We start from the raw sequence: 57,671 nt of genomic DNA, 5'->3' as shown, positions 1-57,671 counted from the left end.
CTTTTATTAATAGTACATCATTACAGTGTTGATAGAAGATGTAGCACTCCTTTTTCACTTCATTATGAAACACGTTTTCTGCTTGTTTACCTTCTAAACACTTCTTTTTCTCATAACTAAATATGTGCCATAGATAACCACATGCATACTTATCTCCATAAAGAAAAATATCTTCTTTTTCTTCATCACTTACATGATTTGCAAAATGATCCTCCCAGCGCTTCCGAAAATATACACCCCAATTTTGAAACTCTCTTACCTTCATAGTTTTCTTTCGCAACACATCTAAAAACTCCATCTTCTCCCCCTATGAACAAAAAACCGAGTGTCATTCCCATTCGGTTTTTAGTAATACCCTTATTGAGATAGCTCTACTTCTTTTATTCTCTCTTTCATTCTTGCTTTATCACGATCTAAAATCTCTTTTAAATACTTACCTGTATACGAGCGCTCTTCTTTCACTACTTGCTCTGGCGTTCCGGAAGCAACGATTTGTCCACCTTTGTCTCCGCCCTCTGGTCCAAGGTCAACGATATAATCCGCTGTTTTAATTACATCTAAATTATGTTCAATTACAAGAACCGTCTCACCGCTCTCAACAAGACGTTGCAACACTTCTAACAGACGTGCAATATCATGCGCATGTAAACCAGTCGTTGGCTCATCTAAAATGTATAGTGTACGACCTGTAGAACGACGGTGTAATTCAGAAGCTAATTTCACACGCTGTGCTTCACCACCAGATAACGTCGTAGCTGGTTGGCCTAATTTCATATAACCAAGTCCAACATCTACAAGCGTTTGAAGTTTACGCTTAATTTTTGGGATGTTAGCGAAGAACTCTACCCCATCTTCAATTGTCATTCCTAATACTTCAGAAATGTTCTTATCTTTATATTTCACTTCTAACGTTTCACGGTTGTAACGTTTACCATGACAAACTTCACACGGCACGTATACATCTGGTAAGAAGTGCATTTCGATTTTAATAATTCCATCACCACGGCATGCTTCACAACGTCCACCTTTTACATTAAAGCTGAAACGTCCTTTTTGATATCCACGCACTTTCGCTTCATTCGTTTGGGCAAACACATCACGAATATCATCGAATACACCTGTATAAGTCGCAGGGTTAGAACGTGGTGTACGACCGATTGGTGATTGATCAATATCGATTACTTTATCTAAATGCTCAAGACCTTTAATCTCTTTATGCGTACCTGGCTTCGCTTTCGCTTTATATAACTTTTGCGCTAACGATTTATATAGTACTTCATTAATCATCGTACTTTTACCAGAACCAGATACACCCGTTACCGCTACAAACGTACCAAGCGGGAATGACATTTTCGCGTTCTTTAAGTTATTCTCCTTTGCACCGACAATTTCCACTTTTCGTCCGTCACCTTTACGTCTTTCAAGTGGAACTGGAATAAACTCTTTACCGCTTAAATACTTCCCTGTTAGCGAACTCTCATCCTGCATCACTTCAGCTGGTGTACCTGCTGATACGACTTGTCCACCGTGAATACCTGCGCCAGGCCCGATATCAAGTAAATAATCAGCTGCCATCATCGTATCTTCATCATGCTCAACGACAATTAACGTATTACCTAAATCACGCATTTCTTGCAATGTACGAATAAGACGATCGTTATCGCGCTGATGCAAACCGATAGAAGGCTCATCAAGAATGTAAAGTACGCCAGTAAGACGAGAACCAATTTGCGTTGCTAAACGAATACGTTGCGCCTCACCACCTGATAAAGTTCCTGCGGCACGACTTAACGTTAAATAATCTAAACCAACGTTCACTAAGAACCCAACGCGCTCCTGAATTTCTCTTAAAATTAAATGAGCAATTTTTTGTTGTTTCTCTGTTAGCTCCACACTTGAGAAGAATTCCTGTACTTCTTGAACAGAATATTTCGTTACATCAGCAATCGTTTTTCCACCAACGAAAACAGCTAAACTCTCAGGTTTTAAACGTCCACCCTTACACTTCGGACAAGCTTGTTCTGCCATATACTTTTCCATTTGCTCACGGATGTAATCAGAACTCGTTTCGCGATAACGACGTTCAATATTTGGAATCACACCTTCAAATAAAATCTCATTTTCCTTTACTTGACCAAATTCATTTACATAGCGGAAATAAACTTTCTCTTCATCGCTTCCGTGCAACACTTTATCAAATAAATCTTTCGGTATATCTTTCACAGGCACATCCATATCAACACCGTAGTGATTACATACAGATTGTAAAAGCTGTGGGTAATATTGTGAACTTGTCGGCTCCCAAGGCGCAATCGCATGCTCATTTAATGATAGATCCCAGTTCGGAATAACAAGTTCTAAATCTACCTCTAACTTTGAGCCAAGTCCATCACAAGAAGGACATGCACCGAACGGACTATTGAATGAGAACATACGCGGCTCTAATTCTCCGATTGAAAAACCACAATGCGGACAAGCATGATGTTCACTAAATAGAAGTTCCTCTTCTCCCATAACATCGATTAACACTCGTCCCCCGCCAAGCTTTAATGCACTTTCAAGAGAATCTGCAAGACGGCTTGCGATTCCTTCTTTTACAACAATACGGTCTATTACAACTTCAATGGAATGCTTCTTATTTTTATCTAACGCAATATCTTCAGACACATCAAGCATTTCACCATCAACACGTACACGAACATATCCTTGCTTCTTAATATCTTCAAGCACTTTCACATGTGCACCTTTACGGCCAGAAACGATAGGAGCTAACACTTGTAATTTCGTACGTTCAGGATATTCAAGGACGCGGTCTACCATCTGCTCTACTGTTTGTGATGTAATTTCAATGCCATGATTAGGACAAATTGGCGTACCAATTCGCGCAAATAATAAACGTAAATAATCATAAATCTCCGTTACCGTTCCAACAGTTGAACGCGGATTACGACTCGTCGTTTTTTGATCGATTGAAATTGCTGGTGACAATCCTTCAATCGTATCTACATCCGGTTTATCCATTTGTCCTAAAAACTGGCGTGCATACGCAGATAACGATTCTACGTATCTGCGCTGCCCTTCTGCATAAATCGTATCAAATGCTAATGATGATTTCCCCGAACCAGACAATCCCGTTACAACGACAAGCTGATTTCTCGGAATGGTTACATCAATATTTTTTAAGTTATGTGCTCTAGCACCTTTTACAACGATAAAATCCTTGCTCTTACTCACTCTTTTCACCCTTCCGCTTTTAATTCTAATAGTAAATCTCTTAATTCAGCTGCACGCTCGAAGTCTAACGCTTTTGCTGCTTCTTTCATTTCTGCTTCCATCTTCGCAATTGTCTTTTCACGCTCTTTTTTCGTCATCTTCTTAGCTGGCGTTGCTTCATACGTTTCTGTTTCTTCAGCAGCTGTCGTTGCACGAATTACATCACGCACACCTTTTTGAATCGTTTTCGGCGTAATACCATGCTCTTCATTGTAAGCTTCTTGTATACTACGACGACGCTTCGTTTCTTCAATCGCAATTTCCATCGATCTCGTTATGCGATCTGCGTACATAATAACGCGGCCGTTTTCATTACGTGCTGCACGACCGATTGTTTGAATTAATGAACGTTCTGAACGCAAGAATCCTTCCTTATCAGCATCTAAAATCGCTACAAGTGATACTTCTGGAATATCTAACCCTTCTCGTAATAAGTTAATACCGACAAGAACATCAAACTTACCAAGACGAAGATCCCGAATAATTTCAATACGTTCTAATGTTTTCACTTCAGAATGCAGGTAATTCACCTTAATCCCTACATCTTTTAAGTAGTCTGTTAAATCCTCTGACATCTTCTTCGTTAAAGTTGTAATTAATACACGTTCATTTTTTGCAATGCGATCTTGAATCTCTCCTAATAAATCGTCAATCTGCCCTTCAATTGGTCGTATATCAATTGGCGGATCTAAAAGCCCTGTTGGACGAATAATTTGTTCTATTACTTCTGGCGACTGCTCTAATTCATACGGTCCTGGCGTTGCTGAAACGTAAATAACTTGATTCGTTTTCTCTTCAAACTCATCAAATGTGAGCGGTCTATTATCTAAAGCTGATGGCAGACGGAATCCATGATCCACAAGCACTTGCTTACGCGCTTGGTCCCCGTTATACATCGCTCTTACTTGCGGCACTGATACGTGCGACTCATCCATAACGATTAAGAAATCTTTCGGAAAATAGTCTAATAACGTATACGGCGTTGCTCCCGCTGGACGGAGTGTTAAATGACGGGAATAGTTTTCAATACCTGAACAAAAGCCCATCTCACGCATCATTTCTAAATCATAACGTGTACGCTGCTCTATACGCTGCGCTTCTAACAACTTGCCGTTATCATTTAATTCCTTTAAACGCTCTTCTAGTTCTTTTTCGATATTTTCAATAGCGACCTTCATTTTTTCTTCACGTGTAACGAAGTGAGATGCTGGGAAAATTGCTACATGATCACGTTCTGCTAATACTTCCCCTGTTAACGCATTTACTTCGCGAATACGATCAATTTCATCACCGAAAAACTCAATTCGGATACAATGCTCGTCAAGTGATGCCGGGAAGATTTCAACTACATCTCCGCGTACACGGAATGTACCGCGCTTGAAATCAATATCATTACGTCCATACTGCACATCAACAAGTTCACGAAGCAATTGATTGCGATCCTTCTCCATACCAACTCGAAGTGAAACAACTAACTCGCGGTATTCTTCTGGAGAACCTAAACCATATATACACGAAACACTCGCAACGATAATTACATCATCCCGTTCAAATAATGCAGACGTTGCCGAGTGACGCAATTTATCAATTTCATCATTAATCTGTGCGTCTTTTTCAATAAACGTATCTGTTTGCGGCACATACGCTTCTGGTTGATAATAATCGTAATAACTAACAAAATATTCAACTGCATTATTTGGGAAAAAGTCTTTCAACTCACTATATAACTGTCCTGCTAACGTTTTATTATGAGCCATGACAAGTGTTGGCTTTTGCACTTCTTTAATGACATTTGAAATCGTAAATGTCTTACCCGTTCCTGTCGCTCCAAGCAACACTTGCTTTTTCTTTCCGCTATTAATTCCCTCTACAAGCTTCTCTATAGCTACCGGCTGATCACCTTGCGGGGAATACGCTGAGACAATTTCAAATTGACGTTCCAAGAAAATCCGACCTCCTCATAAAAATCTGTATTATTATTTTACCACGAATGCCTATAAAAAACCTAAAAAAACGAACAGATATTCGGTAAAGTTTTCGACAATATATACATAAAAAAGGAAGGAGTACATACTTCCTTCCTCTACTAACTCTATTTTTTAGATACATATAATAAGTCATATCCATTGCGCCCATCTTCATTCATGCAATCTATTAACCGATAAGTACTTTCTGATTCGCGCTGCTCTTTAACAATACTTTTACAACTATCTTTATGTAACCCTTTATCCTTCCCAGCAAATTTGTCTTTTCTATTATCTGACACATAAAATATATCGTTCCCACTATACTCTAACGTTTGAAAAATTGGGTCCCCTTCAAGGGTATACTGTACAATTCTTATTTTATCAACTTCCCTTTGCTCGACATTCAAAACGAACTTTTCAAATTTATCTAGATTGAGAATTCCTGCTCCCTTTACAATGACATCATTCTTCTTATCAATTGTTGTGCTTGATGGTGAGCATGCTACTAAACTAAAGAGAAATATCCATATAAAACTGGTTCTTTTTCCTATTGTCATCCTCTCCTATAAAAATTATTTGTATACCGCAAAAGCTACTTCCCCTAAGAAAGTAGCTTCTTGTTCCCTTTCTCCTTCTTCGGAAAAAGAACATATGAAAATGAAATAGCTGCATCCACTAAAAGTATAATCGCCCAAACTTGGCTAACCCGACTCGCTGCTTTATTTAAAACAATTCCCGTTTCTAACCAATTACGCCATTGTTCAACCGGGGCAAGACCGTACAGAAAGAAAAAGAAAATATGCACAACAACAAACAAACTAAGGTGCAATACCCAATTTTTTATTTCCTGCTTCGCATAAGCCATACCTGTTAATTCTACCTGTTCTTCTATAATAGGCGCCGGCTCATTCCGCCATTTCGCAACTAGCTTTTGCGCAAATATATCAAGCTTCTTCAAATCCTTTTTTCCGTAAAAGACTGCATACAATAAAATGATTACCGTAATGATTTGAAAGTTAGAGAACTTTCCTGTTTGATAATAGTCCACTACCCCTAAAGTTAAAATAAACACTTCATTTATGAGTAGTACAATCCCCATAATAAAACTCGCCTTTTTCAAACGGAATCCGTAACGTAGTAAAAAGAAACCGATAGCCGATAACCAAAATACAATCTCTGCCCCAATTAAAAAATACCAACGATATTCTGCGAGCATACTCATTTATCCCTCTCCTTTTCATCATACATACGAAAAGCTTCACCCATATATAGTAAAAGTTCTTCTTCAATCGGATACAGGCTCATTTTCTGTGAATCTTCCTTCGATTTTCTAACTTCCCATAACTTATCTAAAAACACTTCATCACCATTAGCCATTTCTCAAAACTTCTGCATTAATTTCTTCATTGCCCCTTGTACCTCATCACTCGCTACTTCTTTACCGTCCTTCATAAAAGTACGGAATTGCTTTAATAAATCTACCCATTCTAAAACATTCGGATCTTCCTTACTCATGTTTGGTAAATTATGAAGCAATTTTTGTTCCTCCTTTGAAAACACTTCATTTTAAAATATTTCACGTATACGGGAAGACTGCTTCGAAAGCTGAATCAGTTCAAACATAACTTTCCAATCAAGTTCTCCTTCCACATCTACCGAATAAACAACCGCTTGTAAAACTCGCTCCATTCGATTAAATTTCTTTTGTTCTTCCTGTACAAATCGAAGTTGTTTTTCAAGAGAATTCTTTAAATCCAACTCACCTTTTACTAACATATTCGCAGTTTCTTTTAACGAAAATCCCATTTCCTTTAAAAACAAAATTTGTTGCAAACGAATAACGTCCGCTTCACTATATAACCGATGTCCACCCTCTGTTTTACCACTCGGCTTTAATAAATCTATTTGATCATAATAACGTAATGTACGTACCGTAACCCCTGTTTCTCTCGTCAATTGTTGAATTGAAATCACTATCATCACCTCTTCCCCTTCATTATAAAAGATGACGTTACGTAACTTTCAAGTGTTTTGTAAAAAAAATACAAAAGGCTGTTTATACGCTTCGTATAAACAGCCTTTACGGAAATAACCCCTTTTGTACAGCACGACCACAAAATAAAATAAGTGCTCCGACAACAACGCTCGTTGCTGTTTTATGATAATGAGCTGAAACTAATAAATAATACGATAAACCTACAGTACCAAGCATAATACAAATACTCGGCACTGGATTATGAGAGAAGTTCTGCATTCCCCAAAACAAAGCAAAAATAGCCGTAGCGACACATAATACCGGTAATCCCATCCCAGTTCCCCTTTTTCTATCTATTCCTTGTTGCTAACACGCTCGTCGATGCCCTACTTATTAATAGACCAAAAATAGCAATATATAATAACTCATTTACATGTACTACTGGCCTGTCTAAATACTTATTTACACAAAGATATATAATGAACAAGAAAACAAAGCTTGTCATACTAATCGTAAAATATGACTTCACCTTGTTCACAACTCGCTCATCAATCGACGGTATTCCCTCTTCTTTCAAACGCTTCTGTTCTCTATATTCCGCAATGCCCTATAAAATGACTAGTGCTACATTCGATATGAAAATAGTTCTCCACGAAATACTTAAAATCATTAGACTCACATTTAAAACAAACCCCGCTAAACACAAACTTCCTATAAATCGTATAACCTCTTGCTTACTCATACACGATCAGCCTCTTTACTATTTCTATATCTCCATTTCGGCCAATAGTTCACAAAGAAATAAACAAACTGCCCTAGTACAAATAACACAAACGGCATACCAGCACTTCCGTAAACGATTAAATTGTACAAACTCCATATGGCTAAACTAATCGCTAAAAACAACCCTAAATATTTAAACGCTTTATCTGACTGAAATCTCTCAAACTCATCCTGCATTTTTCTCTCCCCTTACTCTAGCGTAAATATTTCTTCCACCTTCACTCCAAAATATTTGGCGATTTTTAAGGATAACTCTAGACTCGGATTGTAATGATGGTTTTCAATCGCCACAATTGTCTGCCGTGTCACTTGCATCGCCTTTGCCATTTCAACTTGTGTTATATGATGTTGCTTTCTTAATTCTTTAATTTTATTTTTCACACCCATAGGCTCCACCTTCAAAAGTAAAGATATCTTTACTTTAATTATAAATATTTTCCAGATGCAAGTAAAGATATCTTTACAAATTTTAGAAAAACATTTCACTGAACATCTTTTCTAACAAAGTACAGGGGGAATGAAATTTATATCAGCGATTTCCTAAATATATCGGCGATTCCCCCAAATATATCAGCGCAACTCCATCTATATCAGCGATTTTCCAAATATATCGACTTACCGACAAATACCAACATCCGTAGCAAAATAAGCATAAGAAAAAGCTGTCCCCAAATACCTTCGGGAACAGCTCTCTCCTCTACTACATAAACCCTAACACATATACAAGAACGTATCCAAGAACCGATAAGCAAACCGAACCGATTAGCCCCGCCACGAATGCTTTGCTTCCTAACTTCCGGAACGTTTTAAACTCTACATTTAAACCAAGCCCGGCCATCGCCATTGCGATAAGCATATAAGCAATGACAACAATGTATTCGGCAACAACTTCTGGGATAATACCGAGCGAATGCACTGCACTCATCGCTAAAAATCCGAAAATGAACCATGGAATTGGAAGGTCACGCCACGATCTTTTTTCCTTGCTACCTTCACTCTTTCCAAACCATAGGCCAATTAAAATCGCTACTGGTACAAGCATTGCAACGCGCGTTAACTTCACGATAACTGCAATGTCTACAGCCGTACTTCCTCCTGGCGCCGCAGCTGCGATGACATGAGCGATTTCATGCAACGTGGCCCCTGAGAATACACCGTAACCGTATGGAGATAGACCAAGTACTGGATATAATAACGTATAAATAAGCGTAAATATCGTACCTAAAATTGCAATGATTGCAGCCCCAACTGCCGTTTCATCATCTTTTGCTTTCACTTGCGGCGCAATTGCCACGACCGCTGCCGCGCCGCAAATTGCTGTTCCACATGCTGTTAAAATCCCAAGTTTCTTTTCTACCTTAAATACTTTCGTTAGTCCATATACAACGAAAATCGTAAATGTAATAACAACCGCAGCGATAACCAATACTTTCGGTCCCGCCTTCGCAATATCAACAAGATTTAATCGCATTCCAAGTAAGATGATCCCAAAGCGCAGCAACTTCTTACTCGCAAAATTCGTCCCTGCAATCGCATCATGAGGAACTCCAATTGCCGCACGCCAAACCATCCCAATTAGAATAGCAATTACTAATTGTCCCATAATATTTAAAAATGGAAGCTCCGCTAAATATTTCGCCACAATTGCGATTAATAATGTAATCCCAATCCCTTGCGAAAATCCAAAACGCTTCTTCTTTTGTATAACAAGTGTTTGTTCCACTTTGAACCACTCCAATAATCGTATTGGAACATGCATGTTCTTTCTACTTACATTATAAGAGAGTTTCTATAATAAGTTTAATACCAATACTAAATCTCTATCATCAGAAATACTTATGATAAGATGAAAGAAAAACGAAAGGAGCTCATTACATGAACGTAGACATTTTAAAAATTTTTGTTACGGTTGTTGAACAGAAACACTTCTCTCGTGCAGCGGAATTATTAAACCTTTCACAGCCTGGCGTAAGTATGCACATTCGCAACTTAGAAAACGAATTTGGAACTACACTCATTCAACGATCCCCGAAGCACGTTCAAGTGACCGAGGCCGGAAACATCTTATATATACATGCAAAGCAAATGCTCTCTCTTTACGAAGACGCTAAGCAAGAAATTAACGAACTACATAACGTTGTAACAGGAACGCTTCGCATCGGTGCTAGTTTTACAATTGGCGAATACTTACTTCCAAAAATACTCGCTAATTATGCCAATGAAAATCCACACGTCGAAGTTCATACCTTTATTTCAAATACAGAAGACGTTTTGCAAAGCCTTCGCTCTAATCAAATTGATATCGGCTTAGTGGAAGGGCAAGTCGTATACGCTGACGTTGATGTTGAAACGTTTATGCAAGATGAAATGAAACTCGTCGTCCCGCCAAACCATCCACTACTCCGCACAAATGAAATAAATGAAAGGACACTCCAAGATCAAGTGTGGGTATTAAGAGAAAGCGGTTCTGGAACACGTGCTTATAGCGATCGCTTTATTCATCAACACCATTTAAAAATGAAACGATTCTTTACCTTTAGTAGTATCCAAAGCGTAAAGGAAGCTGTCGCTGCCGGGCTTGGCATCGCTATACTTTCTGATTGGACTGTACGAAAAGAGCTACTGGCAAAAGAACTATTCCACGTCGAAGTTCCAAATGAACAACTCATCCGTCCATTCTCCATCGTGCGCGGCAAATATTTTATTCCGTCTAAAGCTATTCAAGTGTTTTTAAATCATGTAGATTACTTTGCGAAAAAACAGAGTTGACCTTCACATTAGTGTGAAGGTTTACAATACATGTAAAAGGAGTGAAACGCATTGCGAATTGGGAAGTTATCAAAAGAAACTGGCGTAAGCGAAAGGTCACTAAGACATTACGAAGAAAAGGGATTGCTCCCTTCGAAGCGCCTCGCAAATGGCTATCGTGATTTTGACAAAAGTGCCATCGAAAAAGTGGAGCTTATTCAAATGTACTTACAAATTGGCTTAAATTTAGAAGAGACGGCAAGGATGCTGCGCTGCCTTGAAATAGAGCCGCACCTATATGACAATCCGTGCAGCAGCATCCTTACGCTTTATGAAGATAAACTTAATGAAGTAACAAAGCAAATCTCATTGCTTTCCAATATTCAAACGAATTTGCAAAAACACGTTTCACTCCTAAAAAAAGCAAAAGAAAAGGAATGATTACATGTTTGTTATACACGGCAGTTCAAGACAAAATGGAAATACGGAAGCTTTAACACATATGATGATTGATGGAATTGAAACAGAACAAATTTATTTACGTGATCACACAGTCTATCCTATTACAGATCAGCGTCATGATGCAGGAGGATTCCAACCTGTAGATGATGACTACGAGCAGTTAACGAAGCGCATGTTAGAGCACGACACAATTATCTTTGCTACACCATTATATTGGTACGGGATGAGTGGTCATATGAAAAACTTCATCGATCGCTGGTCACAAAGCTTGCGTGATACATCCCTTCATTTCAAAGAAAAAATGAAAGGCAAAAAAATGTACGTTGTTATCGTTGGCGGCGATAATCCGAAACTAAAAGCATTACCGCTTATCTCCCAGTTCCAATACATCTTTGATTTTGTTGGTTCATCATTTGAAGGTTATATTATTGGGGATGCGAATGGATTAAATGAAATTCAAAATGATGCTGAGGCGCTAGCGAAAGCACAAATTTATAATAACGAATTCAAAAATCACAAGCTGAAATAAGTTTGACAAACTATTTAGACTTAGCAACACAAGAAGAATTAGAAAGCATGCTACAAGAATATCCTGGCACTATACTTTTCATTAGCCATGACCGTGCCTTCATTCGTTCTGTTGCAGACCATATTCTACAAGTAGATGAAAGTGAACCAAGGGTATTCCACGGTAATTACGAGCAATACACAAACCGAACAGCCGATGCTTCTGTAAACGTTACTGCACAAGAATTATTACGATTACAAACAAAATTAACAGAAATCATCGGCCGAATTTCCATACCAAATCATCACGATGACATCACATCTCTCGAACAAGAATACGAAACATTATTAGTTCAAATCCGAAAATGTAAAGAAGCGCTCTAATGTCTTCCCTATATATCGACAAGGCCTTCCACATTTCCCAAGAAATATAGAAGCTTCGACATGATAACAAAACAGCCGTGCATCAGCACGGCTTTTCATTTTAGATACGGACAGCAGTCCCGCTCACTGCAACCATTAGCATCCCTTCGCGAACTACTTCGTAATCCACGTCGATACCAACAATTGCATTCGCATTTTTTTGTCTTGCGAAAGTTTTCATTTCTTCCATTGCGATGTCGCGCGCTTCTTTTAATTTACTTTCGTAAGCGCCCGAGCGGCCACCGACAACGTCACGAACAGAGGCAAAAAGGTCACGAACGATATTCGCGCCCATAATCGCTTCTCCATTGACGATATCGATGTACTCAATAATTTCTTTTCCTTGAATTGTAGACGTTGTAGTTACAATCATACTTTATTACCTCCCATATGAGATTTTTTACCTACTTATGGTGCACTAATTCCGTACAAATTATATTTACGAACTAAACTGAGCTTCGTATAGCCTACTGTATCCTCCGCCTTGTTCAATTAATTCATCATGTGAACCTTGTTCTGCAATACCATCTTTATTTACAACGACGATGCGATCTGCATTTTTAATCGTCGCAAGTCTGTGAGCGATAACTAATGTTGTACGACCGACAGCTAGTTCAGCAAGCGATTTTTGAATCGCAAGTTCTGTCTCTGTATCTAGTGCAGAAGTTGCTTCATCCAATATTAAAATTGGCGGGTTTTTCAAGAACATACGAGCAATAGCTAGACGCTGCTTTTGTCCACCTGAAAGTTTCACGCCGCGCTCACCGATAACAGTATCTAAACCGTCCGGCTGTGAGTAAATTAAATCTTCTAATTGCGCACGTTTTACTGCCTGCCAAATTTCAGCTTCTGATGCTTTTAAATTTCCGTAAGCGATATTTTCACGAATTGTTCCTGAGAATAAGAACACGTCTTGCTGCACAATTCCAATTTGCTTACGAAGTGAAGATAATGTCATATCTTTCGTATCAATTCCATCAATTTGAATCGATCCAGATGATTGCTCATAAAAACGTGGTAATAGGCTACATAACGTCGTTTTCCCAGCTCCAGATGGTCCAACGAATGCAACTGTTTCACCTGCATGTATTTTCAAGCTAATGTCATTTAAAATCGGTTCTTTATTTTCATAACCGAACGTAATGTTGTTATATTGAATATCACCGTGTACATGCTTCACTTCCATCGCATCTTTAGAGTCCACAATATCTGGCTCTGTTTCAAGAAGCTCTACATATCTCTTAAAACCAGCGATTCCTTTCGGATAACTTTCGATTACCGCATTAATTTTTTCAATTGGGCGGAAGAAAATATTCGTTAATAGAACGAATCCGATAAATCCACCGTACGTTAATTCTCCTTGCAGAACAAACCACGTACCGCATATTAAGACGAAGAGCGTTACGAGACGCATAAGCATATAACTAATTGACGAATTTAGCGCCATAATTTTATACGCCATTAATTTCGTTGTACGGAAACGAGCGTTGTTCACAGCAAATTGCTCTTTCTCAAACTTTTCATTTCCGAATGCTTGTACAACGCGAATACCACCAACGTTGTTCTCAATACATGCATTGAAATCAGCAACATCTGAGAATAAACGTCTAAATGTACCTGTCATTTTTTTATTGAAGTAAAGTGCCAACCATAATAAGAATGGAATAACGAAGAACGTTAATAGCGCTAACTTCCAGTTGATCATCATCATAAATGAAAATGCCCCAACTAAAGTCATAACGGCAATAAATAAATCTTCTGGCCCGTGGTGAGCAATTTCCCCAATTTCCATTAAATCGTTTGTAAGGCGGGAAATTAAATGACCTGTTTTATTATTATCAAAAAATCTGAATGATAGCTTTTGAATATGATCAAATAATTTCTGTCTCATATCTGTTTCAATGTTAACACCAAGCATATGTCCCCAATATGTAACGACATATTGTAAGCCTGCATTTAACATATAAACTGCGAGTAAACCGAAACAAGCCCATAAAATAAGCGTCCAGTTTTGCCCTGGCAATAACTTATCAATAAATTGATTTACGATAAGCGGAAAGCCGAGTTCTAATAATCCTGCGACGACCGCACAAGAAAAGTCGAGTATAAATAAACCTTTATACGGTTTATAGTAAGAAAAAAATTTACGTAGCATATCTTCCCTCCATTTTCCAAAATCAAAAAGACTCTCTAAATGATAACCATTATCAAATAATTATTCAAGTTATCCGTCTATGAAACTTCAAAAGAAGGTTTGCGATAGTTGTCGTTTTTTGCCGGAAAGTCGATATATTTGAATAATCGCTCATATATTTTCAGTTGCGCTGATATATCCCAATAATCGCCGATATAATTCGAGTTGCGCTGATATATCCCAATAATCGCTGATATAAATTTCATTTACTACCCTACTGCCCTCACCCATCACAAACAAAAAAGGCATCACCACAAGATGATACCTTTTCTTCTATTACATCGCTTCCGAATCCCACTCATGCTCCTGCTGAACAAACACAATACCTAATTCGTGATGTCCACCAGCGTATAATGCCGTTTGAGCAAGGCGAAGTTCTCCATTTGTATCTAATACTTCTAATTTACAAAATGCTCCTGTCGTCTTCGTTTGAAGCGCATCATAAAATTCCTCAGCACTTCTTGGAATGACTCCATTTACTTTCGTAATCATTTCTCCAGGCAGTAAATTCAGCTCTGCTCCAATTGTATTTGGAATTGTATCTAGTACAACGAGTCCGTCATTACGTGCAGCGAAGTACGCTGGTCTTGTTTCATCCGCAATTTTCTCTTGCATGGAAATTGTAAAACGTCCAAGCATTGCAACGCCCATTGCAATAATGGCAAGTACGTGCCACCAATAACTTGCGATTCCTAAAACAAGCACAAGTCCTGCTAATCCGTACACACGTCTTCCTGTAAATAATAAAGCTTCCGTCGGCTCATAACTTCTAATCCTTCTCATAAATCCAATTAAAAATGGAACGAGGAATAGAGAATATGTATGTGAACCGATTGAAACGACAGGCCACCATGAAATAAACTGCGTTACTGCGTCACCTGGTACAAGAATAAAAATAGGAACGATCCATAAACGCTTTGATTCGTGTAAACCAATCTTTAATCCGCGCTTCCCCTTCCTAATCTTCGGCGTCGAATATCCTACTGCATTTTTAGAAATCAACAAGCCCTCTACAACGAGCATAATGCCTAGCAAAATAGCAAGGGATACGATTGTATTCTCTTCACCTTCTCCAAGCTGTAAGAAAGAAACTGGTAGCTTAGAAGATAATAGAACACATACAATCGCAATACTAAACGTATAAGCCGCTGATAAATATCGATACATAGCAGTTAATCCAAATAGTAACGTCCAAAGTAAAATGGCCCATAAGCTCGCCTTAGAAACAACAAGTCCGAGCCCAATCGTAATGATAGATACGATTAATCCGTATTTAACTCCCGCCAATAAAGATGTTCGCAGTTCAAACCAAATATCATAAACTTTAAAAGAAAAATCTTTTCGTTCTCGTAACATACGTAAGTATCCAACGAAGATACTACTTATTAAAAATACATAGACAGCAGGGTGTAAGAAAAAACGTCCAACCGCCCGCATTATTTCAAAAATCCATGCCTCCACGAACCCATTCACCACCATTTATATCATTCTTTCTTTTTATATTATCATAACTGGACAAACGTTTGTTTAACACAAAAAAATACAGGCAGCAAACTGCCTGTATTTCTTTTTACTTCGCCATTAATTTTAATGCTGACTGTAATTGTAGATCATTTTCTCCAGAACGGATTTTTTCAATAATTTTCGTTTGAATCGCCTCAGCTGTCTTTTTATCGAGCTGTCCTGTCGCTTCCATCTTATTCGCATTTTGGAATGCTTTCAGTGCTGATTCTGTCTCTTTACTAAAGTATCCATCTTCACGTCCTGGTACATACCCTAAACTCTTAAGCATTTCTTGGGCATGTTTTACTTGTACATCATTTGCATTGTATGAAAGTGTCTTTTCAATTTGAATTGGTGTCGCATGATAATAATCTGGTTGTTTCACTTCTACAGTTGGCTTGATTCCTTTTTTATGAATCCAGTTTCCATCCGGTGTTAACCATTTGAACATCGTTAATTTGATGTTGCTGCCATCTTTAAATGGAACAGCTTGCTGAACAGTACCCTTGCCAAACGTTTTTTCACCAATTAAATCATATCCTTCTCCCTCTTTTAGCGCACCCGCTAAAATCTCTGAAGCAGAAGCACTTCCGTTATCAATTAATACTGAAATCGGATATGGTTTTCTCTCTTTCAGTTCCGTAGAGAATTTCTTCTTCTCACCATTTCGTTGCTCTACTTGTAGCATCGGCTTTTTATCCGTCATAATTTCTCCTAGTATCTCTTCTACACTATTTAAGTAGCCACCAGGATTACCACGTACGTCAATAACTAAGCCTTTTATGTTTTTCTTCTCTAACTCTTTTAACTGATCCTTAAATTCTTTCGCTGTATTTTCAGCAAAAGAAGTGATTTGCATATAACCGATATCTTTTCCGCTCTCTTGTTTCACAGAGCTAAACACTGTGAAGATTGGAATTTTTTCACGCTTAATTTTAAACACAATCGGATCAGCCACTCCTGCACGCTTAATTTCAATCGCAACAGTCGTTCCTTTTTTACCACGAATCTTTAATACTGCTTCTTCACGTGATAAATCTTTCACACTATTTCCATCTACAGATAAAATTTGGTCATTCGGTTTAATTCCAATCTTTTCTGCCGGTGAGCCTTTAATTGGAGATACGATAATAAGCTTACCGTCCGTTTTGTTCACCTCAGCCCCAATCCCTTCTAACTCGGGATCAAGCGATTCACTAAACTGTTTAGCCGTTTCTTTATCCATATACGTGGAATAAGGGTCCTTCAGCGTAGACAACATGCCTTGTATTGCACCTTCGACTAATTTTTCATCTTTCACGTCTTCCACATAACGTGAATCAATTAGTGCATACGCCTCATTAATTTTTGCCAAATTCCCTTGCGCAGTGCTAGCGTTTCCATTCGAAATTGTTTGCGTTACTTCTGCTGGGTTAACCCCAAATAAAGACATACCCGCAAACATTCCGCCAGCACCAATTAAAAATGCAACAACCATTCCAATAATTGCAACTCTACGTTTCAATGCGGAATTCCCCTTTCCAAAACACACAGGTGGTGTAGCAAAAGGCATCACACAGTGTGTGATGCCTTTACCTATTTCTACTATATGATAAGCTTGTACGAATTATGTTTGCAACTTTTTATACTTTTAAGAAGCGACGAATTGACATTACACTTCCCCACATACCGATTAAAGCCCCGATTAACACTAGTAAACCAGCTAATTGGAATACGAATGGGCTGTATGGTAGAAGTTCGAAAATTGTTCCGCCAAGTTTTTCGTTAAACACACCTTGCAACGAATTATACGTAACTAGAATTAAGCCAATTGGAATAATTGATCCTAATACTCCTAGGAATAATCCCTCTAATAAGAACGGCCAACGAATAAACCAGTTTGTTGCACCTACAAGTTTCATAATTTCGATTTCTGTACTACGAGCATAAATTGTAATTTTAATTGTATTAGAGATTAAGAACATCGCTGTGAATAAAAGACCAGCAATTAACACAATCCCGATGTTACGACCAGTTTTTACAGTATCAAATAATCGTTCAACTTGCCCTTTTCCGTACTGAACATTACTTACAAACTGCATTTTTTCAATCTTTTTCGCAATTGTTGCTGTATCTGTTGGTTCTTTTGCTTTTACAACGAATACGTTTTTAAGTGGGTTATCTTGTTCAAATAACTCAAATGTCTTTCCGCTATCGCCTAAGCTTTTAATTAAACGTTTTAACTCTTCTTCTTTAGAAGAATATTTAATAGAGTCTACTTTTGCAATCTTACTCATATCATCTTCTAATTTCTTTTGATCAGCTTCTTTTGCTGCTGGATCAATGTGTACACGAATTTCTACATCTTGCTCTACTTTCGTCGCAAAATGGTTCATATTCATAATCGCTGTTAAAAAGACACCTACAAGTAATAATGTAACTGTTACTGCACTAACAGAAGCAAACGTCATCCATCCGTTACGTGATAGATTCTTTACACCTTCTCGCAAATGTCGACTAAGGGTCTTAGCCTTCATATCCGTATCCTCCCTCCATCTCATCTCGAACAATTTTTCCGCCTTCAATCGCGATTACACGATGACGGATTGTATTTACGATATCTGCGTTATGTGTCGCCATAACGATCGTTGTACCACGCTCATTAATGCGCGTGAAAATCTTCATAATATCAAGAGCTGTTTCAATATCTAAGTTACCTGTTGGCTCATCGGCAATTACAACCTTTGGTCTATTAACAATTGCTCTCGCAATCGCAACACGTTGCTGCTCCCCGCCTGAAAGTTCGCTTGGAAGTGCGTCTGCACGATCTTCAAGACCTACAAGACCTAACACTTCTGTTACACGCTCACGAATTGCATCTGGCTCTTCTTCAATTACTTCTAAGGCAAACGCAACATTCTCATATACCGTTAATTTAGGTAGTAATTTAAAGTCTTGGAAAATCACGCCTAATTGACGACGGAAATATGGAACGTCTCTTTCTGCTAATGACTCGATAGTAAGACCATTTACATTAATTGATCCTGTAGATGGCTTCTCTTCACGATACATCATTTTAATAAATGTAGATTTTCCGGCTCCACTCGGTCCAACTACGTATACAAACTCGCCTTGTTTAATGTTAACTGTGAGACCAGCAATGGCTTTCATACCATTCGGGTACTCCTTATAAACATTCGTCATTTTTATCATTATTTATCACCCAATACTTAATGATTTTTTTCGAAATACTTTTCTGTACATTTGAAAATAAAAGCTAAACCTTTATTCTCTTTTAAACCACTCTTGTTGAAGGTAGTCTACTTATACTCTTTTTCTAAGCAATACTACTCTATGTAATATATTTCAGCAAAATTCTACAAACCTCATTGTAACATCAAACGGTTTCCAGTTTGGATACATTTTTGTTACAGTTATGTTACATTCCAAAAAAAGGGAAACGAGTTGATTATATGAATCAACTCGTCCATTTTACCCCTTTTTATTTATGTTCAGCTAACCACTCAGCTACTTTTTTCGCATCTTCACCTTGAATAAGTCCTGGCGACATTGAACCGCGACCTTTTTTAATAATTTCTTCGATATCTGCAGCGTCGTACTTCCCGCCTACTTTTCTTAAATCAGGTCCAGTTGCTCCTGATAAATCTGTTGCGTGACACCCAGCACAACTTCTTTGGAAAATTTGTTCTGCACTGTCTGTACTTGCAGACTGGTTCGAAGGCTTACTCTCTTCTTTATTTCCACACGCTCCTAAAGCAAAAACGACTGATGTTCCTAGCGCAATAGCCAATAATTTCTTTTTCACTTCTATCGCTCCCCATTGTTGATATTCTTTTCATTCCTAACACACTCATTTTCATTATAAGCATTATCTTTATATAGAAAAACTAAGGTATATTTCATATTCTTCAAAAATAAAGTGAGAACCCTAATGATATAAAGCTTTTATAAGTTGTTTCAATTCTGTGAACAACTTATAAACTTCTATAAAGGATTCTTTTTGAACGGGAATTTAGAAAAATTCTGTAGAAAGCCTTACTCTATTGCCAATCTGTTTTACTATTTTCTACTTTTTACAAAACAATATACAACATTGTATGCTACATATAATCCCATCAAAAAGAGAAGTTGTCGTTTCCAACTTCTCTTCCTCTGTACTTCATCCATATAAATAAAATAGCACTCTTTATGTCCTCTATATCCTCAACGTGCGCCAACAATTTTGTTGGCTTTTTTTCACTTAGCTTATTAGATGCGAGAACGTAAGTAAGCATCAATAAATGGATCAATTTCTCCATCCATAACTGCTTGCACATTACCAACCTCTGTATTTGTACGGTGGTCTTTCACAAGAGAATATGGGTGGAATACGTAAGAACGGATTTGGCTACCCCATCCGATTTCTTTTTGTTCTCCGCGAATTTCATCTAACTCCGCTTGTTGCTCTTCTAATTTCTTTTGATATAATTTCGCTTTTAACATCTTCATCGCATGCTCACGGTTTTTAATTTGAGAACGCTCTGACTGACACGTTACAACCGTATTTGTCGGTGTATGCGTAATACGAACTGCTGAATCTGTCGTATTAACGTGCTGTCCACCCGCTCCACTTGCACGATACGTATCAATTTTCAAGTCTTCTGTACGCACTTCAATTTCAACTTCATCATTGAACTCAGGTACAACTTCACAAGATACGAACGATGTATGACGACGGCCTGAAGAATCGAATGGTGAAATACGTACAAGACGATGTACACCTTTCTCAGCTTTTAAGTAACCGTAAGCGTTATGACCTTTAATTAATAAAGTAACGCTCTTAATACCAGCTTCATCACCTGGTAAGTAGTCAACAGTTTCTACTTTAAACCCACGTTTTTCAGCCCAACGTGTGTACATACGTAGTAACATAGAGCCCCAGTCTTGTGACTCTGTTCCACCAGCACCTGGGTGTAATTCTAAAATGGCGTTATTTTTATCATAAGGATCGCTAAGTAGTAACTGCAGCTCATACTCATTCATTTCTTGAATTAAGCCTTTTACTTCTGATTCAAGTTCCTCATGTAAATCTTCATCATACTCTTCTTTTAAAAGCTCATGCGTAATTTCTAGGTTTTCGAACGTCTCATCTAGCTGACGGAACTTTCCAACCATATCTTTCAGTGCATTTGCTTCGTTAATTACAGCTTGTGCGCCTTGTTGGTCATCCCAAAATCCTGCGCCCATCATTTTCTCTTCTAATTCTGCAATTTGTTTCTCCTTAGTAGGGAGGTCAAAGAGACCCCCTAAAAGCCGCTAATCTCTTAGCCATTTTCTCTAATTCCTGTCTAATTTCTACTAATTCCATTTCCTTCACCTCTATGTAATTGCTGTTACTTTCGTATGAAAACAAGGGAAACTCTCTCCACTTATGACGGAGAGAGTTTAATCCTTCTTAATTATACATTTTTGATGTAAAAGTTTGCAAAGCAGCCTGGGCTACCGCCCTATATTACTTCCCAATGCCACAGCAGTTTTTATATTTTTTACCGCTACCACATTTACATAAATCGTTGCGGCCCACTTGGTCACCTTTTACAACTGGTTTTTTCTTCGCCTCTTCGCCATCGCTAGATGGGTGAACAGCTTCACCTTGAACAACTTCTTGACGCTCTAAGTTTTGTTCAATTTCAGCCTTCATAATGTAACGAGAAATTTCCTCTTCAATAGAAGCAATCATTGATTCGAACATTGCGAATCCTTCCATTTGATACTCACGAAGTGGATCAATTTGACCGTAAGCACGTAAATGAATACCTTCACGAAGGTGATCCATCGCATCGATATGCTCTGTCCATTTCGTATCTACAACACGGAATACAACAACTTTTTCGAATTCACGCATTTGCTCTTCTGGCATAAGCTTCTCTTTTTCGTTGTAACGCTCTATTAATTTCGCGATAATTGGCTCGCTCATTTCCTCTGGAGCAAGGCGACGTAATTCTTCTTCTTTCACATCTCCTTCTTGCAGAAGGTTCGTATTTAAGTAGTCAACAAGACCTTTAATGTTCCAATCTTCTTCAATTTCCTCTTGTGTATGAAGTGCAACCGCACGCTCTACTGTAGATTTCATCATACCTTCAATAATACCGCGTAAGTTCTCAGACTCCATTACCTCTTGACGCTGTTTGTAAATAACTTCACGTTGCTGACGAAGTACATCATCATATTGTAGTAACTGCTTACGTGCATCATAGTTATTTCCTTCTACACGTTTTTGCGCAGATTCTACTGCACGAGAAACCATTTTACTTTCGATTGGCTGAGAATCATCCATACCAAGGCGATCCATCATCGCTTTCATATTATCAGAACCGAAGCGACGCATTAGTTCATCTTCCATTGATAAGTAGAACTGCGTAACACCTGGGTCCCCTTGACGACCAGCACGACCACGTAACTGGTTATCAATACGACGACTTTCGTGACGCTCTGTACCGATAACGGCTAAACCAACGTTTTTCACATCGTCTCCAAGCTTAATATCTGTACCACGACCTGCCATGTTCGTCGCAATCGTTACAGCGCCTTTTATACCTGCTTCTGCAATGATATCCGCTTCACGCGCATGGTTTTTCGCATTTAAGATGTTATGACGTACACCTTTACGTGTTAACATTTTTGAAATAAGTTCTGACGTTTCGATCGCAACTGTACCGACAAGAACTGGTTGCCCTTGTTTATGACGATTTACAATATCCTCAACAACAGCATTAAATTTACCTTCCATTGATTTGAAGATTAAATCTGCACGGTCATCACGAATAATCGGTTTGTTCGTTGGAATTACGATAACGTTCATATTATAAATGTTACGGAATTCCTCTTCCTCTGTTTTCGCTGTACCAGTCATACCAGATAACTTTTCGTACATACGGAAGTAGTTCTGGAATGTAATTGTCGCAAGCGTCATACTTTCATTTTGAATTTCTACGCCTTCTTTTGCCTCGATAGCTTGGTGTAACCCTTCGCTATAACGACGACCTTTCATAAGACGACCAGTAAATTGGTCTACAATTACGATTTCGCCTTCTTGTACAACATAATCTGTATCACGATGCATAACAACGTGCGCACGAAGTGCCTGATTAATATGGTGAAGAAGCGCTACATGTTTTAAATCAAATAAGTTTTCAATATGGAAAGCTTTCTCCGCTTTCGTAATACCATCTTCTGTTAACATTACATTTTTCGTCTTCACATCAAATGAATAATCTTTTTCATTTTCTAACGTACGAACGAATGCATTTGCAAACATGTACAGCTCTGTTGATTTTTGAGCTTGTCCAGAAATAATAAGTGGCGTACGCGCTTCATCGACTAAGATAGAATCGACTTCATCGATAATAGCAAAGTGCAGTGGGCGTTGAACGCACTGCTCTTTATATAAAACCATGTTGTCACGTAAGTAATCGAATCCAAGCTCATTATTTGTGCTATACGTAATATCAGCAGCATAAGCCTCTTGTTTCTCTTCGCGTGACATACTGTTTAAATTAATTCCTACTGTTAATCCTAGGAACTCATGAAGTTGTCCCATTTCGCTCGCATCACGTTGCGCTAAGTATTCATTGACTGTAACAACGTGAACACCTTTTCCTGTTAAAGCATTTAAATATACAGGTAATGTAGATGTTAACGTTTTACCTTCACCCGTTTTCATCTCAGAGATATTCCCTTCATGTAAGGCAATACCACCCATTAACTGTACACCATACGGACGCATTCCAAGAACACGAGTCGCAGCTTCACGAACAACCGCAAAAGCTTCAGGTAGTAGATCATCTACTGTTTCACCTTTTGTTAGACGTTCTTTAAATTCAAGCGTCTTCCCTTTTAATTGTTCATCAGTTAATGGCTTAATAGATGGCTCTAATGCATCAATTTGCTCAACTGTCTTCTGCATACGTTTAATTTGGCGTTGATTTACATCAAATACCTTTTTTAAAATACCGATCATAGGAAATACGCTCCTCTTTTTTATTAAAATAAAACTTCCGATTGTTTTTCTTTTTCTCTATTACAATCAGTCGTTATAAAAATCAAATGTATGTTATGCCAATTTTTCTCCTAATTAAAAAAACTAAAATGTATATACCTAATGATAATTGTAACACTTGTCTTATAACTATGACAACAATCGGCAAAATGTCGGGCCTTATATTCAAAAAAAGTTTTTATTTTATTTGTTACGTTCCTTTTCTCTGTCTCGCTATTTCAATTTCACGTTACAAATTTCGTATTAAATCTAAGTCCTATTCTTTCAAGTTTCCTTTTAAAGAACATGACTACCAGAAATTCCTTAATAAAATCTAAATCGACAATTACAAAAAGCCGGAAATTTCGCAGGTGCAGCATCCATGGATACTTACACCTGCAAAAAAACTCCGACTTTAAAAAATATTGTTATGTTGCAAGATCTACAAACACCATTAAAATATAGCTGTACCAATCATAAATTTTATTAATTTATCGGTATTTCTAATTCATGATACTTCCCTTTCTGATCCTTCATAAAAGAAATGAATTTCACTTTAGTTGATTCATTTGAAAAGTTTTTATAATTTTTATAAGGATCATCTCCTATAAAATAATTTGTCCCTATATATCCTCGCACTGTTTTGCCAGCAGGTATTACAGGCTCAAACTGATATTTTTCAGGTAATTCCATTGAATATGGAATTACATTATAAAACTCTCCTATTTTAGAATAAAACATTGTATTAGAAATAGATTTATTACTAAGCAAATTAATATCCCGATTCGTTGTATTTGTAATATCTAAAGGTAATACATACGTCACTACTTCACGGTCTTCATAAGGATCATAAACTTTTGTAGGATCCAGAGGATTAAGTGCATGAAAAGTAACTCCTTGCCCATCTTCAAAAGTTCTATTAGATAAAAACTCATCTTTTACCACTTTATAAGATTCATTATTAAGATTTAATGTTTTAAATCTTAATAAACTAGCAAATATACATAGCAACAGACACAATCCAACGCTTATTAAGACATATTTTCTTGTCACTCTTAATCTACCAACTTTCCATTATTAACATGTACAATACGATCTACCATTTCATTATCTAGAACATGCACATCATGACTGGCTACAACAATAGTCGTTCCTTTAGACTTTTCTACTTTCAAAATATCCAAAACATCTTTTATCCCATCACTATCTAAAGCATTCGTTGGCTCGTCTAATAACAATAGTATTGGTTGCTCCATTAAAGCTTGCGCTATCCCTAAACGTTGTTTCATACCTAAAGAGTATCTTTTATACTTTCTCTTATCTGTTTTATCAAGTCCAACCCTTTGAATAATATTATAAATTTCCTCATCAGATATTTTATTGTTAATCGATGATAAAAACTTCAAGTTCTGAAAACCAGTATACCCTGGAATAAAACTTGGATATTCAATCAATATCCCCATAGAATCAGGGAATTGCTTTTGTTTTCCAATCATTTCATTATCTATATAAACAACTCCAGAATTTAAACGCATTAATCCTGATATAGCACGTAAAATCATTGTTTTACCAGAACCATTATGCCCCTTCAAAACTAAAAACTCTCCTTTTTTTACTGACAAACTAATATTATCTAACACAATATTTCCCTTTAATCTTTTCGTCATACATTCACATTTAATATAATTGTCCATAAATTATTCACCTATCACATCTAGTTTTTTAAAACAAAAACTACCTAATAAAATCATTACAACAACAATTACTACTCCTATTAGAAGTAAATCATTCCATTGAATAGATTGATTATTACCTAAAGTCAATTGAATTGAACTGTGATCAACAAAATACCAACGATTTGGCATAACAAAAGATCCTAAAAAATAAATACTATGAAAGAAAATAGACAAAAATAGGTACAACAACATTAGTACAAAAACAATAGTTATTGGTATATAGAACGTTAAAAGCTCAAAAATTAAAGCTAATAAAAAGCTGATAATGATTTGAATTAGCATAGTACCTAATATCTTATAAGGAAATTGACTATATAAAGAACTCTCGCCATAAGGAAGCAAATAGTACACCGTAAACCAAATAAAATACATAACAACCCAAATACAAACTATGTAAAAAAACAAAGATAGCATTTTCGTTAACCACAGAAAATGCTTCTTCTTAACACGAGGAAATAAATAAACACCATTCTGTTGAATATCTGAAAGGGCAAACTTCCCTACTAGCAACAAAGGAACGATTTGAAAGAATATCCAATAAAAAGGGATAGAAAATCGCCCCTCCTTATAAAAATAAGATAAATCCACAAAGTCTACTCCATGAAAAAATCGATAAAAGGTAACATCTACTAATACAGTTTCTTTACCATTACTAAGAGGCTGATTGTATAAAAAAGTAACTACAATCATAGCGTAAATTAAGAATAAAAAAGCCATTATCTTGATGGAATCTCGAAACCTTACATGTAAATCTCTTTTTAACAAATAATATAAAATCATAATGTAAACTAGATCACCTCTGTCTCATCATTCATAGAAATATAACTTTTTTTAGATAAAATCCATACACTTATAAAAAAGATAAAAAAACATCCAAATAAGCGTATAAGTAAACCAGTAGCATCTTCAAACACATTTATATAAAAAGCATTTGTAAATAAAAATCCATGTAATATAAATCTATCTAATAAAACAGCAGTAATCATACATATTATTACAAGTAAACTAGGTAAAAATAATTGCAAGAAAGCACTTATCATGCATATAAAAATATTCGCAAATAGTTGAATGCAAAATAATAATGGATAATTTACATCAACACTAGTTACAGCCATCATATTCGACATCAAAAACAACTGTAAAATCATACTCCCAGCAAAAAAGCAAACAAAAACAATTAGTTTCAAATAATAAATAGAAACTAATTTCAATGCATTATTCACTCGATACACTACATAAATACTAAAAAAATTTGACATAGAATATACAGAAAAAACGATAGTTAAAGGAATAAATATGGTCGACAAATTATAAAACGATATAACCTTATACAAGGTTTCCAATTCGTTCATTTTCTCTTTTACAATTCCAGGTTCAAAATAATTGAACAAACAACCTATGATACTGACATTAAGTAAAAAAAGAATACTTAACCAAATATATTTCATCCTTATAGTTTCTTTCATTACATTATAAAAGAACATGCTTCCTACTCCCCCGTAAATAAAGAACTACAGAACAAAACCAAATACATAACAATACACTAAGAAAAATTTTTAATTCAAAAAAGCCGAGATCTTTAATTAAATAATCTTTAGGATTGAGAATTCCCTTTCCAATACCAAGCCAAAAAATATGTAAAATAAATGGCACTAAATAAATAAAATAAACTCGTTTTATAAAAAACGAAACTGATAAAGCCAAACTTGACAAAACCGCACCGTATAAACCATTTAAAAATACATACATAAGAAAATATAAAGTAGGATACTCATAATAAACCGTATGAAATTGAGCTGTTGGTGAAACAGTAGCAGCCATATAATTTAATACCGGATGCGGAGCAACTGTTGGATAAGTCATTGCATATAAATAAAAGTTAAATAGTAAAGGGACACTTATAATAAAGAAAGATACAATAAAATTAATAAAATAAAGTAGCTTAAAATAATAACCCGTTCCCATTTTAGAAATAACAGGATAAATAAATCCATAATTTTTATCGATTCTATAAATCCCTGCTACAGCCATTGCAGAGATTATAGGAAATATAAGTAGATAAAACTCACTATAAAATGGTAATCTAGTAAAATATAAAATATTAGATAAATATGGTGATACCTTTATAATCCCAGTATCATTAAATCCTTTAGTTGTTACTAGCATAGAAATATATTGAGCAGTAATAATTACTAACATAATAAATAAAGACAACCAAAACATTTTACCTTTTAAAATCCTTCTTAAAAAGTAACTCATCTACAGCTCCTCCATAAACCATTAATGAAATTCAAATCTTTTTTAATATGAACAGTTGATCCGCAACACCATAACATTTATTTTCTTTATTTAACCAGATGTAACGAAAAGAAACATTTGCTCTCTCTCCTTCAAATTTAGGAAACTCAACTTCATACTGATAAACATCATTTGTACCTTTTCTTTTTACACTCTTAACTTCTTGTTTCCACCGAATTATTTTTCCATCAATTTGTTCAATCCGTCCCAAAAGATACGTTGGTTTTTTCTTATTCGTAACACCTGTCAAAAAAACATAATAATTTTCTGGTATAACTCCTGACTTTATTTTTTTATTTGAAAGATTATCTTTTATTGCAATATCATTTCTATCTATTTGCCCTTGAAAGAAATCATCACCAGTTTCATTTTCCAAAAATACTTGTTCAAAAACAGTATTTTTATTAATTTCTTTCAACTGAATACTTTTCAAATTATCTTTTTCCGTTAAAGTATCTTCAATATTTACAATAGGTTCATCTACTTTCTTATGGCAAGAGGCTAATAAACAAATAATCAATATAAAACAACAGAATAAAATATATTTTGAAATAATCTTCATTGCAGCCCCTCCTATTCAAAAAATGAAATAGTAGAAAAAGTCGTATAATCCAGATGATGAACTAGACGACTTTTTCTAACGTTACACAATAAATAATTTTAATTTATAATTTCTAAATCAATATTCAGTGTAAGGTCCACTAGGTCTTACACTATCAGGGCTCCAAGCAGTAGGATAAGCATTATTTTCTCTAGAATAACCACCGAATCTCACAGGTACATTTTTTCCATAGTTTTCATATGCGTAATTTTGGAAAAGATACGTTTTACCTGGTCGCACCGTTCCTTCATGCTTACCTGACTCACCTGAAACATTTACCCAATCTCTATCACCTTTACCTTTATTTTTATCTGCTTCTGTCCAAACGTTGAAAGAACCACCGCCCTTTTCACTACTCTTCACACGCATATACATAGAAGTAGGTGTCTCTTTAGGACGTGCATTAGTATAATCATATGCATTCCAAAGTCTAAAGGTAAATTCTACATGATCATCCCTTGTATCAGCATTAGCTGGTTCGGTTAAAACGAAAGTACTAGCTAAAATACCTAAAGATAAAACAGATCCAAGCATGAAACGACTTTTTTTCTTAATGCTCACTAAAAGCACCTCCGATAATTTGTAGCATTATATTGATTTTATTTTTTCACTGGAGTAATAGAATCCATATAATACGATATTATAGTAACAACACCTCAACATACCTTCAATTGATTTCAGAATATTTAATATTACTTTTACACTTGCGAACATTTTGTTAAATTTTCAAAAACAATAATATACTCCTAGCAAAGAATTACTTGTAAAGATAGCTACATTCCTATGCTTGTTCCAAATAATAACGAGTAACTCACTTCTCTAAGTTTTGAATTTTCTCATGCGATTTTAACGAAATAATGCCTAAAATCACTTCTTAATGAAATCGGCTACTTACAAAGTTTTTTAACCTTGCTGCGAAAAATAAAAATACAAAAAAAGCGCAGCCATTTCGGCTGCGCTTTTGAATTATTATTTAGTTTCAATTAAACCATATTTCCCATCTTTACGGCCATATACAACGTTAGTTTCATTTGTATCAGCATTTGTGAAGACGAAGAAATTATGTCCTAGCATATCCATTTGTAGGATTGCCTCTTCAACGTCCATCGGTTTTAAATCGAATCGTTTTGTACGTACAAGTTCTAGTTCATCCTCTTCTACCTCATCCAGAACAGCTACTGTTTCTGGAAGGATAAAGTTCGTTTTCATAGAACCTTTCTCACGTAACTTACGATTTACTTTTGTTTTATGTTTACGAATTTGTCGCTCAAGTTTATCAACTACTAAATCGATAGCAGCGTACATATCACTATTAGTTTCTTCTGCACGAAGTAATAAATCAGTAAATGGAATTGTTACCTCGACACGTTGCTTGTCAGAGTATACTTTTAAATTAACTTTAATCTCTGGGAATGTATCAAAATAACGCTCTAACTTACTTAGTTTTTTCTCTACATATTCCTTTAATGCTGGAGTTACTTCAATATTTTCACCACGAATGTTGAATTTCATAGATGAATTCCTCCTTTCAAGCCTATGTACTATAATTTCGACACCGGCTTAAAAACTCCTTCTAACTTTTTTAAAAAAATTAGTGGAATTGCGATTTTTTTATCGTTTTTTGTTGAAATGAAAAGATGCATCGTTTCTATCTTTATTTTATCCTATTAACATCGTGAATAACGAATATAACTGTGGACAATTCGTTACAGAAAAGAAACAACTTTTTGACAACTCCATTCATAACAAAAACCCCTTGCAAAAAAACAAGAGGTTCTACCATATATATAACGTTGCCACAAGCGCAGCTTTCTCTTCCCAAAAACAATATACCTACAGTTTTACAACATTAGCTGCTTGCGGTCCACGTGCTCCCTCTACAATATCAAACTCAACTTGTTGCCCTTCTTCTAATGACTTATATCCATCTTGTTGAATAGCAGAAAAATGAACAAACACATCATCACCGTCTTCACGCTCAATAAACCCAAATCCCTTTTCTGCATTGAACCATTTTACTCTTCCTTGCATGTTCATTCCATTCCCTTCACTCTAAAAATCAGGGCATTTGCCCCATAATTTCACTATAACGAATGACAACATACGAAGTCAAAGAAGACTTATCGTCTTTTTATTATCTCTTTCGACAGTTACAGATTAACTTCTACAAAGCGTCAAACTAGAAACTTCGCTTGCTCCTTTATCATAGAAAAGACTTCCAATTTGTCTCACTGTAATTCCTGTCGTATATACATCATCAACAAGTAAAATGTGTTGACCATGAAACATCTCTTCTCTCTGAAAATAAAAAGGATTACTTCCCGAAAGCCTTTCTTTACGCGATTTCTTACTTTGCTTTTCTGTGTCCTTCCTTCTTAATGATGAATAAAAATTTTTGACAGGCAAACATGCTGCTAATAACTCTGCTTGATTAAAACCTCGTTCATATTCCCGTTCCCTACTAAGCGGAACAGCAATAACGGTTGAAACGTCCGTAAAATACTTTTGAAATAACTCCCGAAAAGATTGATAAAAAATATGAACTAACTCCGCATCACCTCGAAACTTAAACTGCGCTAGTATACCTTTCATATCATCATTGTACACGTACAACGAACGATTTTTAAAAGGACGATATCCTTCCTCATTCCTCCATCTTACACAGTCCATGCAAATATCATTTTCTTTATATCGGGTAGGTAAGTCATCTAAAGGACGACCACAATCCATGCAAATTCCTCCTATAATATAGGAAAGTTTTTGCTCACATCTATCACATACATATTTTTGGTGGGACTTTACAAAGAAGGTGTACCAACTAACTGTTTCCACCATATACTCATCACAAAGTAAACAATGCATTAATCGATCAATCCTTGTTCTTTCGCATTTTTGTTCATACTTTGAATATGTTTTTTCGCACGTACCATTGCCTCTGTCTTACCGTAATGAAAATACATAACCTCACCATATGGCTCTTCAAAACTACGCCCCGCTCGGCCTGCAATTTGTACGAGCGCACTCTCTGAAAAAATTTCTTCTTCAGCTCCTAACACAGCCACTTGTAAGTTCTTCACAGTTACTCCTCTTTCTAAAATTGTCGTTGTAACTAATAACGGAATGTCTCCCTTTCTGAAAGATGCTACTTTTTCTTTTCTCATCGAATCTTCTGCATGCACGCCATCGATTCTATTATCCAACCCTTTCAACAACTGACTTATTTCTTCTATATATCGCACATGAGGAACAAATAAAAAAATAGGATACTTTTTATTTAAGTTCATTTTTAACCATTGTAGTAACACGCGAGGAATTTTTCTATGATGGAGGCTTTTCTTCCAATTTCCGCACCAACTAAATAGAGGAACTGGTAACGGGTGACGATGGTATCGTCCTGACACAATAACACCTTTTTGTTTCCCCTTTCTGAAATTACGCTTCCACTTTTCATCAGGGGTTGCAGTTAAATAAATACGCGCTGCTTTCTCTTTCATTGCTTGCCTAACTGCATACTGTAACATTTGATCTGCATGATACGGGAAGGCATCAATCTCATCTACAATCATCACATGAAACGCTCTATAGTAACGTAACAGTTGGTGAGTCGTTGCAACGACTAACGCTGCATCTTTTTTATGATCTACACTCCCTCCGTATAAAGCAGCTACAGTTATACTTGGAAACACTTCTTGTAATCTCGGCGCTAATTCCAGTACAACGTCAGTCCTTGGCGTTGCGATACAAACTCTTTCTCCTTTTTGGAGCGCCTCTTCTATACCGTAAAATAACATTTCTGTTTTTCCAGCCCCGCACACAGCCCAAATAAAAAAAGATTCTTTCTGCTTAATCGCTTCTATAACTCCTTGCGCCGCCAACTCCTGACCAATCGATAAAGCCCCATTCCACTGTAATGGATTTAGCTCCCTGTCTCCGTTTCTTTCATGAATCCCGCGAACAAGTACAGTACATTCGCTAACTCTCCCCATCGTGATACACTTCCGGCAATACGCGCATGCTTTACCGCACCTTTTACATAAAAATGATGCAAATAGCCGCTTCTCTATATTTCCGCAGCGCTGACATATATATTTAGAAGTATTCTTTGTTATACCTTGTACACATACAACCTCTCCCTTCTTTTTCAAATCACTTAATTCTCTCCGTAAATCTGAAGAGAGTTCTTCTAATAGCAACTGTTTTCCAGCAAGCATTAGCACTCACCTCCAGCACTACTATAAGCCTTTCTTATAATCTCGTAAAAACGCAAAAAAGCCGATAACCTACTTATAAAATAGTAAGCTATCGACTTTATACACATGTTTTATTCGATTATAAATCCTAGAATCTACCGTATCCTAAGAAATGTTTTTGGTTGTAGCTACTGCTTAAGCTAGAGTAAGCAATCCCTTTGTCACCAGCATGAATCATTTGGCCATTGCCAACGTAAATACCAATGTGAGATGGACCTGGTTTATAAGTACCTTGGAAGAATACTAAATCTCCAGGTTGTGGGCTACTTACTTTAGAAACTGAATTCCAGTAACCTGCAACGTCTTGACGACCTACACCGAATACGTAAGAAATGAATCCACTACAGTCAAAACCACCGTTTGATGGAGATGCACTTCCCCAAACATATGGTAAGCCTAAGTATTGTTGCGCTTTACCAATTACGCCAGGAGCTGGAGCTGGGCCTGGTGTCGGTTCTGGTTTTTTATCTTCTTTTTTAGGTGCTTCTTTTTTAGGCTCTTCCTTTTTAGGTGCTTCTTTTTGAGCTTGTCCACCGTTGTTTGCTGGTGCCGCTGGCTGAGCAGGTGCCACTTGTGCTGGTTGAGCTTGCGCATCTTTAGCAGCTTGCTCTGCTTGTTTTTGAGCAGCAGCTTCTTGTGCAGCTTTTTCTTGCGCTTCTTGTTCAGCAATACGTTGTAATTGTAATGCTTGTTTTTCAAGATCTTTCAATTGACTTTCCGTACTTGTCATTGAAGTTACAACTGTATCCATTTTACCGCTTAAATCGTTTACTGCCGCTGCTTTTTTCTCTTTTTCAGCGTCAAGTTCTTTCTTAGCAGTTTCAATTTGAGCTTGTGCTTCTTTTAATTCTTTTTGCTTTGTTTTTACCGTTTCAACATCTTTTTTCACGTTCGCTTGATCTTCTTGTTGTGTTTTCATGATATCTTCGTCAGACTCAAGAATTTTAGAAACAGAAGTTAAACGATCAACTAAATCTGCAACGTTTTTAGAGTTTACAAGAACTTCTGTTACAACGTTTGTGTTTGGTTGCTCTTGAAGTGCAACTAAACGTTTTCTTAATAACTCTTCACGTTTTGCAATTTTCGTTTGTAATTCTGCAATATCTTTATTTTTCTTTTCGATTAATTGCTCAGTGTCCGCAACTTTTTTCGTTGTTTCATCAAGCTTTGCAGCATTCTCTTGAACAGACTTATCTAAACCTTGAATTGTTTTGTTTAAGTCATTCATTTGTTTTTGTAATTCATCACGTTCTTGTTGTTGTTTATGTAAAGTGTCATTTTGTGTATTAATTTGTGATTTCACGTCAGAAATTTTATCTTCAGCAAATACATTTGGTGTTAGTCCTGAAAACATTAACCCTGCCACTAATGCGCAAGATGCCATTTTTAGCTTTTTCATTTTATTTTTTACACCGCTTTCTTTTTTCTTTTTCCGTATATAACCTATAAAATTTATACCATAATTCGGGATTTTTTTTGCTAATGTTACGCTTTTGTAAAACAAATGTAATATTATATGTAACACTATCGCAAAATATGCATATTTTTGTACGTATGTGTAGAATTTTAAATACTTTTTTGTAAGCAAAGAAAAAAACGCAAGGTTTCCCTTACGTTTTATTAAATATACTAATACGGATGAAATCAAAACGTTATTTCATCCATTTCTCAGCCCAATTTTGGACTTCATCCATAACACTTTCTAACGCTTTTCCCTTGTCCGTTAAGCCGTACTCGATTCGAACTGGTACTTCTGGATAAACATTACGAACTACAATGCCTTCGCTTTCCAATTCCTTTAAACGCTCTGATAACATACGATCGCTCATATTCGGTATAATATCTGCGATTTCTCTAAAACGTTTTGACTCTTCCAGCAAAGATTTAATAATTAAGCCAGTCCATTTCTTACTAAGCAAAGTAAAAGCTGACTCAAACTTTGGACATAAACAAGAATTATGCTCCATATGTTTCACCTCTCTTCTATTATAATATAGTTTCTTGTAAAAAGTAAGTTATAAAACTTTCCTCATTATTTTATTTTACGTACATTTTACCATTTCCAAATATTAACTTGTCAACTTCACGTAAAATATCCGTAAAAAAACCCTCTTCCGAAAGAGAGCTTTTTATATCTTTATTACTTCGTATACCATCCAAGACCTAGTGCACCTTCACCTAAATGCGTTCCAATTACAGCACCGAAATACCCTGTGCGGATTGTAACATGAGGATATTTTGCTTCTAATTCTGCCTTCCATTCATTCGCTTCCTCTTCACGTTGTGCATGAATGATAACTGCTTCCATAGGTAAACCTTTACTTGCTTGCTCATCAAAAATTTCAATGATACGTTTTAGCGCTTTTTTACGCGTACGAATCTTTTCAAACGGGATAATGATTTTGTCCCTAAAATATAAAACCGGCTTTACTTGTAACAGACTACCGATGAAAGCTTGCGCACTATTTAATCGGCCTCCACGTTGTAAATGGTGTAAATCATCTACTACAAAATAAGCGTCCATCGTTTTCTTCATTTCATCAAAACGGGCGATAATCTCTTTTGGATCCTTCCCTTCGCTTGCTAGCTTTGCACCTTCACGCACGTAGAATCCTTGTACTTCACAACTAATTTCAGAGTCGTACGTATATACATCAATACCCTCTACCATTTGACCAGCTGTCGTTGACGTTTGATATGTACCACTAATCCCACTTGAAAGATGAATGCTAATAACTGCATCATAATCCTTAGATAATTCTTCATATAGCTCAACAAACTTTCCGATTGCTGGTTGAGAAGTTTTTGGAAGTTCTTCTTGCTCACGTACTTTTACATAAAAATCATCTGCTGAAATTTCAGCTTCTTCTTGATAAGATTCCGTTCCAAACACAACGTTTAATGGAATCATATATATATTGAGTTCATCACGAATATGCTTCGGTATATATGCTGTACTATCAGTAACAATAGCTGTTTTCATTTTCGTACCTGCCTTATAAAAAAGTTTTTATTTCCTAATTTTACACGAAAACTAAAAATGGTGCATCCATACATGAAAATGCGGGTTTGAAATTATACTCATCATCTCGACAAATTACAACAAAAAGGTAAAACACTCACCAAAAATTTCAGCTTATTTATAAAAAATGTTTGAATATAAAAACGCCCGCTTTTAAAATGTAAAGTACTAGTCATTTTGATGGATAGGAGCGTATACAAGTGTTATTACAATATTTAACAATAAAAGACTACGGTGAACACGAAATTGTCATTCAAAAATCAAGATTCATCTGTTATGTTAGTCGTGCTACAACCGAAGAAGAGGCTCAAGAATTCATACAAAAAATCAAAAAACAAAACTGGAATGCAACACATAATTGTTCTGCTTATTTAATTGGCGAACAAGATCAAATTCAAAAAGCAAATGATGATGGTGAACCTAGCGGTACAGCTGGCGTACCTATGTTAGAGGTACTAAAAAAACGCGGTTTAAAAGATACCGTCGTTGTCGTTACCCGCTATTTTGGTGGCATCAAACTGGGCGCTGGTGGATTAATTCGCGCATATGGAAAATGTACAAGCGAAGGCATTAATCATGTCGGTGTTGTCGAGCGAAAATTAATGCGTGTTATACAGACCGAAATTGATTACACATTACTTGGCAAAATTGAAAATGAATTACGCAATTCAAAATATGCCATTAAAGATATACATTACCTCGAAAATGTCACATTTGATACGTATGTAGAAGAAGATGGAAAACAAGCATTCACGGATTGGATGATTGAATTAACAAATGGGAAATGTACAATTACAGAAGGAGATATGTTGTACTTAGAACAAGATGTTATCTAAGAATAACTACTGTATCGCCTTTAAAGATTAATGTAGTGAATTAATTTCCTACAAATGAACTAAGGAGATTATATATGGAAGAACGTTATTATCATCTCCAAAATAGCAGAATAAAGAAGAAACGAAGAAGAAAGTTTTTCTACTTCCTTATTTTCTTATTTTTATTTGGTAGTGTAGGACTTTATATATTAAATTCCTACTCTTCTCTCATGGGGATGTATAGTGGTTTTACTCGTGAAAAATCGGATTTGAGAACCGAAGATGTAGAAATTACAAAGGAGCCTTTTACACTCCTTATTATGGGTATAGAAGATTATGCAACAGACGGCCAAAACGGTCGTACAGATTCATTAATGTTTGCGACAGTCAATCCGAAAACGCAAAAGATTTCGCTTATGAGTATTCCTCGGGATAGTCGCGTTCCAATTGTCGGAAAGAATAAAGAGGACAAAATTAACGCTGCGCATGCTTACGGCGGAGAAGAAATGGCAATCAAAACTGTCGAAGGTTTTCTAAAAGTGCCTGTCGACCATTATCTTAAAATTGATTTCCAAGGCTTTAAAGGTATTGTTGATGCTGTTGGCGGTGTGACTGTTGATGTCCCCTTCGACTTTTGGGAGCGTTCAGACGTGGATTACTACAAAAAAATCGAATTTAAGCAAGGACAACAAGAATTAAATGGTGAAGAAGCACTCGCTTACGTTCGTATGCGAAAGCAAGATCCGAATGGTGACTATGGTCGTGCCGCTAGACAAAGACAATTACTAGCTGCTGTTGTTCAAAAACTAAATTCCACCTCTACCGTATTTAAAATTAAAGATTTGACAGCAGTCGTTGGAAAATATATAAAAACTGACATTCCTATTTCTGATGGCCTTGCTCTTTACAAGAAACTTTCTGGGTTTGATCCTTCCACAATACAAACACTCAAACTTGAAGGAGAAGACAAAAAAATAGGTGGTATTTATTACTTCCTTCCAGATCCAAACGGTGTTGAGGCAGTACGTAACGAAATTAAAAAAGAACTAGGAGAAAAGGTAACCACGCAAGAAAATTCAACAACAAAAACGGAATCCACTCCTTCTTCAAATTCGAACTCTAACGAGAAAGCGAAGAAAGAAACGAATCAGAACAAAACACCAACTGATCCCCCTCCTTCTACGAATGCTCATGCAGAGTGGATTATGAGAAATCAGCAATAAAACAGCCAAATCGCATGCGATTTGGCTGTTTTTTTATTTATTAAAATGTTTTAAGATTGCTTCTACAATACGCTCTGATGCACGGCCATCACCGTACGGATTAGATGCTTTTGACATCTTATCATGAGCTTCTTTGTCTGATAACAACTCATCAGCAAGACTAAAGATTGTCTCTTCGTCTGTTCCCGCTAATTTCAACGTACCTGCTTCAATACCTTCTGGACGCTCTGTTGTATCACGAAGAACAAGAACCGGTACACCTAATGACGGAGCTTCCTCTTGTACACCACCAGAATCAGTTAGCATTAAGTATGAACGAGCTGCAACATTGTGGAAATCAATTACATCTAGCGGCTCAATTAAATGAATGCGGCCATGATCGCCTAAAATATCATTTGCAGTTTCACGAACAACAGGGTTCATATGAACAGGATACACAACTTGTACGTCTTCATGCTTATCAACAAGACGCTTAATTGCACGGAACATATTACGCATTGGCTCTCCTAGGTTTTCACGACGGTGAGCTGTCATAAGTACAAGACGATCACTTCCAAGTTTCTCTAGTACAGGATGACTATATGTTTCTTTTACAGTCGTTTTTAGTGCGTCAATCGCTGTATTTCCTGTTATGAAAATACGTGATTCATCTTTATTTTCTTTCTGTAAGTTCGTTGCTGATTTTGCTGTAGGTGAGAAATGAAGATCTGCCATTACGCCTGTTAATTGACGATTCATCTCTTCTGGGTATGGAGAATATTTATCCCATGTACGAAGTCCTGCCTCGACATGACCTACTGGAATTTGATTATAGAAAGCAGCTAAGCTTGCAATAAACGTTGTCGTCGTATCACCATGTACAAGTACGATATCCGGCTTTGCTTCTTTCATTACTTTATCCAAACCTTCTAAACCACGCGTTGTAATATCGATTAAAGTTTGGCGATCCTTCATAATATTCAAATCGAAATCTGGTGTAATTCCAAAGATACTTAATACTTGGTCTAACATTTGACGATGTTGTGCTGTTACAGTCACAATTGATTCAATTTTCTCTGGATGCTTTTGCAACTCTAATACAAGAGGTGCCATTTTAATTGCTTCTGGACGTGTCCCGAAAATTGTCATTACTTTTAAACGTTCAGTCATTTCATTGCCTCTTTTCTTTCACTAGTTACAAATCCTATTATGACATATAAGAATATACATGAATACATACCTTTTTAACGAATAACGGAAAAATCCCTCTTATGAATACTTTCTCTTCCAACAGAATAATAATCTATTCCCTGTTTCTTAACATCCTCATTAGTATAACAATTTCTTCCATCAAATAAAATAGGTTCTCTCATAAGTTGTACGTACTTTCCTAACGGATACGTTCGGATAGCCTCCCATTCTGTCACGATAAAAGCCGCACTCGCTCCTCTAATCGATTCATCTATACATTCGCTATATTGTATAGTCTCCCCAAAGATATTTTTCATATTTTGAATCGCCTTCGGGTCATATAGTACTATGTCTGCACCTATATTCATTAATTCTTGTATCATAATAAGGGACGGTGCGTCTCTTATATCATCTGTATTCGGTTTAAATGCTGCTCCCAGCACTGCAATTCGCTTCTTGTTCATATTTACTACTTTCTTCGCTTTCTCAATCAATAATAGCTGTTGTTTATTATTTACTTCAATAACGGCTTTTAACAAACGAAAATCATGTGCCACATTCCCTGCAATTTGCACAAGCGCTTTCGTATCTTTCGGAAAACACGATCCCCCGTAACCAATGCCCGCATTTAAAAAAGACGACCCAATTCTCTTATCCATTCCCATTCCTTTTGCAACATCTAATACATTAGCTCCTACCTTCTCACATATATTTGAAATTTCATTGATAAAACTAATTTTTGTCGCTAAAAAGGCATTCGATGCGTATTTAATCATCTCTGCACTTTTTATATCTGTAACATACGTTTGCAAATGTAATTTACTATATAAATTCTCAACTTTTCGCGCCGCTTCCTCATTATCAGCTCCAATTACAATACGATCTCCCTGAAAAAAATCGTAAATCCCTGAACCCTCCCGTAAAAATTCGGGATTCGATACAATATGTAACTCATGCCTATTTTGTAATGTCTCCTCAATCCATCCCCTCATAGCACCATTCGTCCCTACAGGAACAGTACTTTTTGTAACAACAATAATGTCTTTAGTCGCATATGCTCCAATATCAAAACATGCATTTTGAATATATGTTAAATCTGCTGTCCCATCTAATAACGATGGCGTTCCAACTGTAATAAATATAAATTCTGCATCATGAAATGCTTCTTCTTTACTTGTTGTAAAAGTTAAACGATTATTCTGACACGCATCATGTATTAATTCATATAAGCCAGCTTCATAAATAGGCAGATTCCCTTGTTTTATCCGTTCCATTTTCTCATCATTTATATCAAAACATGTAACCGAATGTCCCAATACTGCCAATCCTACTCCTGTAATCAATCCAACGTATCCGGTACCTATTATCGTAATTTTCATTTCCTTTTCGCACAGGAATATACAATAGAAAATATACGAATACATAGAATTTCCCCTGTGCTTCCCCCTCTCACATTAAAAATGAGAAAACTCTTTTACTTCTTTATTATATGAATTACTTTCTTCATTCTTTTTTAAGTTTTTGTAAAATTAAATATTGTCCATAAAACCAATAGAAATTTTACCGAGATTAAAGCTGCACGTTCAGGCTTGAAAAATTCCCACATTTTAACACGGAACTTACTCATTTCTACGTGTAACACTTATAATATTGAAATAAAATTATTCGCTATTAAAGAGAAAGAGAAAATGTCATATTCCAAAGCCCAATACGATTAACCTTCTCAAACGATTCAACATTCTGTATACCATTGTCATATATTCTATCTGCTTCCATTTACCATAAAACGAAAAAAAGATTGAATTCTAATCTTTTTGTGATACCATATGTTATGAGCCTGTAAATAAACATCATAATTTTCAGATAAATATATTTAAAAAAATTACGTTAGACTATAAAAGGGTGGGGTATTAATGGACTCACAAGTGATTTATGCCATTTTGGCATCTTTCATCACTGTACTCGTCGTTACTCCTTTAGTTATTAAGTTAGCTTTTAAAATAGGAGCAACAGATAAGCCAAACGCGCGTAAAGTGCACCAAAAGATTATGCCTCGTCTTGGCGGGTTAGCAATATTTATTGGTGTGGCTGTTGGATTTGTTGTCGGTGGCTTATACGAACAAAGAATGTTATCGATAACGCTAGGTGCGATTATCATTGTAATCATCGGTATTTTAGATGATATGTACGAGTTATCTGCGAAGGTAAAATTCGGTGGACAACTATTAGTTGCCATTATGATTGTAAAAAGTGGATTATTAGTGCAAGTATTATATATTCCAATCCTCGGGGATACTGAACTTGGATGGCTTGCTTACCCAATTACAGTATTTTGGATTGTAGGTATTACAAATGCAATCAACTTAATTGACGGCTTAGATGGATTATCCGCTGGTATTTCATCTATCGTACTGGCAACGCTAGCATACATGGCCTTCACTAGCCCATGGGGTACTGGAACGGCTATCATTTTACCTCTAGCACTAATTGCACTTGCAAGTACAATTGGATTTTTATTCTACAACTTCCATCCAGCAAAAATTTTCATGGGAGATACAGGAGCACTATTTTTAGGATACTGTATTTCTGTTATATCGTTACTCGGATTATACAAAAGTGTAACGCTATTCAGCTTTATCGTTCCAGTTATCATTTTAGGCGTGCCTGTATTTGATACGACATTTGCAATTATCCGTCGTATCGTAAATAAAAAACCTATTTCAGCACCAGATAAGTCGCATTTACATCACCGTTTACTTGCAATGGGCTTCTCTCATCGTAAAACGGTACTAATTATATACGCATTCGGTATTTTCTTTAGTGTAAATGCAATCATTTTCTCTAGTGCGACATTATGGTTATCCATTATTCTTCTTTTCGTTTTAATCTTCTTTACAGAGATTATTGCTGAAGTAATTGGACTTGTACATGAACGTTACAAACCACTTATTTCCTTTTATAAAAAAGTGAAAAAACGCGAAGACTAATTGTAGTATAGCCTTTACTATTATGAAATATTCAAATAGCATCCTCTTTCTTATAAGAGGATGCTATTTTTATTCATTATTTTATATTTCCAAAATATAGCTTGTTTGAGAGTTCCACTATTGGAGAAAGATATACATAATAAGAAAAGGATTATATTTTCTTTTTTACATCTTGATTGTCAAACTGAGGGTGAATGTTATGATCAAGCGAGTATTTCAATACATTATTTTATTTTTAACGATTACTATGTACGCGTCATCTCATGCAGGAGCAACTACCATTCCCCCTGCTGAACATCATCCAAATACCGAAACTACCTCTTCTACCCAAAAAATCGCGTACTTAACATTTGATGACGGACCAAACAAATATACTACGCAAATTTTAAACATCTTAAAAGAAAAGAACGGAAAAGCAACTTTCTTTGTTATTGGTGGAAAAGTACCACATTATAAAAAGACAATGCAACGATTAATTAAAGATGGACATTATATCGGACTTCACAGTATGTCCCATGATGTAAAACGCCTTTACACTGGTGACCCATCTACTTTAATTACAGAAATGGAACAAGCACAAAGCATCGTTCAGCAAGTTACAAAATTAAATTCACATCTCGTTCGTGTCCCGTATGGTAGCATGCCTTACTTAAAAAAGAATTACCGTGATGCACTTGTATCAGCCCAGTATAAAATGTGGGATTGGACAATCGATACATACGACTGGAAAAGCTATGATAATCCTTCTGCCATACTAGAAAGGGTACGTAACCAGAGCGATGAACAAGTCGAAGTAATTTTAATGCATGATTCGAGTGTAACCGTACAAATACTGCCACAAGTAATTGATTACTTACAGTCACAAGGATACAAGCTTCTTCCCTATAATCCATCTTCTCATCTCGAAGTAAACTTTTGGAAAGACACAAGATTGTAACAGCTTTAGTGCCTATGTGCTAAAGCTGTTTTATTTTTCTCTTCCCACCCTTCCCATTTTTGTGTAAAATTTTAAATAGTGATGAAGTTTCGAGGTGAATAGAAATGAAACGAATAGATCTCATTTTTAACGCAATACAAAAAGGCAATTATACAGAAGGTGTAACTGCATCAGAACTCGCTACCCTGTTGCAGCTAGATCGAGCCAATGTAAGTAGCGACTTAAACAAACTCGTAAAAGATAAACGTTTATTAAAAACAAATACGCGTCCTGTTCGTTTTTATATAGAAACGAACACTTCGTTGGAAACGCATTCAAAAGAAGTAACTTCATTAGATACATTTGCAGTTGAAAATACGAGCCTTAAAATCGCAATCGAAAAAGCGAAAGCTTCTATTCTCTATCCTCCAAACGGTATGCATACTTTACTGCTCGGAGAAACAGGCGTCGGAAAATCCATGTTTGCTTCTTTAATGCACGAATATGCAATTGAAGTTGAACAGCTTCCTAAAAATGCACCATTTATCGTCTTTAACTGTGCTGATTATGCAAATAACCCACAGCTACTACTCGGGCAATTATTTGGGATTAAAAAAGGAGCGTATACAGGGGCAAGTGATCAAAAAGGGTTAATTGAAAAAGCACATGAAGGAATCCTTTTCTTAGATGAGGTACATCGCCTTCCTCCAGAGGGACAAGAAATGCTTTTCACCTTTATTGACCGCGGAGTATATCGCCGCCTTGGAGAAACAGAAAACGAACGTAAAGCACAAGTATTGATCATTACTGCAACAACAGAAGAACCAAATTCATTTTTATTAAAAACATTTACAAGACGTATACCGATGACTGTCACGCTACCACCACTTCGTGAGCGTACACATAAAGAACGTTTTGCTTTACTGCAACTATTTTTCACAAACGAAGCAATTCGCTTGCGAAAAGAAATTCACGTTAGTCCGAATACAATGCGTGCTTTCGTCTTTTACAATTGTCCCAATAACATCGGCCAATTAAAAACGGATGTACAAATTGCCTGTGCGAAAGCCTATTCTGACTTCGTGACAAAGAAACGTGATTCTGTCTATGTTTCAAGCACAGACTTACCTTGGTATATGAAAGAAGGACTATTCATTGAAAGAAAGAGCCGTCATCTATACCAAATACCGAATGAAACATTTATATTTACAGGTGATGAAGGTTGGAGTAATCATAAAATAGAAAATGAAAAACAGTCTTCTATTTACGATTATATTGACTATAAATATGAAGAACTTCAAGCTCGTGGTATTGAAGAGGAAGAATTAGAATTACTAATAGAAAATGATATTCAAAGCTTTTTCGTACAATATTTTAACCAAATGTCAAAAAAGACAAGTCATGAAAATGTTTTTAAAATTGTAGATCGTAATATCGTTTCCGTTTGTGAAAAAATTGCTGAACTTGCTGAAAAACATTTATCCAAGACGTTCGATGAAAAAGTATTTCTCGCTTTAAGTTTACATGTACAGACAACTCTACAACGTTTACAGGCTGGAAAACAAATTCATCACCCACAATTAAATCAAATTCGTACGAAATATAAAGAAGCTTTTTCCGTAGCTATGCAATGCATTCAACTACTGGAAGACGAATTACAAATAACAATGCCTATCGATGAAGCAGGCTTTTTAACAATGTTCTTCGTTGTTGATCCAATTCCTGCCTCACAAACAGAAGTAAAAGTATTAATATTAGCGCACGGCAACGGCATAGCAACAGAAATGGCAAACGTCGCAAATGAACTGCTCGGCATTGAAGAAGTAACCGGTATCGATATGCCGTTACATGAATCGCCGAAAGATTTCTTAGAGCGTGTGAAAGTGTATATGAAAACACTCCAAAATGTAAACGGGCTTCTCTTACTCGTTGATATGGGATCTCTCGCTTATATTGGTGATATATTAGAAACTGAGTTCAAAATTCCAGTGCGTGTTCTTTCCATGACAAGCACTCCACATGCACTAGAAGCGGCTCGAAAAGCTCAGCTTGGCTACTCGTTAGATGCATTATATGAAACGGTGAAGAACTTAACACCGTTTTACTTAAACGTACAAGAAGAAAAGAAAAAACCACTATCACCAATGAAATCTGTTATTTTGACAGCTTGTTTAACTGGGGAAGGCAGTGCTTTAGCTATTCAAAAAATGTTGGAGAACTATTTGCGATTTGACAAAGACTTAATTGAAATCATTCCGATTAGTATCGTCCATGAAAAAGATTTAACGAAAATGATTGAGAACATAAAAAAAGAGCGGAACATTATTTGTATCGTCACGAATTTCGATGTACAAGTGCCATGCTTAACATATCATTTCCAAGACATTGTAAACTACACAGCGATTCAGCCAATTCAAGAATTAATTACGTACGAAGAAACATATGCAAAAATGGCTGATATTCTTGAACAACAAATGCAGCGTAACGACGGAGCATTACTTATTAAAACGATCCGTTACGCATTGAATACAATTCAAGAATTAATTTCCTTACAGCTAACTCCTGACAGTTTAATGGGTGTTATTCTGCATATGAGCTGTATGGTTGACCGTCTTCAAAAGGGAGAAAGCCTCCTCCCTCATCCAGATAAAGAGAAACGAAGACAAGATGAATACTGGATGTATATGAAAGTAAAAAAAGCATTGCAGCCAATTGAAAATACATTTGAAATACAAATACCTGATGACGAAGTGTTTTATGTTATGGACTTCTTCATTAAAAATCAGCCTGTAAAAAATTAATCGTGGCAATTTTTAGTATATCGACTGTAACTCGGATTATATCAGCGATTTTTCAAATATATCGGCGCAACTCGGATTATATCAGCGATTTTTCAAATATATCGGCGCAACTCAGATTATATCAGCGATTTTCAATATATATCGATTTACCAACAATAATCGACAATATTAGCAACTTATAGAAAAAGGCTGTTCCAAAATATGGACAGCCTTTTTTCTACTTCTTTACCTTCCTGATTCTCCCCCTGATTTCACCCTTCTTATTGGGCTTCGTATACACATTTACATATGCATTCGCCTGAATGATTTCTTGCAGTAAGCTATCAAACGCTCGCCCCTGTAAAGGCCCTTCAAAATCCCCCACATTAACTACACCAGTGACGACTCCTTCATTAACACTAATACCTTGCTTTAATGGACCAAATAAACTTAAAACAATTGGACCAATTTGATTTGCTTTCCCTAAATGAATTTGGCATGATGTAACTTTTTCGATGTTTTTCAATATGATCCGGTACTGCAACTTCTTTAAATCCTCACTAAATATAAACTCTGCTACGCCATAAGCTTCTGTATTTACAGGAGGTATTTCCCTCTTACCTGTTAACCTCGCAAAGAAATGTGTTGTCATACGGGCATTCTCCTTATATAAATTTCCCAGCACTACTTCTACTACTTTATGGTTTATACATAATCATTTATGACTTTTTCAAGTGTTAATTACGAAGAAAAGATTCACATAATCTTTACATTAGAATCATTCCTTTTGCTTTACTACCTCTTGTATAATGCACTTAGAAAAACATTCTAGGAGGTCATTTTGAAAAAAAACAAATACATTTTTCATACATTATTAGAGATTTTTCTCGTTTCATTTAAATTAGGAATTACTTCATTTGGTGGCCCTGTAGCCCATCTTGGGTATTTCCACCACGAATATGTGCAAAAAAGGAAATGGATGGATGAACGGAGCTATGGAGATTTAGTAGCACTATGTCAATTCCTCCCTGGTCCTGCTAGCAGCCAAGTCGGTATGGGCGTTGGATTATTAAGAGGCGGGGTATTCGGAGCTATTATTTCATGGATTGGATTCACTTTACCGTCTGTGCTTGTTTTAGTTTTCTTCGCCTCATTCCTTAATCAGTTCGACCTTGGAAGTGCTGGCTGGATTCATGGACTAAAACTTGTAGCAGTCGCTATTGTCGCTCATGCAATATGGGGAATGGCGCAAAAATTAACGCCAGACCGAAATCGTGCGACGATTGCAATTGCAACTGCCGCAATCGCCTTATTATGGCCAAGTAGCTGGACACAAGTCATTCTCATTATCATATCTGGCTTTATCGGCTGGTTTTTATATCGCAACCAACCAATTAGTCAATCTCAACATATAAAAGTACCTATTTCAAAAAAGATAGCAGTTTCTTGTCTCGTCTTATTCTTCGGATTATTACTACTGCTACCAATATTAAGACCGTTCTCTTATTACATCGCTTTATTTGATAGTTTCTATCGCTCTGGCGCACTTGTATTTGGGGGCGGACACGTCGTACTCCCCCTTCTTGAAGGTGAGTTCGTACAAAACGGAATGATGACAAAAGAACAGTTTCTAGCTGGATACGGATTAACACAAGCAATGCCAGGACCACTGTTTACATTCGCTTCTTATATAGGAGCAGTGTTAAACGGAACGCTTGGAGTAATACTCGCAACAATTGCGATCTTTCTTCCTGCTTTCTTACTCGTTATTGGTGTTTTACCCTTTTGGGACAATGTGAGAAAAATATCTTTCATACAAGGCGCACTACTTGGAGTCAATGCGGCTGTTGTTGGTATTTTAATTGCCGCTTTTTATAATCCGATTTGGACAAGCACAATTATGAACGCTGTAGATTTTGTTTTTGCGTCTCTTCTATTTTGCTTGCTCGCTTTTTGGAAAACACCACCTTGGGTTATCGTTATACTTGGAGTCTTTGGCGGATATATTCTATCCATTTTGTAAATAAAAAAAGACGGCATAATGTAGCCGTCTTTTTTCTATTAAAACTTTACAAGCTCTATTCCTTCAGGCAACTCACTCTCTGTTAAAATACGCAATTCTTTCACGCGATCCATTACGTAAGAAGAACGCTTCACAAGCTCTGGGTCAATATAAGCTGGATGAACCATAATTTCTACCGTTTGTTCACTTTGTACTCTTTCTTTTAACTTCACGAAGTAATCTTCCGTCACACCATCTGCGTAAAAATCACTATAAAACACGTCAGAAAATGGACGCACCGCTCGCTCTTCTTCACAACGACGAATTGGAACATTATATATAGCAGCTAACCTTTCCAGAACATCGTGCAAAATCGGTAATCCGTGCACATGGTGATGACTATCTAAATGAGTTGGCGTTAATCCGTAAGATAAGAATTTCTCAATTTGGGCAGTCCATTCTCGCTCGACTTCCTCTGGATTTACGTTCCCTTCCCATACGATGCTTTGTTTATGAAACAATCCATCGCTACTTACAAGTGATGGTACGTCTCCAAGAAGCGGCTTACCTGCTGTTAATACGAGATGTACGCCTACTCCTAATGTTTTATACTCTTTTGCTAAGCGTACCGCATGCTCTGTTCCTGGCATATTCATCATCATCGTCGTTGAATTTACAAGTCCATTTATATGCCCATCAATAATACCGTAATTTGTACCTTCTGTAAGACCGAAATCATCTGCATTTACAATTAATTTAATCATCGTAATACCTCCTAATAAAGTGAAACTTTAATCAGTGGGGGGTCTTCACCCCCCACTGATTATTAGTTGAACCAATCGGACTTTTATGGGCAGCCCGACCCCCACCTAATTTCTTTGCTTTCGCTGAATTTTGAGGTAGGGGTCTTACTGCCCATTAAAGTGGGATAGAATAAAAAAAGCGGGCTAAATAGCGCCGCTTTTATTTCTCTACCTTTTTGAAGAACTGCGGAAGATATTCTTTATGCGCTTCCAACATTTCATCTAAAATTTGTTTTGCCACTTTATCTGATGGTACAAGTGGATTAATTGTCATAGCAAGCAGCGCTTTATGATAATCCCCTGTAACAGCAGCTTCAATTGTTGTGCGCTCAAATGATTTAATTTGTTGTACTAAACCGCGAACTGGTACTGGAAGATCTCCAACTGCAATTGGTTTTGGACCTTCTTTCGTAATAATACAGTTCACTTCAACAGCCGAATCATGTGGCAAGCTTGCAATTGTTCCGTTGTTTCGTGTATTAACAGGCTGGATATCACCTTTATTATTATAAATAGACGTAATTAAGCTACATGCTGCGTCACTATAATAAGCGCCTCCACGTTTTTCTAATTGTGGTGGTTTAATATCTAAATTCGGGTCTTTATATAACTCGAATAAATCATCTTCTAATTGTTTTACTACTTCTGCACGTGTACCTTTTTCAACCGAAGCTTCTTTCTCTTCTTCTAGCATTTCACGTGTTTTGTAGTAGTAACGATGGTATGGACATGGAATTGCACGAAGGCCGCGAATAAAGTCTGGCTCCCAGTTAAGCGCAGCGATATTTTCCATCGTAATTTGCTTTTCTGGATCTGTTACAAGTTCTAACACACGATCCATTACACTTACGCCATCTAAATATACGTCTAATCCATATACCATGTGATTTAAACCTGCGAAGTCAACGTGTACACGACTCGCATCTACTTCAAGTAATTTTGCAAGACCCATACGAATTCCGATTGGAACGTTACATAGACCAACTACTCTTTCAATATTTGTATAACGAAGAACAGCTTCTGTTACCATACCAGCTGGGTTTGCAAAGTTAATTAACCATGCTTTCGGACAAAGTTCCTCCATATCCTTACAAATGTCTAAAATGACAGGAATCGTTCTCAACGCTTTGAATAAACCACCAGGACCATTCGTTTCCTGACCGATTACATCATATTTTAACGGAATCGCTTCATCTTTTGCACGAGCTTCTAATAAACCTACGCGAAGCTGCGTCGTTACGAAATCAGCATCTTTTAATGCTTCGCGACGATCAAGCGTTAAATGTACCTCAATTGGTAAACCAGATTTTTTCACCATACGTTTCGCTAAGTTACCAACGATTTCTAACTTTTCTTTTCCTGCCTCAATATCTACTAACCAAATTTCACGAACAGGAAGCTCATCATAACGCTTAATAAATCCTTCAATTAACTCTGGTGTATAACTAGATCCACCGCCGATTGTAGCAATTTTAATTCCAGTCATGCTTTATTCCCCTTTCGCTTCAAGCTTTTTATAAAGATCGATAAACTCTGCTGCTAATTCTTTTACTGTAATCGCATTCATTAAATGATCTTGTGCGTGAATTAAAAGAACACTAATCTCTGTTTTTTCTCCTCTTGCTTCTGATTGTATGAGCTCCGTTTGAAAATGATGCGCTTCATTAATCGCTTCTTTCGCCTTTGCCATCGCTTCATCAGCTTCTGCCATTTTCCCCTGTTTGGCAAATTGAAGTGCCTCCATTGCAAAGCTTCGTGCATTACCACTATTTAAAATCAATTGGAATGGAATTTGTTCTGCTGTAGTCATCAAAATTACCGCCCTCTCTATTATCGTTCAACCGACTTACATACCCCTTCAGTTTGAACATTTCTATTAAAATATTAATTTATGAATGATAGTTTGGTGTTCTTGTAGATGAGTATCATCTTTTTGAACATGATATAAAGGTTAGTTGTTCTGACGAGCTATAAAAACTCGTCAGAACAATACTTTTTAAAGTGATACTGAATTGTCATTTCCTTTTGTTTCAGCTTTTGCAGCTTGTACATAAGTACGGTCACACATTAATACAAATGGATAGTAAATTACTACCGCAATTGCAAAGTTCACTACTTGTAATGCTGCACCAGCAATGCTTCCGCCCGCTACAAGATAACCACTAAAGATTGGTGGCATTGTCCATGGAACTAAAGCAACTGTTTTTGGTACCCATCCTAAAGAGATTGCTGTATAAGAAGTAATAACTAATACCACTGGTGTAAGTACAAATGGAATAATTAATGCTGGATTTAATACAATTGGTGTACCGAAAATAACTGGTTCGTTAATATTGAAGAAACCAGGTCCGATAGATACGCGACCTACACCGCGAAGCTGCGCACTTTTTGCAACAAGCATTACTGCAACTAAGAATGCTAATGTTGCACCAGATCCACCGATATATACATATACATCAAAGAATGGTTTTGTGAAGATGTGCGGTACATCATATGCAGACATACCATCGTTAAATAATTTAATATTCTTTTCTAATGCTGGTAAATAAATTGGGTCAATAATACCACCAACGATATTAGGACCATGTAATCCGAAGAACCATAATACGTGAATAAGTAATGCTACAATAATTGCACTTGGTAATGTACCTGCTAAACCTTGTAATGGTACTTGAATTGTTTCAAATACGATTTTATGAATGCTTGTTCCTGCTAATTTCACTGCTAATTGAATACTTGCTGTTACGATTAAAATAACGAATGCTGGAACTAATGCTGCGAATGATTTCATTACTGCTGGTGGAACACCATCTGGCATTTTAATTGTAATATCTCTTTGAACAAAGAATCTAAATGCCTCTGTTACAAGAAGAGCTACAATTATAGAAACGAATAAACCTTGTGATCCAGTCCATGCTAAATCAATACCGCCTTCTTTTGGCGTTGTCGGAGAAATAATGATTAATGCACCGAATGTAATGATTGCTGCTGACAACGCGTCAACGCCGTAAGATTTCGCTAAATTATAACTTATCCCTACTGCGACTATGAGGGCGAGTATAGCGAAGGAACCTGCCCACATACCGCCGCCGATATCTTTCCAAACTTCCCCGAATGCACCTTTCATAAATTTTTGGAATGCATCCACTGGTAAGTTATTAATAAGTATTGCAAATGATCCAACTAAAATAAGTGGCATAACGGCGATAAATCCATCACGGATCGCAACTAAGTGGCGCTGCGATCCAATTCTACCTGCGATTGGGACTAAATATTTCTCCATAAATGCAATAAACTTTTGCATTTTACTTCCCCCCTAATTATTTTTTAAGTGTTAATGCGTGATCTAAAACTGCTTCTCCATTCATCATGCCGTAGTGCATTGGATTGATAACGTCGATTCCAACGTTTCTCTCATCAGCGAGCGTTTTCATTGAAGAAAGCATGTAACGAACTTGTGGTCCTAATAATAATACGTCTGCTTGATCGATATTTGTTTTTACTGCATCCCCAGATACAGCCCAAATCTTTCCTTCTAAACCGCGAGCTTTTGCAGCCGCTTCCATTTTTGTAACTAGTAAACTTGTAGACATCCCTGCTGAGCAACATAATAAAATATTCATTTGAAAATCCCCCTTGTGTAGTATAAAAAATTTATATTTTATTTATTTTTCTTTACGCTATTTATTAATGCAATTAGCGTGCCAACTTTTTAAAACCACTAAATTCAGCACTTTTTCGACCATTTTCTTTGTGTGTTAACGCTTTCAATTAGTGTGTCGACCAAAAAACACACAGTGTGTTATAAAACAACACGCTTTTAACACATAACTGTATGAAAATAGATTAGTGTTTAGTTGTCTAGTTGTGCTTAAAACAAAAAAACACTAAAAAAATTTTTTTAGCGTGAAAATCTATTAAAAAAACTCCTCTATCTATTGTCCAAGCAAACTCTACTAAATCACATAGAATAGAGTAAAGTAACACAATTCGAAAGGGGATTCCTATGCCAAAACATAGAAAACAAAGCAAAATAAAGATTTATAGAATAACAAGCTATAAAAAAGACAAACGTTCTGAATTAGACTCTAACAAATTTGAACTAGAACAGCAGGAAATAGAAAATAAGCAGGACAAGCACGGTAAACAAGGCAAACAAGACAAACAGGATAAACAGGACAAGCAAGCACAAACGGAAAATGTAGTCATAGTACCCACGGATTCACACAACCTAGATATATGGGATGAAATTTCTTTAAAAGAAATACAAGCTGGTGAACATACAAGTTTATTGAATGAAAAAAGCAATTATCAAAATATTCATTTGCTACAAGTAAGCGATATCCGTTTATATTTGGACAAGCAACTACAATTCAGTTCCGTCGATGAGCAAATTTATCATGAAGCACTTGTACATCCAATTATGTCAAAAGTAATTGATCCAAAACGTGTTCTCATATTAGGTGGTGGCGATGGTCTTGCCCTGCGAGAAGTTTTGAAATATGAAACTGTGCTACATGTAGACCTTGTTGATTTAGATGAGGCAATAATTAATATGGCACGTAATGTTCCAGAAATAGTATCTTTAAACAACAATGCATTTTTGGATAGTCGCGTGAATGTGCACGTATGTGATGCGAAAGAATTTCTAAATTCTCCTTCATCCTTATACGATGTAATTATTATTGATTTTCCTGATCCAGCAACAGAAATTTTAAGTACTTTATATACAAGCGAACTTTTTGCTCGGATAGCTACATTCTTAACAGAAGATGGTGCATTCGTCTGCCAATCTAATTCACCTGCTGATGCACCTCTTGTATATTGGAGTATCGGTAATACAATTGAACATGCGGGATTAACTGTGAAAAGTTATCATACAATCGTTCCTTCTTTCGGAACTGACTGGGGATTTCATATTGCCGCTAATTCTGCCTATGTACTCGATCAAATTGAGCAATTATACGTAGTGCCAACACCTCGAACATTACCTTCTCTTCTTTCTCCTTTATTTCAATTTAGAGAAGAACATTTAGAACAACGTAATCTCGCTCTTTTAAACTCAGAATCGAATCTTGTCCTACATCAATGTTACAAACAGGAAATGGAATTTTAACAACATTATAGTAAGGAGCGTTACCTTATGGAATATTCTACTTTCGGTAAGCATATAATAGTAGATTTATGGGGAGTGGATTTTTCCCTATTAGATGATATTTACTTTTTAGAACATCATTTAGTCCACGCTGCTGATCAATCTGGTGCCCACGTTTTAAACGTAAGTACAAAAGAATTCGATCCACATGGTGTTACTGTTTTAGTTTTACTATCTGAAAGCCACCTTTCTATTCACACTTATCCAGAAAAAAATTTTGCAGCCATTGACTGTTACACGTGCGGTACAACCGTTGAACCGCAAATAGCGATTGATTATATCGTAAGTATATTGAAACCAAATGAGATGCATATAAAAAGATTAATTCGTGGTATAGGAGAAATTGTTACTGTCGATTAAATATCACTCTTACTCATTTGTAAAAAGGAGGATTGTAAATACCATCAGTGGAACACATATTCCACTGATGGTCCAGACACATACATAAAAAAACCTTGCATACGCAAGGTTCATTCAGCTACCGACATCTTCTTATATAATTCTACAAATTCACTCGCTAATTCCTTCACCGTAATTGCATTCATTAAATGATCTTGTGCGTGCACCATCAAAAGGGTAACTTCGGTCTTTTCCCCACCAGCTTCTTTCTGTATGAGATCCGTCTGTACACGGTGCGCCTCTTTTAATTCTTCTAACGCTTCTTGTAATTTCGCTTCTGCTTCTGTAAATTCTCCACGCTTTGCGCAATCAATTGCTTCCATTGAACAACTTCTCGCATTTCCCCCATGCAAGATTAAGTGAAAGGCCTTCGTTTCTATCGTATCCATTTTAGTTCTTTACTCCCCCTTTTCTTCCGCTACTTTTTGTTTATCCCATATTTTTAAGAACGGTAAATAAATGAAGAATGCAAGCGCAAAGTTAACAAGTTGTAAAATAACACCTGAAAGTTTCCCGCCCGATCCTAAATATCCACTAAAAAGAATCGGTGTCGTCCAAGGTACAGCAGCTCCGCTCGGACGAGCAACTAATCCCCATTCCATTGCAAAGTAAGAAACAATTGTTAATACAACTGGAACCAAAATAAATGGAATTAATAAAATTGGGTTCATGACAATTGGCATCCCAAAAGTTACCATCTCATTAATATTAAATATACCAGGCGCAATTGACAATCTACCTATACTTTTTAATTGCTGACTTCGCGCGAATAATAACATTCCTACAACTAAAGCAAGTGTTGCACCGGAACCGCCCATATAAATCCATAAATCAAAAAACTGCGCGGTAATCGTATTGGGTACATCTTGACCGGCTTGAAAAGCAATTCGATTTTGATCCATTAACGATAACCAAATCGGGCTCATTACACCCCCAACAATTGCAGCACCATGAATTCCGCACGCCCAAAGAACATGGACAATAATAACTGCAATTACTGCGCCCCAAAGACTAGCCCCCAGTACACTAAGCGGCTCTTGCAACAACTTCCCTACAACATTATGAATACTACCAAAAGTCGTGTGTTCAAAAATTAATCTAATAATCCAAACAACTGTCACAACAATAAATCCTGGAATAAGTGCTGCAAATGAACGCGTTACTGCTGGTGGAACTGTCTCAGGCATTTTTATAATCATCTTTTTCTGTACAATAAATCGATAAATTTCAGTAGATATAATTGCAATAATCATCGCCACAAACAGTCCTTGACTTCCCATTAATGCAGCCGGGATTGCTCCATCTACAATTACACTTTCTTTCGTGCTTGGTATGATATATGCAACTTGAAAGGGCGTTGCAAGTAAAAATGTCACAAGCGACAATGCCCCGGATGCTAAAGCATCTACTTTATAATATTCTCCAAGCCTGTAAGCGATTCCAAAAACAGCTATTAAAGCCATTATATTAAAAGTTGCACTAACTGGATACCCTAATGCTATGTTCCACTTTTCTCCAAACAAACCTGCCATAAAATCATTATATCCTGGTATCGGCAACGCACTAATGATAAGGAAAAATGATCCAATAATTAAGAATGGCATCGTCAAAATAATTCCATCACGAATTGCTTGCAAATGCCTCTGTTCTGCAACCTTTCCTGCTACCGGCATTACATATTTCTCTAAAAACCGTATCATCTATCCCACTCTCCTCATGGTTTCATTGACAAAGCTGCTTGCAAGATAGCTTCTCCATTACAAAGTCCGTAATGGACGGATTGAATGACATCAACAGGTACTCCTTTCTCCTTACATAATTCTTTCATTTTCGGTAATAAATAACGTACTTGTGGCCCAAGTAAAAGTACATCGGCTTTATCAATATGGCTATTTACTTCAGAACCTGATACAGCCCAAATCTTTACCTCTATTCCTCTTGCCTCTGCTGCTTTCTCCATTTTCGTAACAATTAAACTGGAAGACATTCCCGCTGCACAGCAAAGCAAAATATTCATCCCTTTTCCCTCCCCCTTTTTCCAAACCTAAGTCACGGTGCATCCTTTGCCACCACTAGGTTACAAATATATATGTCTAGATTTCCTACTGTATGCCGAGCTTAAAAACAAAAATTTCTCGGTTTTCACGCTATTCCATCTATCATTATTCTCCTAGTAAAGAAGACGCTAACTCGCTATAATAATTCAGTATGATTTTTTAATTGATAGGAGGATATATTTATGAAGGCATATCGCTTTCCACTTATTTTATTATCTTCTATCCTAATTGGTGGTTTCATTGGTTATTTCATGGGTGCCGATGCAGTTGCTTTAAAGCCGCTTGGTGACATTTTCTTAAACTTAATGTTTACGATTGTTGTACCGTTAGTGTTCTTTAGCATCGCGTCATCTATTGCTAATATGGATGGATTAAAACGTTTCGGTAAAATTATGTCTAGTATGGCTGGGACTTTCTTATTTACAAGTATTTTAGCTGCTATTTTTATGATTATTGTCGTGAAAGTATTCCCGCCAGCACAAGGTGTTGTATTAGAACTAACCCAACCTGACAAAGCTGAAAAAGCAATTAGTGTTGCAGATCAAATCGTCGGTATTCTAACAGTATCTGACTTCTCGAAGTTACTATCTCGTGAAAATATGTTAGCTCTTATTTTCTTCTCTATTTTAATGGGGATTGCAACTTCAGCAGTTGGTGAAAAAGGAAAACCATTCGCTACATTCTTACAAGCTGGTGCAGAAATTTCAATGAAAGTCGTATCTTTCATTATGTACTACGCTCCAATCGGACTTGCTGCTTACTTCGCAGCATTAGTTGGTGAATTCGGACCGCAGCTTCTTGGAACTTACTTCCGAGCAGCAATGGTATACTATCCAGCATCTCTCATTTACTTCTTTGTCTTCTTTACGTTTTATGCATACCTTGCAGGTCGCAAGCAAGGTGTACAAGTATTTTGGAAGAACATGGTCTCTCCTACAGTTACATCTCTTGCAACTTGTAGTAGTGCTGCAAGTATTCCAGCGAACTTAGAAGCAACGAAGAAAATGGGTATTTCTTCTGACGTTCGTGAAACAGTTATCCTTCTTGGATCTACACTTCATAAAGACGGCTCTGTTTTAGGGGGCGTATTAAAAATTGCTTTCTTATTCGGTATTTTCAACATGGAATTCGAAGGACCGAAAACATTAGCAATCGCACTTGTTGTTTCTCTATTAGTAGGAACAGTAATGGGCGCTATTCCAGGCGGCGGTATGATTGGTGAAATGTTAATCGTTTCTCTATACGGCTTCCCGCCAGAAGCATTGCCAATTATCGCAGCAATTAGTACAATCATTGATCCTCCTGCAACGATGTTAAACGTAACAGCAGATAACGCTTGTGCCGTAATGACAGCTCGCCTTGTAGAAGGTAAGAACTGGATCAAAAACAAATTTGCTTAATAGATAGAAAGAGGATGCTCGGTGTGAGCATCCTCTTTTTGTCGTTATTTGTTGATAAGTCGATATCCCTTGTCGAAACGTCGATATATTGAAAAAATCGTTGATATATTTGAAGTTATGAACGATATATCGGTTCCGTCAAGAAGTCTGTGTAATTTGATAAGGCCCAATACATTGGTTTATCCAGTATGAATTTATAATGATT

At 36.5% G+C, this 57,671-nt stretch carries 56 protein-coding genes and 2 pseudogenes (1 of these 58 running past the window's edge); 13 read left to right on the top strand and 45 right to left on the bottom strand.

The genetic code is table 11. The features are described 5' to 3' along the window. The 11 genes and pseudogenes from FH036_RS20580 to FH036_RS20530 all read right to left on the bottom strand — a co-directional run. A protein-coding gene (locus FH036_RS20580) for a DUF4275 family protein (protein WP_000394725.1) crosses the window boundary here: on the bottom strand, nucleotides 1-298 show its 5' portion. The gene continues 155 nt to the left of window position 1, outside the view; only the first 298 of its 453 coding nucleotides appear in the window; it begins with the start codon at nucleotides 296-298; its stop codon lies beyond the left edge, outside the window. Between the two features lie 59 nt (nucleotides 299-357). Next, complete coding sequence (gene uvrA, locus FH036_RS20575; protein WP_000045562.1) at nucleotides 358-3,234, bottom strand: excinuclease ABC subunit UvrA; 2,877 nt, start codon at nucleotides 3,232-3,234, stop codon at nucleotides 358-360. A gap of 5 nt (nucleotides 3,235-3,239) precedes the next feature. Beyond that, on the bottom strand, nucleotides 3,240-5,216 hold the full coding sequence (gene uvrB, locus FH036_RS20570; RefSeq protein ID WP_000441061.1) for an excinuclease ABC subunit B: 1,977 nt from the start codon (nucleotides 5,214-5,216) through the stop codon (nucleotides 3,240-3,242). A 149-nt stretch (nucleotides 5,217-5,365) separates the two neighbouring features. Further along, on the bottom strand, nucleotides 5,366-5,797 hold the full coding sequence (locus FH036_RS20565; protein WP_000152009.1) for a DUF4362 domain-containing protein: 432 nt from the start codon (nucleotides 5,795-5,797) through the stop codon (nucleotides 5,366-5,368). 44 nt (nucleotides 5,798-5,841) lie between these two features. Continuing rightward, nucleotides 5,842-6,462, bottom strand: coding sequence for a hypothetical protein (locus FH036_RS20560; RefSeq protein WP_000062169.1), 621 nt, complete (start codon nucleotides 6,460-6,462; stop codon nucleotides 5,842-5,844). Continuing rightward, nucleotides 6,459-7,220, bottom strand: a pseudogene (locus FH036_RS20555) (MerR family transcriptional regulator). Before FH036_RS20555 ends, FH036_RS20560 begins: the two are co-directional and overlap by 4 nt. A gap of 100 nt (nucleotides 7,221-7,320) precedes the next feature. After that, a complete protein-coding gene (locus FH036_RS20550; protein ID WP_000524119.1) occupies nucleotides 7,321-7,548 on the bottom strand; it encodes a hypothetical protein in 228 nt (75 codons plus the stop codon). A 16-nt stretch (nucleotides 7,549-7,564) separates the two neighbouring features. Then, nucleotides 7,565-7,957 (bottom strand): annotated as a pseudogene (locus tag FH036_RS20545) (ATPase). Next, nucleotides 7,954-8,175, bottom strand: a complete 222-nt coding sequence (locus tag FH036_RS20540; protein ID WP_001150192.1) for a hypothetical protein — start codon at nucleotides 8,173-8,175, stop codon at nucleotides 7,954-7,956. Before FH036_RS20540 ends, FH036_RS20545 begins: the two are co-directional and overlap by 4 nt. Nucleotides 8,176-8,187: 12 nt before the next feature. After that, complete coding sequence (locus FH036_RS20535; RefSeq protein ID WP_000538359.1) at nucleotides 8,188-8,385, bottom strand: helix-turn-helix transcriptional regulator; 198 nt, start codon at nucleotides 8,383-8,385, stop codon at nucleotides 8,188-8,190. Between the two features lie 313 nt (nucleotides 8,386-8,698). Further along, complete coding sequence (locus tag FH036_RS20530) at nucleotides 8,699-9,721, bottom strand: YeiH family protein (RefSeq protein ID WP_139896184.1); 1,023 nt, start codon at nucleotides 9,719-9,721, stop codon at nucleotides 8,699-8,701. 152 nt (nucleotides 9,722-9,873) lie between these two features. On the opposite strand from FH036_RS20530, the gene FH036_RS20525 reads away from it, so the two are divergent. Genes FH036_RS20525 through FH036_RS20510 form a run of 4 tightly spaced genes read left to right on the top strand, consistent with a single transcriptional unit; the run spans nucleotide 9,874 to nucleotide 12,099 of the window. Then, nucleotides 9,874-10,767: a LysR family transcriptional regulator gene (locus FH036_RS20525; protein WP_098921246.1), complete on the top strand. Its 894-nt coding sequence runs from the start codon at nucleotides 9,874-9,876 to the stop codon at nucleotides 10,765-10,767. A gap of 51 nt (nucleotides 10,768-10,818) precedes the next feature. Beyond that, nucleotides 10,819-11,187, top strand: coding sequence for a MerR family transcriptional regulator (locus tag FH036_RS20520; protein ID WP_139896183.1), 369 nt, complete (start codon nucleotides 10,819-10,821; stop codon nucleotides 11,185-11,187). 4 nt (nucleotides 11,188-11,191) lie between these two features. Continuing rightward, nucleotides 11,192-11,737 carry a flavodoxin family protein gene (locus FH036_RS20515; protein WP_000497604.1) on the top strand — a complete coding sequence of 182 codons (546 nt, stop codon included), beginning with the start codon at nucleotides 11,192-11,194 and terminating at the stop codon, nucleotides 11,735-11,737. 2 nt (nucleotides 11,738-11,739) lie between these two features. After that, nucleotides 11,740-12,099, top strand: a complete 360-nt coding sequence (locus FH036_RS20510) for a macrolide transporter (RefSeq protein ID WP_014481795.1) — start codon at nucleotides 11,740-11,742, stop codon at nucleotides 12,097-12,099. 100 nt (nucleotides 12,100-12,199) lie between these two features. Here the strand turns inward: FH036_RS20510 and FH036_RS20505 are convergent, their stop codons facing one another. The 23 genes from FH036_RS20505 to FH036_RS20395 all read right to left on the bottom strand — a co-directional run bounded on the left by FH036_RS20505 (nucleotide 12,200) and on the right by FH036_RS20395 (nucleotide 35,720). Further along, nucleotides 12,200-12,511 (bottom strand): YbjQ family protein, encoded by a 312-nt coding sequence (locus FH036_RS20505; RefSeq protein ID WP_139896182.1) that lies wholly within the window; start codon nucleotides 12,509-12,511, stop codon nucleotides 12,200-12,202. 66 nt (nucleotides 12,512-12,577) lie between these two features. Beyond that, nucleotides 12,578-14,293, bottom strand: a complete 1,716-nt coding sequence (locus FH036_RS20500; RefSeq protein WP_139896181.1) for an ABC transporter ATP-binding protein — start codon at nucleotides 14,291-14,293, stop codon at nucleotides 12,578-12,580. Between the two features lie 315 nt (nucleotides 14,294-14,608). After that, entirely contained in the window at nucleotides 14,609-15,811 is a 1,203-nt protein-coding gene (locus FH036_RS20495) for a PDZ domain-containing protein (protein ID WP_070807173.1), read from the bottom strand. Between the two features lie 91 nt (nucleotides 15,812-15,902). Continuing rightward, nucleotides 15,903-17,339 carry a S41 family peptidase gene (locus FH036_RS20490; protein ID WP_000830290.1) on the bottom strand — a complete coding sequence of 479 codons (1,437 nt, stop codon included), beginning with the start codon at nucleotides 17,337-17,339 and terminating at the stop codon, nucleotides 15,903-15,905. A gap of 118 nt (nucleotides 17,340-17,457) precedes the next feature. Continuing rightward, nucleotides 17,458-18,351: a permease-like cell division protein FtsX gene (gene ftsX, locus FH036_RS20485; RefSeq protein ID WP_000645019.1), complete on the bottom strand. Its 894-nt coding sequence runs from the start codon at nucleotides 18,349-18,351 to the stop codon at nucleotides 17,458-17,460. After that, on the bottom strand, nucleotides 18,341-19,027 hold the full coding sequence (gene ftsE, locus FH036_RS20480; protein ID WP_000594318.1) for a cell division ATP-binding protein FtsE: 687 nt from the start codon (nucleotides 19,025-19,027) through the stop codon (nucleotides 18,341-18,343). The genes ftsX and ftsE overlap by 11 nt, the downstream gene beginning before the upstream one ends. A 289-nt stretch (nucleotides 19,028-19,316) precedes the next feature. Next, on the bottom strand, nucleotides 19,317-19,640 hold the full coding sequence (gene cccB / locus FH036_RS20475; protein WP_000727968.1) for a cytochrome c551: 324 nt from the start codon (nucleotides 19,638-19,640) through the stop codon (nucleotides 19,317-19,319). A gap of 443 nt (nucleotides 19,641-20,083) precedes the next feature. Then, a protein-coding gene (prfB, locus tag FH036_RS20470) for a peptide chain release factor 2 (protein WP_096001716.1) occupies nucleotides 20,084-21,182 on the bottom strand; the annotation gives its coding sequence in 2 pieces (ribosomal slippage) (nucleotides 20,084-21,109 and nucleotides 21,111-21,182; 1,098 coding nt in all). Between the two features lie 144 nt (nucleotides 21,183-21,326). After that, complete coding sequence (gene secA, locus FH036_RS20465; protein WP_000579366.1) at nucleotides 21,327-23,834, bottom strand: preprotein translocase subunit SecA; 2,508 nt, start codon at nucleotides 23,832-23,834, stop codon at nucleotides 21,327-21,329. Between the two features lie 504 nt (nucleotides 23,835-24,338). Next, nucleotides 24,339-24,866: a hypothetical protein gene (locus FH036_RS20460; RefSeq protein ID WP_041184268.1), complete on the bottom strand. Its 528-nt coding sequence runs from the start codon at nucleotides 24,864-24,866 to the stop codon at nucleotides 24,339-24,341. A gap of 41 nt (nucleotides 24,867-24,907) precedes the next feature. After that, nucleotides 24,908-25,546, bottom strand: coding sequence for an ATP-binding cassette domain-containing protein (locus tag FH036_RS20455; protein WP_000371028.1), 639 nt, complete (start codon nucleotides 25,544-25,546; stop codon nucleotides 24,908-24,910). A gap of 3 nt (nucleotides 25,547-25,549) precedes the next feature. Continuing rightward, nucleotides 25,550-26,305, bottom strand: a complete 756-nt coding sequence (locus tag FH036_RS20450; protein WP_041184269.1) for a hypothetical protein — start codon at nucleotides 26,303-26,305, stop codon at nucleotides 25,550-25,552. Between the two features lie 71 nt (nucleotides 26,306-26,376). Beyond that, nucleotides 26,377-27,072, bottom strand: a complete 696-nt coding sequence (locus FH036_RS20445; RefSeq protein WP_139896180.1) for a hypothetical protein — start codon at nucleotides 27,070-27,072, stop codon at nucleotides 26,377-26,379. Beyond that, complete coding sequence (locus tag FH036_RS20440; RefSeq protein WP_000120066.1) at nucleotides 27,059-27,847, bottom strand: hypothetical protein; 789 nt, start codon at nucleotides 27,845-27,847, stop codon at nucleotides 27,059-27,061. Before FH036_RS20440 ends, FH036_RS20445 begins: the two co-directional genes overlap by 14 nt. 31 nt (nucleotides 27,848-27,878) lie before the next feature. Then, nucleotides 27,879-28,448 carry a hypothetical protein gene (locus FH036_RS20435; protein WP_000691998.1) on the bottom strand — a complete coding sequence of 190 codons (570 nt, stop codon included), beginning with the start codon at nucleotides 28,446-28,448 and terminating at the stop codon, nucleotides 27,879-27,881. 117 nt (nucleotides 28,449-28,565) lie between these two features. Further along, nucleotides 28,566-29,048 (bottom strand): hypothetical protein, encoded by a 483-nt coding sequence (locus FH036_RS20430; RefSeq protein ID WP_000023378.1) that lies wholly within the window; start codon nucleotides 29,046-29,048, stop codon nucleotides 28,566-28,568. A 408-nt stretch (nucleotides 29,049-29,456) separates the two neighbouring features. Further along, on the bottom strand, nucleotides 29,457-29,999 hold the full coding sequence (gene hpf, locus FH036_RS20425; protein WP_000671192.1) for a ribosome hibernation-promoting factor, HPF/YfiA family: 543 nt from the start codon (nucleotides 29,997-29,999) through the stop codon (nucleotides 29,457-29,459). Between the two features lie 321 nt (nucleotides 30,000-30,320). Continuing rightward, nucleotides 30,321-30,518 carry a cold shock protein CspC gene (gene cspC, locus FH036_RS20420; RefSeq protein ID WP_001162041.1) on the bottom strand — a complete coding sequence of 66 codons (198 nt, stop codon included), beginning with the start codon at nucleotides 30,516-30,518 and terminating at the stop codon, nucleotides 30,321-30,323. A 126-nt stretch (nucleotides 30,519-30,644) separates the two neighbouring features. Continuing rightward, entirely contained in the window at nucleotides 30,645-31,349 is a 705-nt protein-coding gene (locus FH036_RS20415) for a ComF family protein (RefSeq protein WP_041184158.1), read from the bottom strand. Next, nucleotides 31,349-32,698, bottom strand: a complete 1,350-nt coding sequence (gene comFA, locus FH036_RS20410) for an ATP-dependent helicase ComFA (protein ID WP_000879438.1) — start codon at nucleotides 32,696-32,698, stop codon at nucleotides 31,349-31,351. Before comFA ends, FH036_RS20415 begins: the two co-directional genes overlap by 1 nt. Before the next feature lie 127 nt (nucleotides 32,699-32,825). Next, nucleotides 32,826-34,241 (bottom strand): C40 family peptidase, encoded by a 1,416-nt coding sequence (locus FH036_RS20405; RefSeq protein ID WP_041184270.1) that lies wholly within the window; start codon nucleotides 34,239-34,241, stop codon nucleotides 32,826-32,828. Nucleotides 34,242-34,389: 148 nt separating this feature from the next. Then, nucleotides 34,390-34,704 (bottom strand): winged helix-turn-helix transcriptional regulator, encoded by a 315-nt coding sequence (locus FH036_RS20400; protein WP_000400857.1) that lies wholly within the window; start codon nucleotides 34,702-34,704, stop codon nucleotides 34,390-34,392. Between the two features lie 173 nt (nucleotides 34,705-34,877). Beyond that, nucleotides 34,878-35,720: a DegV family protein gene (locus FH036_RS20395; RefSeq protein WP_113712271.1), complete on the bottom strand. Its 843-nt coding sequence runs from the start codon at nucleotides 35,718-35,720 to the stop codon at nucleotides 34,878-34,880. A 239-nt stretch (nucleotides 35,721-35,959) separates the two neighbouring features. Between FH036_RS20395 and FH036_RS20390 the strand changes: the two genes are divergently transcribed. After that, on the top strand, nucleotides 35,960-36,595 hold the full coding sequence (locus FH036_RS20390; protein WP_000926680.1) for a YigZ family protein: 636 nt from the start codon (nucleotides 35,960-35,962) through the stop codon (nucleotides 36,593-36,595). Between the two features lie 74 nt (nucleotides 36,596-36,669). After that, a complete protein-coding gene (locus FH036_RS20385; protein ID WP_000392773.1) occupies nucleotides 36,670-37,797 on the top strand; it encodes an LCP family protein in 1,128 nt (375 codons plus the stop codon). A 33-nt stretch (nucleotides 37,798-37,830) separates the two neighbouring features. On the opposite strand, the gene wecB is transcribed toward FH036_RS20385, so the two are convergent. Both wecB and FH036_RS20375 read right to left on the bottom strand, forming a co-directional pair. Next, the gene (gene wecB, locus FH036_RS20380; protein ID WP_000140134.1) at nucleotides 37,831-38,946 is read right to left on the bottom strand and encodes a non-hydrolyzing UDP-N-acetylglucosamine 2-epimerase; all 1,116 of its coding nucleotides are present in this window, start codon (nucleotides 38,944-38,946) and stop codon (nucleotides 37,831-37,833) included. 74 nt (nucleotides 38,947-39,020) lie between these two features. After that, nucleotides 39,021-40,391: a UDP-glucose dehydrogenase family protein gene (locus FH036_RS20375; protein WP_139896179.1), complete on the bottom strand. Its 1,371-nt coding sequence runs from the start codon at nucleotides 40,389-40,391 to the stop codon at nucleotides 39,021-39,023. A 489-nt stretch (nucleotides 40,392-40,880) separates the two neighbouring features. On the opposite strand from FH036_RS20375, the gene FH036_RS20370 reads away from it, so the two are divergent. The 3 genes from FH036_RS20370 (at nucleotide 40,881) to FH036_RS20360 (ending at nucleotide 45,671) form a co-directional block, all read left to right on the top strand. Further along, nucleotides 40,881-41,954, top strand: coding sequence for a glycosyltransferase family 4 protein (locus FH036_RS20370; protein ID WP_000378310.1), 1,074 nt, complete (start codon nucleotides 40,881-40,883; stop codon nucleotides 41,952-41,954). 199 nt (nucleotides 41,955-42,153) lie between these two features. Continuing rightward, nucleotides 42,154-42,891: a polysaccharide deacetylase family protein gene (locus FH036_RS20365; protein WP_000597164.1), complete on the top strand. Its 738-nt coding sequence runs from the start codon at nucleotides 42,154-42,156 to the stop codon at nucleotides 42,889-42,891. Between the two features lie 104 nt (nucleotides 42,892-42,995). After that, a complete protein-coding gene (locus FH036_RS20360) occupies nucleotides 42,996-45,671 on the top strand; it encodes a sigma-54-dependent transcriptional regulator (RefSeq protein ID WP_139896178.1) in 2,676 nt (891 codons plus the stop codon). Nucleotides 45,672-45,888: 217 nt separating this feature from the next. Here FH036_RS20360 and exsM read toward each other — a convergent pair whose 3' ends face one another. Further along, the gene (gene exsM, locus FH036_RS20355; protein WP_000207026.1) at nucleotides 45,889-46,302 is read right to left on the bottom strand and encodes an exosporium regulatory protein ExsM; all 414 of its coding nucleotides are present in this window, start codon (nucleotides 46,300-46,302) and stop codon (nucleotides 45,889-45,891) included. Between the two features lie 189 nt (nucleotides 46,303-46,491). Here exsM and FH036_RS20350 point away from each other — a divergent pair, with 189 nt between their 5' ends. Further along, nucleotides 46,492-47,673: a chromate transporter gene (locus FH036_RS20350; protein WP_138320737.1), complete on the top strand. Its 1,182-nt coding sequence runs from the start codon at nucleotides 46,492-46,494 to the stop codon at nucleotides 47,671-47,673. Nucleotides 47,674-47,711: 38 nt separating this feature from the next. On the opposite strand, the gene chbG is transcribed toward FH036_RS20350, so the two are convergent. From chbG to FH036_RS20325, 5 genes are all read right to left on the bottom strand, one after another. Further along, entirely contained in the window at nucleotides 47,712-48,416 is a 705-nt protein-coding gene (chbG, locus tag FH036_RS20345; protein WP_139896177.1) for a chitin disaccharide deacetylase, read from the bottom strand. A gap of 199 nt (nucleotides 48,417-48,615) precedes the next feature. Next, nucleotides 48,616-49,941: a 6-phospho-beta-glucosidase gene (gene celF, locus FH036_RS20340; protein WP_139896176.1), complete on the bottom strand. Its 1,326-nt coding sequence runs from the start codon at nucleotides 49,939-49,941 to the stop codon at nucleotides 48,616-48,618. A gap of 3 nt (nucleotides 49,942-49,944) precedes the next feature. Next, a complete protein-coding gene (locus FH036_RS20335) occupies nucleotides 49,945-50,268 on the bottom strand; it encodes a PTS lactose/cellobiose transporter subunit IIA (RefSeq protein WP_000989047.1) in 324 nt (107 codons plus the stop codon). Between the two features lie 183 nt (nucleotides 50,269-50,451). After that, nucleotides 50,452-51,759, bottom strand: coding sequence for a PTS cellobiose transporter subunit IIC (celB, locus tag FH036_RS20330; RefSeq protein ID WP_001168840.1), 1,308 nt, complete (start codon nucleotides 51,757-51,759; stop codon nucleotides 50,452-50,454). 16 nt (nucleotides 51,760-51,775) lie between these two features. Next, entirely contained in the window at nucleotides 51,776-52,078 is a 303-nt protein-coding gene (locus tag FH036_RS20325; protein ID WP_001023569.1) for a PTS sugar transporter subunit IIB, read from the bottom strand. Nucleotides 52,079-52,461: 383 nt separating this feature from the next. Between FH036_RS20325 and FH036_RS20320 the strand changes: the two genes are divergently transcribed. Together FH036_RS20320 and speD are read left to right on the top strand one after the other, a co-directional pair. Beyond that, on the top strand, nucleotides 52,462-53,571 hold the full coding sequence (locus tag FH036_RS20320; protein WP_001123975.1) for a polyamine aminopropyltransferase: 1,110 nt from the start codon (nucleotides 52,462-52,464) through the stop codon (nucleotides 53,569-53,571). 27 nt (nucleotides 53,572-53,598) lie between these two features. Continuing rightward, complete coding sequence (speD, locus tag FH036_RS20315; RefSeq protein ID WP_138320731.1) at nucleotides 53,599-53,970, top strand: adenosylmethionine decarboxylase; 372 nt, start codon at nucleotides 53,599-53,601, stop codon at nucleotides 53,968-53,970. A gap of 110 nt (nucleotides 53,971-54,080) precedes the next feature. Here the strand turns inward: speD and FH036_RS20310 are convergent, their stop codons facing one another. Genes FH036_RS20310 through FH036_RS20300 form a run of 3 tightly spaced genes read right to left on the bottom strand, consistent with a single transcriptional unit; the run spans nucleotide 54,081 to nucleotide 56,026 of the window. Beyond that, complete coding sequence (locus FH036_RS20310; RefSeq protein ID WP_000379634.1) at nucleotides 54,081-54,398, bottom strand: PTS sugar transporter subunit IIA; 318 nt, start codon at nucleotides 54,396-54,398, stop codon at nucleotides 54,081-54,083. A gap of 9 nt (nucleotides 54,399-54,407) precedes the next feature. Next, nucleotides 54,408-55,709 (bottom strand): PTS cellobiose transporter subunit IIC, encoded by a 1,302-nt coding sequence (celB, locus tag FH036_RS20305; protein ID WP_000617778.1) that lies wholly within the window; start codon nucleotides 55,707-55,709, stop codon nucleotides 54,408-54,410. 14 nt (nucleotides 55,710-55,723) lie between these two features. Then, nucleotides 55,724-56,026 (bottom strand): PTS sugar transporter subunit IIB, encoded by a 303-nt coding sequence (locus FH036_RS20300; RefSeq protein WP_001023546.1) that lies wholly within the window; start codon nucleotides 56,024-56,026, stop codon nucleotides 55,724-55,726. Nucleotides 56,027-56,248: 222 nt separating this feature from the next. Here FH036_RS20300 and FH036_RS20295 point away from each other — a divergent pair, with 222 nt between their 5' ends. Then, complete coding sequence (locus FH036_RS20295) at nucleotides 56,249-57,466, top strand: dicarboxylate/amino acid:cation symporter (RefSeq protein WP_139896175.1); 1,218 nt, start codon at nucleotides 56,249-56,251, stop codon at nucleotides 57,464-57,466. Nucleotides 57,467-57,671: the final 205 nt, after the last annotated feature.

Origin of the sequence: Bacillus sp. CD3-5 (genome assembly GCF_006349665.1) — a bacterium.
GTDB lineage: Bacteria > Bacillota > Bacilli > Bacillales > Bacillaceae_G > Bacillus_A > Bacillus_A paranthracis.
This window is presented reverse-complemented; position numbering and strand designations above follow the sequence as displayed.

Excerpts from the sequence above, each read along its gene's own strand:
- chbG (WP_139896177.1), bottom strand. The coding sequence starts at position 48,416 with ATGATTAAATTAATTGTAAATGCAGATGATTTCGGTCTTACAGAAGGT.
- FH036_RS20565 (WP_000152009.1), bottom strand. The coding sequence starts at position 5,797 with ATGACAATAGGAAAAAGAACCAGTTTTATATGGATATTTCTCTTTAGT.
- ftsX (WP_000645019.1), bottom strand. The coding sequence starts at position 18,351 with ATGAAGGCTAAGACCCTTAGTCGACATTTGCGAGAAGGTGTAAAGAAT.
- FH036_RS20320 (WP_001123975.1), top strand. The coding sequence starts at position 52,462 with ATGCCAAAACATAGAAAACAAAGCAAAATAAAGATTTATAGAATAACA.
- FH036_RS20560 (WP_000062169.1), bottom strand. The coding sequence starts at position 6,462 with ATGAGTATGCTCGCAGAATATCGTTGGTATTTTTTAATTGGGGCAGAG.
- FH036_RS20440 (WP_000120066.1), bottom strand. The coding sequence starts at position 27,847 with ATGAGTTACTTTTTAAGAAGGATTTTAAAAGGTAAAATGTTTTGGTTG.
- exsM (WP_000207026.1), bottom strand. The coding sequence starts at position 46,302 with ATGACAACACATTTCTTTGCGAGGTTAACAGGTAAGAGGGAAATACCT.
- speD (WP_138320731.1), top strand. The coding sequence starts at position 53,599 with ATGGAATATTCTACTTTCGGTAAGCATATAATAGTAGATTTATGGGGA.
- comFA (WP_000879438.1), bottom strand. The coding sequence starts at position 32,698 with ATGCTTGCTGGAAAACAGTTGCTATTAGAAGAACTCTCTTCAGATTTA.
- FH036_RS20300 (WP_001023546.1), bottom strand. The coding sequence starts at position 56,026 with ATGAATATTTTGCTTTGCTGTGCAGCGGGAATGTCTTCCAGTTTAATT.
- hpf (WP_000671192.1), bottom strand. The coding sequence starts at position 29,999 with ATGAAATTCAACATTCGTGGTGAAAATATTGAAGTAACTCCAGCATTA.
- wecB (WP_000140134.1), bottom strand. The coding sequence starts at position 38,946 with ATGACTGAACGTTTAAAAGTAATGACAATTTTCGGGACACGTCCAGAA.
- FH036_RS20550 (WP_000524119.1), bottom strand. The coding sequence starts at position 7,548 with ATGGGATTACCGGTATTATGTGTCGCTACGGCTATTTTTGCTTTGTTT.
- FH036_RS20505 (WP_139896182.1), bottom strand. The coding sequence starts at position 12,511 with ATGATTGTAACTACAACGTCTACAATTCAAGGAAAAGAAATTATTGAG.
- FH036_RS20385 (WP_000392773.1), top strand. The coding sequence starts at position 36,670 with ATGGAAGAACGTTATTATCATCTCCAAAATAGCAGAATAAAGAAGAAA.
- FH036_RS20445 (WP_139896180.1), bottom strand. The coding sequence starts at position 27,072 with ATGTTCTTTTATAATGTAATGAAAGAAACTATAAGGATGAAATATATT.
- FH036_RS20435 (WP_000691998.1), bottom strand. The coding sequence starts at position 28,448 with ATGAAGATTATTTCAAAATATATTTTATTCTGTTGTTTTATATTGATT.
- FH036_RS20415 (WP_041184158.1), bottom strand. The coding sequence starts at position 31,349 with ATGCATTGTTTACTTTGTGATGAGTATATGGTGGAAACAGTTAGTTGG.
- FH036_RS20450 (WP_041184269.1), bottom strand. The coding sequence starts at position 26,305 with ATGGCTTTTTTATTCTTAATTTACGCTATGATTGTAGTTACTTTTTTA.
- FH036_RS20540 (WP_001150192.1), bottom strand. The coding sequence starts at position 8,175 with ATGCAGGATGAGTTTGAGAGATTTCAGTCAGATAAAGCGTTTAAATAT.
- FH036_RS20395 (WP_113712271.1), bottom strand. The coding sequence starts at position 35,720 with ATGAAAACAGCTATTGTTACTGATAGTACAGCATATATACCGAAGCAT.
- FH036_RS20495 (WP_070807173.1), bottom strand. The coding sequence starts at position 15,811 with ATGGTGGTGAATGGGTTCGTGGAGGCATGGATTTTTGAAATAATGCGG.
- FH036_RS20400 (WP_000400857.1), bottom strand. The coding sequence starts at position 34,704 with ATGGAGCATAATTCTTGTTTATGTCCAAAGTTTGAGTCAGCTTTTACT.
- FH036_RS20325 (WP_001023569.1), bottom strand. The coding sequence starts at position 52,078 with ATGAATATTTTATTATGTTGCTCAGCAGGGATGTCTACAAGTTTACTA.
- FH036_RS20360 (WP_139896178.1), top strand. The coding sequence starts at position 42,996 with ATGAAACGAATAGATCTCATTTTTAACGCAATACAAAAAGGCAATTAT.
- FH036_RS20500 (WP_139896181.1), bottom strand. The coding sequence starts at position 14,293 with ATGCTACGTAAATTTTTTTCTTACTATAAACCGTATAAAGGTTTATTT.
- FH036_RS20295 (WP_139896175.1), top strand. The coding sequence starts at position 56,249 with ATGAAGGCATATCGCTTTCCACTTATTTTATTATCTTCTATCCTAATT.
- FH036_RS20365 (WP_000597164.1), top strand. The coding sequence starts at position 42,154 with ATGATCAAGCGAGTATTTCAATACATTATTTTATTTTTAACGATTACT.
- celF (WP_139896176.1), bottom strand. The coding sequence starts at position 49,941 with ATGACTGGAATTAAAATTGCTACAATCGGCGGTGGATCTAGTTATACA.
- celB (WP_001168840.1), bottom strand. The coding sequence starts at position 51,759 with ATGCAAAAGTTTATTGCATTTATGGAGAAATATTTAGTCCCAATCGCA.
- FH036_RS20525 (WP_098921246.1), top strand. The coding sequence starts at position 9,874 with ATGAACGTAGACATTTTAAAAATTTTTGTTACGGTTGTTGAACAGAAA.
- FH036_RS20375 (WP_139896179.1), bottom strand. The coding sequence starts at position 40,391 with ATGTATTCGTATATTTTCTATTGTATATTCCTGTGCGAAAAGGAAATG.
- celB (WP_000617778.1), bottom strand. The coding sequence starts at position 55,709 with ATGATACGGTTTTTAGAGAAATATGTAATGCCGGTAGCAGGAAAGGTT.
- FH036_RS20455 (WP_000371028.1), bottom strand. The coding sequence starts at position 25,546 with ATGGACAATTATATTAAATGTGAATGTATGACGAAAAGATTAAAGGGA.
- FH036_RS20370 (WP_000378310.1), top strand. The coding sequence starts at position 40,881 with ATGGACTCACAAGTGATTTATGCCATTTTGGCATCTTTCATCACTGTA.
- FH036_RS20310 (WP_000379634.1), bottom strand. The coding sequence starts at position 54,398 with ATGGATACGATAGAAACGAAGGCCTTTCACTTAATCTTGCATGGGGGA.
- ftsE (WP_000594318.1), bottom strand. The coding sequence starts at position 19,027 with ATGATAAAAATGACGAATGTTTATAAGGAGTACCCGAATGGTATGAAA.
- secA (WP_000579366.1), bottom strand. The coding sequence starts at position 23,834 with ATGATCGGTATTTTAAAAAAGGTATTTGATGTAAATCAACGCCAAATT.
- FH036_RS20515 (WP_000497604.1), top strand. The coding sequence starts at position 11,192 with ATGTTTGTTATACACGGCAGTTCAAGACAAAATGGAAATACGGAAGCT.
- cspC (WP_001162041.1), bottom strand. The coding sequence starts at position 30,518 with ATGCAAGGAAGAGTAAAATGGTTCAATGCAGAAAAGGGATTTGGGTTT.
- FH036_RS20535 (WP_000538359.1), bottom strand. The coding sequence starts at position 8,385 with ATGGGTGTGAAAAATAAAATTAAAGAATTAAGAAAGCAACATCATATA.